42 protein-coding genes, 2 tRNA genes and 1 pseudogene (1 of these 45 running past the window's edge) are annotated in these 57671 nt (G+C 56.2%); 30 read left to right on the top strand and 15 right to left on the bottom strand.

Going from position 1 to position 57671, the window contains the following annotated elements; translation table 11 throughout:
- Positions 1-39 precede the first annotated feature (39 nt).
- The 20 genes from ACE6ED_RS19375 (at position 40) to ACE6ED_RS19470 (ending at position 30581) form a co-directional block, all read left to right on the top strand.
- Positions 40-113: transfer RNA gene (locus tag ACE6ED_RS19375), tRNA-Pro, on the top strand.
- Positions 114-125: 12 nt separating this feature from the next.
- Positions 126-196 (top strand) — tRNA-Gly (locus ACE6ED_RS19380).
- A 276-nt stretch (positions 197-472) separates the two neighbouring features.
- Positions 473-1249, top strand: a complete 777-nt coding sequence (locus tag ACE6ED_RS19385; protein ID WP_410828884.1) for an ABC transporter ATP-binding protein — start codon at positions 473-475, stop codon at positions 1247-1249.
- Between the two features lie 46 nt (positions 1250-1295).
- Positions 1296-2099, top strand: a complete 804-nt coding sequence (locus ACE6ED_RS19390) for an ABC transporter permease (protein WP_410828885.1) — start codon at positions 1296-1298, stop codon at positions 2097-2099.
- 143 nt (positions 2100-2242) lie between these two features.
- Positions 2243-3115, top strand: a complete 873-nt coding sequence (locus tag ACE6ED_RS19395) for an ABC transporter permease (protein WP_410829012.1) — start codon at positions 2243-2245, stop codon at positions 3113-3115.
- A gap of 92 nt (positions 3116-3207) precedes the next feature.
- Complete coding sequence (locus ACE6ED_RS19400) at positions 3208-4812, top strand: FAD-dependent oxidoreductase (RefSeq protein WP_410828887.1); 1605 nt, start codon at positions 3208-3210, stop codon at positions 4810-4812.
- Positions 4809-5141: a 4Fe-4S binding protein gene (locus tag ACE6ED_RS19405; RefSeq protein WP_410828889.1), complete on the top strand. Its 333-nt coding sequence runs from the start codon at positions 4809-4811 to the stop codon at positions 5139-5141. The genes ACE6ED_RS19400 and ACE6ED_RS19405 overlap by 4 nt, the downstream gene beginning before the upstream one ends.
- A gap of 80 nt (positions 5142-5221) precedes the next feature.
- Positions 5222-6298 (top strand): ABC transporter substrate-binding protein, encoded by a 1077-nt coding sequence (locus ACE6ED_RS19410; protein WP_410828890.1) that lies wholly within the window; start codon positions 5222-5224, stop codon positions 6296-6298.
- Between the two features lie 531 nt (positions 6299-6829).
- On the top strand, positions 6830-9871 hold the full coding sequence (locus ACE6ED_RS19415) for an endo-beta-N-acetylglucosaminidase (RefSeq protein ID WP_410828892.1): 3042 nt from the start codon (positions 6830-6832) through the stop codon (positions 9869-9871).
- A 307-nt stretch (positions 9872-10178) separates the two neighbouring features.
- Entirely contained in the window at positions 10179-11993 is a 1815-nt protein-coding gene (locus tag ACE6ED_RS19420) for a sensor histidine kinase (protein WP_410828894.1), read from the top strand.
- 3 nt (positions 11994-11996) lie between these two features.
- Positions 11997-13505: a response regulator gene (locus tag ACE6ED_RS19425; RefSeq protein ID WP_410828895.1), complete on the top strand. Its 1509-nt coding sequence runs from the start codon at positions 11997-11999 to the stop codon at positions 13503-13505.
- Positions 13506-13680: 175 nt separating this feature from the next.
- A complete protein-coding gene (locus ACE6ED_RS19430) occupies positions 13681-15207 on the top strand; it encodes an ABC transporter substrate-binding protein (protein WP_410828897.1) in 1527 nt (508 codons plus the stop codon).
- A 129-nt stretch (positions 15208-15336) separates the two neighbouring features.
- Positions 15337-16263: an ABC transporter permease gene (locus ACE6ED_RS19435; RefSeq protein WP_410828899.1), complete on the top strand. Its 927-nt coding sequence runs from the start codon at positions 15337-15339 to the stop codon at positions 16261-16263.
- Between the two features lie 23 nt (positions 16264-16286).
- Positions 16287-17204, top strand: a complete 918-nt coding sequence (locus ACE6ED_RS19440; protein ID WP_410828900.1) for a carbohydrate ABC transporter permease — start codon at positions 16287-16289, stop codon at positions 17202-17204.
- Between the two features lie 162 nt (positions 17205-17366).
- A complete protein-coding gene (locus ACE6ED_RS19445; protein WP_410828901.1) occupies positions 17367-19661 on the top strand; it encodes a glycoside hydrolase family 3 N-terminal domain-containing protein in 2295 nt (764 codons plus the stop codon).
- Positions 19662-19664: 3 nt separating this feature from the next.
- Complete coding sequence (locus ACE6ED_RS19450) at positions 19665-23177, top strand: alpha-mannosidase (RefSeq protein ID WP_410828903.1); 3513 nt, start codon at positions 19665-19667, stop codon at positions 23175-23177.
- 64 nt (positions 23178-23241) lie between these two features.
- Positions 23242-24561, top strand: coding sequence for a glycoside hydrolase family 125 protein (locus ACE6ED_RS19455; RefSeq protein ID WP_410828904.1), 1320 nt, complete (start codon positions 23242-23244; stop codon positions 24559-24561).
- 61 nt (positions 24562-24622) lie between these two features.
- Entirely contained in the window at positions 24623-25621 is a 999-nt protein-coding gene (locus tag ACE6ED_RS19460; protein WP_410828906.1) for a glycoside hydrolase family 130 protein, read from the top strand.
- A 30-nt stretch (positions 25622-25651) separates the two neighbouring features.
- Positions 25652-28390: an alpha-mannosidase gene (locus tag ACE6ED_RS19465; protein ID WP_410828907.1), complete on the top strand. Its 2739-nt coding sequence runs from the start codon at positions 25652-25654 to the stop codon at positions 28388-28390.
- A 424-nt stretch (positions 28391-28814) separates the two neighbouring features.
- The gene (locus tag ACE6ED_RS19470) at positions 28815-30581 is read left to right on the top strand and encodes a methyl-accepting chemotaxis protein (protein ID WP_410828909.1); all 1767 of its coding nucleotides are present in this window, start codon (positions 28815-28817) and stop codon (positions 30579-30581) included.
- Positions 30582-30720: 139 nt separating this feature from the next.
- Here ACE6ED_RS19470 and ACE6ED_RS19475 read toward each other — a convergent pair whose 3' ends face one another.
- The 4 genes from ACE6ED_RS19475 to katA form a co-directional block, all read right to left on the bottom strand.
- A complete protein-coding gene (locus ACE6ED_RS19475; protein WP_410828911.1) occupies positions 30721-31683 on the bottom strand; it encodes a sigma-70 family RNA polymerase sigma factor in 963 nt (320 codons plus the stop codon).
- 13 nt (positions 31684-31696) lie between these two features.
- Positions 31697-32158 (bottom strand): carboxymuconolactone decarboxylase family protein, encoded by a 462-nt coding sequence (locus ACE6ED_RS19480; protein ID WP_410828912.1) that lies wholly within the window; start codon positions 32156-32158, stop codon positions 31697-31699.
- 200 nt (positions 32159-32358) lie between these two features.
- Positions 32359-33276 (bottom strand): aldo/keto reductase, encoded by a 918-nt coding sequence (locus ACE6ED_RS19485; RefSeq protein WP_410828914.1) that lies wholly within the window; start codon positions 33274-33276, stop codon positions 32359-32361.
- Positions 33277-33579: 303 nt separating this feature from the next.
- On the bottom strand, positions 33580-35034 hold the full coding sequence (gene katA, locus ACE6ED_RS19490; protein WP_410828916.1) for a catalase KatA: 1455 nt from the start codon (positions 35032-35034) through the stop codon (positions 33580-33582).
- Positions 35035-35262: 228 nt separating this feature from the next.
- Here katA and ACE6ED_RS19495 point away from each other — a divergent pair, with 228 nt between their 5' ends.
- Both ACE6ED_RS19495 and ACE6ED_RS19500 read left to right on the top strand, forming a co-directional pair.
- Positions 35263-35580 carry a DUF6442 family protein gene (locus tag ACE6ED_RS19495; protein WP_410828918.1) on the top strand — a complete coding sequence of 106 codons (318 nt, stop codon included), beginning with the start codon at positions 35263-35265 and terminating at the stop codon, positions 35578-35580.
- A 1-nt stretch (position 35581) separates the two neighbouring features.
- Positions 35582-35788, top strand: a complete 207-nt coding sequence (locus ACE6ED_RS19500; protein WP_410828920.1) for a helix-turn-helix transcriptional regulator — start codon at positions 35582-35584, stop codon at positions 35786-35788.
- 166 nt (positions 35789-35954) lie between these two features.
- Here ACE6ED_RS19500 and glgP read toward each other — a convergent pair whose 3' ends face one another.
- Positions 35955-37571 (bottom strand): alpha-glucan family phosphorylase, encoded by a 1617-nt coding sequence (glgP, locus tag ACE6ED_RS19505; protein ID WP_410828921.1) that lies wholly within the window; start codon positions 37569-37571, stop codon positions 35955-35957.
- A gap of 37 nt (positions 37572-37608) precedes the next feature.
- Here glgP and ACE6ED_RS19510 point away from each other — a divergent pair, with 37 nt between their 5' ends.
- Positions 37609-37779 (top strand): hypothetical protein, encoded by a 171-nt coding sequence (locus ACE6ED_RS19510; protein ID WP_410828923.1) that lies wholly within the window; start codon positions 37609-37611, stop codon positions 37777-37779.
- A gap of 485 nt (positions 37780-38264) precedes the next feature.
- Here ACE6ED_RS19510 and ACE6ED_RS19515 read toward each other — a convergent pair whose 3' ends face one another.
- Genes ACE6ED_RS19515 through ACE6ED_RS19525 form a run of 3 tightly spaced genes read right to left on the bottom strand, consistent with a single transcriptional unit; the run spans position 38265 to position 41882 of the window.
- Positions 38265-39038 carry an SDR family NAD(P)-dependent oxidoreductase gene (locus tag ACE6ED_RS19515; RefSeq protein WP_410828924.1) on the bottom strand — a complete coding sequence of 258 codons (774 nt, stop codon included), beginning with the start codon at positions 39036-39038 and terminating at the stop codon, positions 38265-38267.
- Between the two features lie 57 nt (positions 39039-39095).
- Positions 39096-39920 carry an acetoacetate decarboxylase family protein gene (locus tag ACE6ED_RS19520; protein WP_410828926.1) on the bottom strand — a complete coding sequence of 275 codons (825 nt, stop codon included), beginning with the start codon at positions 39918-39920 and terminating at the stop codon, positions 39096-39098.
- A gap of 21 nt (positions 39921-39941) precedes the next feature.
- A complete protein-coding gene (locus ACE6ED_RS19525) occupies positions 39942-41882 on the bottom strand; it encodes an oxidoreductase (protein ID WP_410828927.1) in 1941 nt (646 codons plus the stop codon).
- A gap of 119 nt (positions 41883-42001) precedes the next feature.
- On the opposite strand from ACE6ED_RS19525, the gene ACE6ED_RS19530 reads away from it, so the two are divergent.
- Positions 42002-43285 (top strand): PucR family transcriptional regulator, encoded by a 1284-nt coding sequence (locus ACE6ED_RS19530; protein ID WP_410828929.1) that lies wholly within the window; start codon positions 42002-42004, stop codon positions 43283-43285.
- A gap of 207 nt (positions 43286-43492) precedes the next feature.
- On the opposite strand, the pseudogene ACE6ED_RS19535 reads toward ACE6ED_RS19530, so the two are convergent.
- Positions 43493-43998: pseudogene (locus tag ACE6ED_RS19535) on the bottom strand (threonine synthase); the annotation flags it as partial.
- A 125-nt stretch (positions 43999-44123) separates the two neighbouring features.
- Here ACE6ED_RS19535 and aroD point away from each other — a divergent pair.
- On the top strand, positions 44124-44891 hold the full coding sequence (gene aroD, locus ACE6ED_RS19540; protein ID WP_410828931.1) for a type I 3-dehydroquinate dehydratase: 768 nt from the start codon (positions 44124-44126) through the stop codon (positions 44889-44891).
- A 71-nt stretch (positions 44892-44962) separates the two neighbouring features.
- Here aroD and ACE6ED_RS19545 read toward each other — a convergent pair whose 3' ends face one another.
- Both ACE6ED_RS19545 and ACE6ED_RS19550 read right to left on the bottom strand, forming a co-directional pair.
- Positions 44963-45727: a MerR family transcriptional regulator gene (locus tag ACE6ED_RS19545; protein WP_410828932.1), complete on the bottom strand. Its 765-nt coding sequence runs from the start codon at positions 45725-45727 to the stop codon at positions 44963-44965.
- A gap of 295 nt (positions 45728-46022) precedes the next feature.
- Positions 46023-47021 carry an exonuclease domain-containing protein gene (locus ACE6ED_RS19550; RefSeq protein WP_410828933.1) on the bottom strand — a complete coding sequence of 333 codons (999 nt, stop codon included), beginning with the start codon at positions 47019-47021 and terminating at the stop codon, positions 46023-46025.
- Between the two features lie 443 nt (positions 47022-47464).
- Here ACE6ED_RS19550 and ACE6ED_RS19555 point away from each other — a divergent pair, with 443 nt between their 5' ends.
- The 4 genes from ACE6ED_RS19555 (at position 47465) to ACE6ED_RS19570 (ending at position 51649) form a co-directional block, all read left to right on the top strand.
- Positions 47465-47980 (top strand): CYTH domain-containing protein, encoded by a 516-nt coding sequence (locus tag ACE6ED_RS19555; RefSeq protein ID WP_410828935.1) that lies wholly within the window; start codon positions 47465-47467, stop codon positions 47978-47980.
- 195 nt (positions 47981-48175) lie between these two features.
- Positions 48176-49564 carry a threonine synthase gene (gene thrC / locus ACE6ED_RS19560; protein ID WP_410828936.1) on the top strand — a complete coding sequence of 463 codons (1389 nt, stop codon included), beginning with the start codon at positions 48176-48178 and terminating at the stop codon, positions 49562-49564.
- A gap of 191 nt (positions 49565-49755) precedes the next feature.
- The gene (locus ACE6ED_RS19565) at positions 49756-50742 is read left to right on the top strand and encodes a Gfo/Idh/MocA family protein (protein ID WP_410828937.1); all 987 of its coding nucleotides are present in this window, start codon (positions 49756-49758) and stop codon (positions 50740-50742) included.
- Between the two features lie 31 nt (positions 50743-50773).
- A complete protein-coding gene (locus ACE6ED_RS19570) occupies positions 50774-51649 on the top strand; it encodes a radical SAM/SPASM domain-containing protein (RefSeq protein WP_410828938.1) in 876 nt (291 codons plus the stop codon).
- Between the two features lie 387 nt (positions 51650-52036).
- Here ACE6ED_RS19570 and ACE6ED_RS19575 read toward each other — a convergent pair whose 3' ends face one another.
- Positions 52037-53338: an APC family permease gene (locus ACE6ED_RS19575; RefSeq protein WP_410829014.1), complete on the bottom strand. Its 1302-nt coding sequence runs from the start codon at positions 53336-53338 to the stop codon at positions 52037-52039.
- A 195-nt stretch (positions 53339-53533) separates the two neighbouring features.
- Here ACE6ED_RS19575 and ACE6ED_RS19580 point away from each other — a divergent pair, with 195 nt between their 5' ends.
- Complete coding sequence (locus ACE6ED_RS19580) at positions 53534-55603, top strand: class I SAM-dependent methyltransferase (RefSeq protein WP_410828940.1); 2070 nt, start codon at positions 53534-53536, stop codon at positions 55601-55603.
- Between the two features lie 144 nt (positions 55604-55747).
- On the opposite strand, the gene ACE6ED_RS19585 is transcribed toward ACE6ED_RS19580, so the two are convergent.
- The 3 genes in view from ACE6ED_RS19585 to ACE6ED_RS19595 are tightly spaced (at most 16 nt apart) and all read right to left on the bottom strand, a layout consistent with a single transcriptional unit that may run on beyond the window.
- Positions 55748-56854: a GerAB/ArcD/ProY family transporter gene (locus tag ACE6ED_RS19585; RefSeq protein ID WP_410828941.1), complete on the bottom strand. Its 1107-nt coding sequence runs from the start codon at positions 56852-56854 to the stop codon at positions 55748-55750.
- Between the two features lie 16 nt (positions 56855-56870).
- Positions 56871-57104, bottom strand: a complete 234-nt coding sequence (locus ACE6ED_RS19590) for a hypothetical protein (RefSeq protein WP_410828942.1) — start codon at positions 57102-57104, stop codon at positions 56871-56873.
- A gap of 12 nt (positions 57105-57116) precedes the next feature.
- A protein-coding gene (locus tag ACE6ED_RS19595; RefSeq protein WP_410828944.1) for a Ger(x)C family spore germination protein crosses the window boundary here: on the bottom strand, positions 57117-57671 show its final stretch. Its footprint extends 651 nt past the window's final position; only the last 555 of its 1206 coding nucleotides appear in the window; its start codon lies beyond the right edge, outside the window; it ends in the stop codon at positions 57117-57119.

The raw sequence follows: 57671 nt of genomic DNA on the forward strand, positions 1-57671 counted from the left end.
CCGGGAGTTCGAATCTCTCAGGGCGCGCCATTTTCATAACGGGATGTAGCTCAGCTTGGTAGAGCACCTGGTTTGGGACCAGGGGGTCGCATGTTCAAATCGTGTCATCCCGATTTTCTTTTTACGCGGGTGTAGTTCAATGGTAGAACTCCAGCCTTCCAAGCTGGTAGCGTGGGTTCGATTCCCATCACCCGCTTTCTTAGACTGCAGAGGAATCTGCGGTTTTTTTTGTGTTTTCTTTACGGTTCTTTCTCTTCCTTCGGCGGTTCGTCTATCAACTGGTAAACCTGTTTTTTCGAAAAACCGTTGACAGCCCTGTACGAATAATGGTAATTTTATAAACACAAAATCCAATCAAGTTACTATGAATTAAATCACAAATCCGACTGTACCGACAGAGGTTTTGCGTTGAATCGACGCAATCAACCTCTGTCTTTTTTTTGTATGAAAAAGCAACAAAGGAGGATGGACAATGGGAGATGCGCTGCTGGCCATATCCAATCTGAACAAGGCGTTTACGACTTCAACCGGGCAGGTGCAGGCACTGCAGGAAGTGCAATTGAGTGTAGAAGAAGGGGAGTTCATAACGGTGATCGGGCCCAGCGGATGCGGGAAGTCCACCCTGCTGCGGATTGTGGCCGGACTGGATTCCGGCTACACCGGGACGGTGACGCTTGGAGGCAAAGCGATAGAGGGGCCGGGCATTGATAAGGGTTTTATTTTTCAGGAACACCGGTTGTTTCCGTGGCTGACTGTTGAAAAAAATATCGCCTCCGATCTGTCGCTGAGAAATGCCGACGTCCGGCAGAGAGTGAATGAGCTGATAGCCCTAGTGAAACTGGAGGGCTTTGAACAAGCCTACCCGCGTGAGTTGTCCGGCGGCATGGCTCAGCGGGTGGCGATTGCCCGGGCGTTGCTGCGCAGTCCCAGGATTCTGCTGCTGGATGAACCTTTTGGCGCATTGGATGCATTCACCAGGGCGCATATGCAGTCTGTTTTGCTCGATATCTGGAGCACTAAACGGACAACGATGATTTTCGTAACCCACGATATTGATGAAGCCGTGTTTCTCGGCAACCGGGTAGTCATTTTGGAGCCACGGCCTGGACGAATCCGCAAAATTGTACCGATCGACCTGCCTTATCCGCGTAAGAAAGCGAGCACTTCGTTCCAGGAGCTGCGGCTCCGCGTGCTGAACGAGTTTGAAAAAGTGGAGGAACTGGAGCTGACGGACGGGGCCGGGATTTGACACCGGCACGGAAGACGAAATGAGAACAGGTAAAGGAGGTGTTGCAATGAGTAACCGAACCGCTGCGCTGCGCTCCGTATCCCGTCCTAATAAAACAGCCGCTGCGCTGCTCGGGATGGTCCTTCCGGTCACTCTCCTTGCGGCTTGGCAGACGCTTGGGCACTACGGAGTGATTTCGGAGCTGCTGTTCCCGACACCGTACAGCATTGGAGAGGCGCTGGTGTCGCTGGCGGCATCGGGCGATTTATGGATGCATTTTCGCATAAGCGCGATCCGGACGGGACTTGGCTTTTTGCTGGGAGGCGGGCTGGGTTTGCTGTTAGGACTGCTGGTTGGACTGTTCCGGCGTTCGGAGAAACTGCTGGACCCTTCGCTGCAGATGATCCGGATGGTTCCCAGTCTTGCGGTCGTGCCGCTGTTCATTCTCTGGTTTGGTATCGGCGAAGAGTCCAAGGTGCTGCTGATCGCAAAAAGCGCTTTTTTTCCGGTTTACATCAATACGTTTATGGGGATCCGCGGCGTTGACAACAAGCTGTTTGAGGTATCCCGCGTCCTCGGCTTCAGCCGGGTCAAACAAATTGTAAGACTTGTGCTGCCGGCCGCGCTGCCGAATGTGATGCTGGGTGTGCGCCTGTCGCTGGGCTTGTCCTGGCTCGGACTGGTGGTGGCCGAACTGATCGCCTCATCTTCGGGAATCGGCTACATGATGTCTGACGCACGGCAGTTTGCGGATACACCCGTTGTGTTTGTCGGTATTCTGGTGTTTGCGGCGGCCGGTCTGCTGACGGATTTGGCGGCCCGCTTCATAGAGCGGCGCTTGCTCCGCTGGAAGGATCAGGCGGCAGGATAAGAGAGGAGGTTGCGTGTATGAGTAAAGGCGTTGAAGCTGCTGTGCATCCGGCACAACCCGTTCGCGGCAGCCATCCCCGGCCCGAACCGGCACAGATGACAGTTTCACCTAGCAGTACTTCGACTAGCAGCTCTTCCGCATTTATGATTGGCGGCGGGAAAGGGACCGCTGTAAACTCTCCTGCAGATCTATCCGAACCCCGTAAGGGAGAAACGGCTCCCAAAGCTGCGGGCCGAAGTGCGGAGCGCTTGAGATCTTGGGTGTCCGGCCTGGCGCTAGGCGCGGTGCTGCCGGTCACGGCGCTGGCCGTTTGGCGGATTGCGGGAAGTGCGGAATGGATTTCGCCTGAATTTTTGCCCGCTCCCGCTTCAATTGCCGGCGCCCTGCTGGAACTTACCGTGTCGGGGGAGTTAGCTCATCATCTAGGAATCAGCGTCTGGCGTGCCTTACTGGGGTTCCTGCTTGGGGGAGCCTTCGGCTTGGTGTTTGGAATACTGACCGGCCTGTTCCGGAGCGCGGAGTATTTGCTGGACCCCAGCTTTCAGGTCTTGCGGCTTGTACCGCATCTGGCCATTGCGCCGCTGATTATTCTCTGGTTTGGCTTTGGCGAAACCTCTAAGGTGGCCATTATTTTAAGCGGTGCGTTTTTTCCGCTCTACATCAATACGTTTACCGGGATCCGGGGAGTGGACAACAAGCTGTATGAGGTAAGCAAAGTGCTTGGTTTTAGCCCGATGAAGCGGCTTGTACGGCTGGTACTGCCCGCCGCGCTGCCCAGCATTTTGCTCGGCTTGCGTCTGTCGATGGCGGTAGCGTGGATTGGACTGGTGGTAGCCGAACTGATTGGCTCCCAATCCGGCGTCGGATTTCTTATTAATGAAGCGAAGCAGAATTCGGATACCCGTATCATTTTTGTCGGCATTTTGATCTTTGCGGTTGTCGGCAAGCTGATCGATTCGCTGTTCCGGCTGCTGGAGCGCCGCATGTTGTCCTGGCGGGACAGCTACAGCGGTTAACGTGCATACGGCAGATTATCAGATAACGGTAGATAACAGCGGATAGTAGGGATAACGGATTGGACCCCAAACCTAAAAGGAGGCTGGAAAAAATGGTGGATACGGCAAAACAACCGCTTCATCTGACGGCAGACGTGTTGATACTCGGAGGAGGCCCCGCCGGAACATGGGCTGCCCTCGCGGCGGCGGCCAAAGGAGCACGTGTGGTGCTGGCCGATAAAGGCTACTGCGGATCAAGCGGCGCAACGGCGCCTTCGGGAACGGGAGTCTGGTACGTCCAGCCCGAAGGAAAACTACGGGAGGAAGCTAAGGCGAGCCGCTTCAAAATGGGCGGAGAACTGGCCGAACACCGCTGGATGAACCGGGTGCTGGACCAAACTTACGAGAACATGAACCGCCTTGGCGTCCTCGGTTATCCGTTTCCGGTCGACGAATTTGGCAATCCGCATAAACGGGGGCTCCAGGGACCGGAATATATGCGGCTGATGCGCAAGCTGGTGAAAAAGGCAGGGGTTAAAATACTGGATCACAGCCCCGCGATGGAACTGCTGGCTGACAGCCATGGTGTTGCCGGCGCGGCGGGCGTCCGGGTACAAACCGGCGAGCCGTGGAGCGTCGCCGCAGGGGCGGTGGTCCTTGCTACTGGCGGCTGCGCATTCCTCAGCAAGGCATTGGGCTGCAACGTCCTGACGGGCGACGGCTATCTTTTCGCCGCAGAGGCGGGGGCGGCGCTTTCGGGCATGGAGTTCTCTAATGCGTATGCGATTTGCCCTACTTTTTCATCCGTTACCAAAACAGCTTACTACAGTTACGCCAATTTCTACTATGAGGACGGCACGGTGGTGGAGGGGGCCGGCTCCAAAAAAGGACGTTCGGTCATCGCCCGCAATCTGCAGGCCGGACGGCAGGTCTATGCCCGGCTGGACCAGGCGCCGGAGGATGTGCAACCGCTGCTGCGGACCGCGCAAACGAATTTTTTTCTGCCGTTTGACCGGCTGGGCATCAATCCGTTTAAAGATCTGTTCCCGGTAACGCTGCGGCTGGAAGGCACCGTCCGCGGAACCGGCGGCATCCGGCTTGCCGGCGAAGACTGCCGCACGGATGTGCCCGGCCTGTACGCCGCGGGCGATGCGGCAACACGCGAACTGATCTGCGGCGGCTTCACGGGCGGCGGCAGCCACAATGCGGCCTGGGCGATGTCCTCCGGATCGTTCGCCGGGGAAGGCGCTGCGGACTACGCCCGGTCACTGGGCCCTAACGCCCTGAACCGTGAGCCGGTAGGCTTGTCTTCTTCTCCGCTGTATCATGGCCGCGCTTCAGCGGGTGAGTCAGTTCGGACGGCAGAGTATACCTCTGCGGTGCAAAACGAAGTGAAGCCCTATGACATCAATCTGTTCCGGACGGAGCGGCGGCTGGCCTCATCCTTGGGCTGCTTGAACGGTCTGTGGCGGGAGCAGCGGAACCGGAACCTTCCGATAACGCCCGAGGGAGTCAAAGCGCGCGAAGCCGAAGCGATGACCGCAACCGCCCGCTGGATGTACGCCTCGGCGCTCGAACGGACCGAAACTAGGGGGATGCACAAACGGGAGGATTTTAAGGAAGCCGACGCCGGCCAGCACCACCGCCTGATCGCCAGCGGACTGGATGAAATTACGATCAGCCATGAAGAAGTGGCGAAGGAGGGCATTCTGCTGTGATTGAAGTCGTAAGCGAAACACGGTGCATTCAGTGCGCCCAGTGCATCTCGGTATGCCCTACCAATGTCTTTGACAAGGGAGACAACGGAATCCCGGTCATTGCCCGCCAAAATGACTGCCAAACCTGCTTTATGTGCGAGCTGTACTGCCCGGTTGACGCGCTGTATGTGGCGCCCGAGGCGGAAGGAGCGATGCCGGTGTCCGAGCCGGAGCTGGCGGAGGCGGGACTGCTTGGCGGCTATCGGGAAAAAGTGGGCTGGGGAAAAGGGCGGCGGCCTGTGGCGGCCCATGAATATTTGATTCAATTGTCGCGCCGAGCGGGATTTTAGCGGAGCCGCTGGAAGTTGTAGCGGACACGTTGCCGCTTGCGGGAAACCGCTATGATTTTTTGAAATCAGGGGGACTATACATGCCGAATCAGACTCACAAGAAAAAAGGCAGCAGGTTGCCGAATGCGCTCAAAGTTATCCCGCTGCTTGCAGCGGCCTTGTCGATACTGATGCTCGCTGCCTGCGGATCAAATGGAAACGGGAGTGCCGGACCGGCTGGCGGCGGGGAAAAAGCGGAAGCTGTCAGCGCGGGAAAGGATGGCGGTTCGGGCAGCGGAAGCGTGCCTGCCGTACTCAACTACGGGTACATTGGAACCAACGATTTGAATCTGCCCGGCGGAGCGGAAGGCTGGGGGCTGTACAAGGGCATCATTCAGGAAGAATTAAAAAAACACGGCATCACGGAAATCAAACTGACCGGCTTCCCGAACGGGCCGGACCAGACGGAGTCGCTGATCAGCGGGCGGTTGGATTTTGGCAGCCTTGGCGATACGCCCGCCATCATCGCTTACGCCGGAGGTGCAAAAACACGGCTGATCGCGCAGGGGTCGGTCGGCAATATCGGCTATCTGATCGGCAAAAAGGACGGCCCCAACAGCGTCAAGGAGCTTGAAGGGAAGACGATCGCGACGCAAAAAGGCTCTTTTATGCACCGGTATCTGGTAGGTCTGCTGAAAAAAGAAGGCGTCACCGACTATAAGCTCGTCCACATGCTGATCCCGGACGCTTCGGCTGCGCTGGCGCGCGGCGACATTGACGCTACCACCAACAACGGCGTACAGGCGCTTAAGCAGATTGACGACGGGTATCCGCTGCTGGATGATGCAAGCAAGCATCCCGAGCTGCTTGGCTCCAGTGCAACAGTCGTTTCGGAGGCGTACCTGGAAAAGTACCCTGATTTTCCGAAGGTATGGAATGAAGCCCGCCAAAAAGCGCTGGCCGATCTTAAGCAGCACGAGGACGAATATTACGAGTTCCTGGCTCAAATCAACAAAACAACGCCGGAGCTGGCAAAAAAGGTCAGCCCGATCAGCGACCTGCAGGAGGAGCGGTTTACGGACGAGGGGACGAAACTGCTGGAGGGCACGAAGTCCTTCCTGGTGGAGGAGAAGCTGGCGCGGAAGGATTTTGATATCGCGGATTGGCAGACGGAGTAAATACTCCCGCAAAACTAAACGATTGCTTTCGTAGCAGTTTGGCTGCGAGGTCATAACAGTGGAGACTATAGGCTCATTGGCCATCTATTCCATGTTTTATCCGCAACCGCAGAGGTAATCTGCGGTTTTTTTTGCGTATGCGGTTGCGTCTCTTCTGCAGCGGCTATTATCGGCCCCTTCTGCAGGGGCTATTCCCGGGACCTTTTGCAGCGGCTGGGTCATCATTACCTTCGGCTGGCCCGGCTGCCCATCCGCTCCCTTTTACTGGAATGTTGATGGAAGTATAGGTGACACACACGTGAGAAAGATGAACCGCGCTTCACGATCTCCTTTAATTTGGACAGGGAATATTTAAAATGAACTCTATTTGAAAGTGTTTACATTCTATATGTTTAAAACAGCCTCCCGGGCAGGGAGTTCGCATGCTTGCAAACATTACATAGAAAGGAGCCTCGACTTTAGAACCGAAGACGAAAGGATGACTTACCCGTAAGAACACCAAATCCCATCGAAGCAGCAGGAGGAGGAAGGATGAAAGGTAAAACAGTTCGCAAGCGATTCTCTTCTAAAGTATTGGCCGTCGCGCTTACATCCGTGATGCTCAGCCAGGGGGTTGCCGCTCTCGCGTATGCGGGCGACACGCTCCCGTATAAGGGCGAAAGCGCCAAAGGGCCCAACCAGCCTTATCAGCACGGGTACACAAGCATGGATATTTTGAAATGGACGCCGGAAAGCGACCCGTACGGGGACATGTTGAGATCCAGGGTGCCGCTGCAAAAACGCATCGCTCCTTATGCCGCCACGCAGGCTTCTCCCGAATTAAGTCCGGAAACGCAAATGTTTGCGCTCAGCGGGGACTACGGGAATTCCTTTTTCGACAGCTATTCGTACACCAACGAGTTCAGCCAGTATCTGTTTAATTATTGGCAGTACACCGATTACTATTCGTATTGGCACGGAACGCCGACGGCGGGCACACCCGAGGAACGGTATGATCCCACCGCGGACTGGCGGGAAAAATGGTTTGAGTTCGGCATTCTGAACATTCCAAATCCGGGTTATACCAACGCTGCGCATAAAAACGGGGTGCTGTCGATCGCCTGTATTTTCTTTTCCGACAATGACCGGGGCCCGCAGACGTATACCCAAATGCTTGTACAGGATAAAAACGGCGAGTTTCCGGTAGCGAAAAAGCTGGTGGAAATGGCCCGTTACTACGGCTATGACGGCTACTTCTTTAATCAAGAGGAGGCCTCCAAAGGGGTTGCTCCAGCCGACATTCCACGCTACAAGCAGTTCATGAAATACCTGAGAGACCAGGGATTGTATGTGCAGTGGTACGATTCCACGAACAACCAGACCGGCAAAATCCAGTATCAAAACGAATTTAATGCGGTCAACAGCCCGTTCGTCAAGGACGCCGTTTACGGCCAGGTGTCGGATTCGATGTTCCTGAACTATTGGTGGAACGCCGATAAACTGACGAAGTCGAAAGCGCATGCAGAAAGTCTCGGCCTTGATCCGCTGGAGACGGTATTTGCGGGCGTGGAAGGCGGTAACGGCGATTTTGGGCGCTGGAAGCAAAAATATGACCTGCGGCTAAATCTGGATGCGAATGGACAGCCGATGAACAGCATTGCAACGCTTGGCGCAGATTTTACACATAACGCGCTGGATGAGGAAATCGGCGGAACGGACGAAAACCGCCGGGCTGACGATAAATACCAGTGGATGACCTTTATCCGCGACCGCGCTTGGTGGTCAGGACCCAACCAGGATCCGTCCGAGGCCGAGCGCAACCCGAACGCTCCGCTGTCGGATGTGTATGCCTCCGGCGCCAACTGGGACGGCATCGCCGCCTATATTACCGAGCGGTCCGTCATTAACGGCTCAAATTTCCAGACCAGCTTTAACACGGGGCACGGATTGGAGTATTATGCGGACGGAGCTGTCTCCAATCCGAAGGAATGGTCCAATATTAACATCCAGGACATTCCGGTGACCTGGCAGTGGTGGATTGACGCGGCGGAAGGCGAACAGCTGTCCGTGGACTTCGACTACGGGTCAAAATATGAACAAGGCAGCCGGTTCAGCTACAAGCCGGTAGGCGCGTACGAAGGCGGCAGCTCGCTTGTCGTAAACGGAAAGCTGGCTTCGGAGAACTTCCTCCGACTGTACAAGACGGAGCTGGATGTAAACAAAAACTCCAAGCTGTCCATAACGTACAACAAGCCTTCGGGCAACGACTCGTCTGTGATGAGCGTCGGGCTGATTTTCAAAGACAAGCCGGAAGAAGTGGTGAAGCTGGAGCTGCCGAAGTCGGGCAAGCGCACCAAAGGCTGGGTTGAGGAGAAGCTGAACCTCAAAGGTTATGCCGGACGTACGATCGCGGCGATGGGACTGGTGTTCGACAATCCGAAGAAAAAAGCGATCGAGAACTACCAGATCAACATCGGCCAAATCCAGCTGACGGACGGCAGCGCGGCGAAGCCGCAGGCGCCGGCAGGCCTCAAGATTGAAAAAGCGTTGACGGATACCAATGAGATGACAGTATCCTGGAACATGGAAGATTACAGCAAGGTGAAGCAGTATAACTTGTATGTGAACGGCAGCTATGTCGGCGGTATTTACGACTCCGTGTATTACATCAAGCAGCTGCCCGCCCGTTCCGGCAAGCTGTCCTTGACGGCGGTTGGTCCTGACGGCACCGAAAGCAAACCGGCTGTGATTGATTTTGACCTGAACAAAGGCGTCAGCGGCGTTAAAGTTAACCACACGCCGGACGGCGCAGTGCAGGTCAGCTGGAACAACCCGGCCAAAAAGGCCGGCGCCGCCACCTTGACCCTTGAATCGGAATACAGCGACCGTCCGTTCCGTGCGGTAGTCAAGGCGGAACAAGGCGCAACTTCGGCTGTATTTACCGGCATCCCGACACAGGGCGACCGGTACGCTTTGACCATAGCGCTGGAAGGCGGACAAACGGTCGTTCACCGGGGCAAGCTGCTGGATACGATCGTGGAGCCGTATGCCAAAGAGCTGGTTACCGTAACCGGGGATACCTACACGCTGGCGCTTCCGGCCGCAAAGGATTGGGACCGGCTGTATGTATATGAGAACGGCGAACCGAAGTCCTATGAGGTCACTTACTACAGCAAGGCGGAGAAGACGCTGCCGTATATCCAGCGCGGCCGGGCCAAGCTCAAAGGGCTGACGCTGACGCCTTCGGCGCAGGACAGCACGATCAAGCTGGTGCTCCAGGATTACGCGGGCAACCAGGCGACAACGCTGCTGCGCGGCCAAACGGAGCAGACAGCAGTGGAGATTAAAGGCGGAGACGCTTTGAACACAGGAGCGGAGGCCCAACTTAGCGCCGAAGCTAAAGGCGAAGGAACATTGACTTATACTTGGTACGCCGACTATGGACATGGTTATTTTGGTCCGCTGGGTTCCGGTCAGACACTTCGGGTACCTCATGTTACGGCGGCAATGAACGGCCACAAATATAAGGTGGTTGTGACCGACGAAGCCGGCGGACGTGCGGAGGCGGAGACGACGCTGCGGGTCCAATCGTAGCCGAAACGACCCTGCGGGTCCAATCGTAGGCCGAAACGACGCTGCGGATTCAGCGGTAGGCGGAACGTAACCCGCGGCCCGCAAGAAGGCTGAAGCAGGACGCGTTTCGCCCGCCCGCAAGGGGAATACACCCTAGAATTTACAGACGCAGGACAGCTAATTCAAGCGCCCCGTTCCATCCTTACAGGAGCGGCGGCGCTTTATGTCGCTGTTAGCGGGGTTGGCTGATTTTACTATGCCGGCCCTGCATTATCGACATGATATACTTAATTTCGACAACTCAATTGAAGCCAAGGGAGGGGTGGCGTTGCGCCAAACAGCCCTGTACCGGAAATATTTTAAAAACAATGTCTTTATGCGCTTTATTCTGATCTTTTCGGTTATCTCCATTGCCACGATTATTGCTTTCTCCACTCTGGTGCTGCTGCTGATTTCGCAGTCTTCGGTGCAGCGGCAGATGGACATTCAAAGACGCGTTATGGAAAGCATCAGTCTCTATATTGAAAATAAATATGAATCCGTCCAATCCATTGTCCGGGACATCTACCGGGACGAAGGTTTGGCGGGCAACACTTCCTATCTGCTGGAGAATCCTTATGCCGATTATGTCAAATACAGACTGGACCGGTTTTTTGCGGACAATAAGTCCAGCTCCGATGTGGTGCAGTTCTTCAAAAACAAAGTGGAGGACGATCCCGATATCCGCAGTCTGATCCTATACAGCGCCAATCAGCAGACGCTTTATGCTTACAACAGCGTCAAGCAGTTCGAGATTATTCCGACCAACGCTTCCCGCTCCTATGTGCCGGACACGATGTACCTGGACGAAGACAATTACGTATCCCTTCCGAACATTTGGGTCCGCCAGACAATTGGCCTGGATGAAGCTCCGATGTTCTCCGTCCGCCTGCCGATCAGCAACAAGCTGTATTTGCGCAATATCGGCCAGATGCTGGTTTATTTCGACTCCAACGCTGTTTGGGAAAGCGTCACCAATTATAAAAATGATTTTAAAGGCACGCTGCTTGTGCTGTCTTCCAGCAACGATGTCCTGTTCGATACGTCAGGTAAATGGTACGGGCGCAAATATCCCTACTTTCAGTCGACCAACGCCTCTTTTGAGGAGCGGATAGAGATGGACGGGAATATTTTTACCCGGCTGACCCATGGCCAAGGCGGCTTTACCGTCGTCAGTATGGTTCCGAAGGAAGAACTGGCAGCCTCTTACCGGGGCGCCCGCAACACCATCGCCGTCATCGCCGTGCTCTGCATCCTTGTTGCCGTCCTGCTGCCTTCCTTGTTCATCACCAGCTTCGCCAAACGGACGCATCAGATTATCCGGTTCACCCGCAAGGTCAAAAACGGGGACCTCGGCGCGCGGATCACCGATAGAAAAGAAGATGAGCTGGGGCAAATCGCCAAAAGCTTTAACGATATGCTGGATGAGCTGAACCAGTACATCGACCGCGTCTATAAAGCCGAAATCAAGCAAAAGCACACCGAAATTGCCGCGCTTGAAGCGCGGGTTAATCCGCATTTCCTCTACAACACGCTGGAGGCAATCCGCATGCGGGCGATTTCGCAGGGAGCGGGGGATGTGGGCGAAATGATCTACAGCCTGTCCGTCCTGTTCAAAAGTTATGTGCGGCAGAAGCCGCATTACACGATGAAAGACGAGCTGGAAGCCTGCCGGCTGTACCTTGAATTGTTCCGCATCCGCTACAAAGACAGAATATCGTACGGCATCCAATGCGAACGCGGATTGGAGGAGCGGACCACGCTGAAAATGTCGCTGCAGCCCATTATCGAAAACTACATTTTACACGGAATGCGTACCGACCGCAGCGACAACCGGATCGATATCACAGTGATCGCCGAACAGCGGAACATCAAGGTTACCGTGCGCGATAACGGCCGCGGCATTGAGGCCGAGCGGCTGGAGCTGCTGCGGGCGAATCTGGAGGCCGAAGGCGGATTGTCCGAGTCGTTTGGACTGCGCAGCATTCATGAACGGCTGCGCCTGATGTACGGCAAACCTTATGGGCTTGAAGTGGACAGCAATCCGGGAGAAGGAACGACGGTGACCGTTCTGTTCCCCGATCCCGGGAAAGGGGAGATTTAACGAATGTACAATGTGTTCCTGGTGGATGACGAACCGTTTATCATTGAGGGTTTATACGATATTGTGGCCTGGGACGAGCTGGGCTTCGGCATTGCAGGCCATGCGGAAAACGGCCGGGATGCGCTGGAGAAGCTGAAGACCATTCCGGCGGACCTGCTGATTACCGATATCTCCATGCCGTCGATGAACGGCCTGGAGCTGATCCGGCGGGTCCGGGAGTTCCAGCCGGACCTGAAGGTCATCGTCCTCAGCGGTTACGACGAATTTTCGTATATCAAGGAAGGGCTGAATCTGGGGATTGAAAACTACCTGCTGAAGCCAATCAACCTGGAGGAGTTCCGCCAGACGCTCAAAAACGTAGCCGACAAGCTAAACGCTACGCGGGCCGATGAAGAATGGAGCCGGTACAGCACCGCCGTGCTGAAAAACAACGTGATGCTGCGCTGGGTGCGCAGCCAGATCGGCTGGGAGGAGCTGAAGGAACGGGCGGGACTCTTGGAGCTGGATGTCAACCGTGCCTGCCTGCAGATTGCCTTGATCTCTACCGGCGGGAAACCGGAGGTATGGGAAGACCGGCTGTCCGTCCTGCCGACGGCCAATAATGTCCTGTTCCGGGATGCGGATGATAATCTCGTTGTTGTCCATCTGTTCGATGATCCCGCAGACGGAGCCGCGGGCATGCAGCGTCTGATTGAAACGGTAAAGAGCGGAGACAGTTCCGGCAGACCCCGGATCGCGCTTGGCACCGTCGAGGAAGCGCCGGCTGGCGCGGCGGTGAGCTATGAGCGCGCGAAGCGGGCGCAGGAGTATTTTACGGTGTACCCCGAGCGGACAGTACTCCGGTTCGAGGAGCTGAAGTTCGGGAGCGGCGAGCTGAAGCGTTATCTGCCGGCGGATTGGCGGGAGTATACCCGGTTGGTGATGGCCAAAAATAAGGAGGAGCTGGCGGAAAAAATCGGCGGGCAATTTTCGGGGGAGAACATGGAGGGTCTAACTCCGGAGCTGCTGCGCGAAATTGCATTGGAGTGGACGGTCTATTTCCGTTCCCTCATCAAGGAGATCCGGCCGGGAGGGGAAAACGATTCAGTGACCGAATCCTTTGGTTTTGTTTTGTCGGCGGAATCAGTGCGGGAGCTGGCCGAAGCCGTTTTTTCAGCGGCCGTACGCGCCGTTGATCTGCTGGAACGGGAGGTCAAAAGTCCTGTCGTGCAGCAGGTGCTGAACCATATTCACACCTCCTACAACGAGGATTTGTCGCTCAAGACGCTGGGAGCGGAGTACCATATTCATCCCGTGTACCTGGGACAGCTTTTTCACAAGGAGATCGGCGAATCTTTCACGGAGTACATGAACCGGTACCGGATCGAAAAAGCGAAGGAGCAGCTGCGCTCCACCCATTTGAAGGTCCATGAAATCGCACGAAACGTGGGGTATTGGGAGACGGGGTATTTTTACAAGCAGTTCAAAAAGTATGTGGGCATTTCGCCCACCGAGTTCAAAGGACTTGTCTAGCTCCCATGGGCAGGCAGGTTCTTTCTTTATTTTGTACCTGATTTATTTAGTTTCTCTTCTATTTGAAAATGCTTTCATCCTATACAGTTAAGGTAGTCCTTACGAGACAGATGGCCGAGAAAACCGCGGCGGACCACGGATTCCTGGCCAATCAAAAGGGAGGTTATGAACTCGCATGAGCAAAAAAAGAAAACGCTTTTCTCTGCTTCTGACATCGCTGCTGACCCTATCGCTTGCGCTGAGCGCGTGCGGAGGCGGCGGTAACAACGCCTCGACGAATGGTGCGGCTGGTGGCAACGCCTCGCCCGGAGCCAACGCCGGAACGGAGACCAAATCCGACGAAAAACCGGTAGAACTGATCTGGTACACGATTGGCGCGCCGCAGAAAGACCTCGACAAGGTAGTGGAAGAAGTCAACAAATACACGCTTGAAAAAATCAACGCAACGATCGACATGAAAATGATCGATTTTGGCGACTACACGCAAAAAATGCAGGTCATGGCCGCTTCGGGCGAACCGATGGACATTTTGTTCACCAGCTCCTGGGCTTTCGATTATGTGCAGAACGCGCGTAAAGGCGCCTTCATGGAACTGGACGATCTGCTGGAGAAATACGGCAAAGGCATCAAGGAAACGATCGATCCCGCCTTCCTGGAAGGCTCCAAGGTTGACGGCCACAACTACGCCATTCCAGCCAACAAAGAGCTGCCCGCACAGGAAGTGTTCCGTTTCAACAAGGAACTGCTCGACAAACATAAACTGGACATCAGCACTGTAAAAACGATGGCGGACCTTGAGCCGATGCTGAAAACAATCAAGGAAACCGAGCCGGGCATCACGCCTTACGCCATGGTAAAGGATTTTATGCCGATCATGCCGTTCGACTACATCATCGAAAAAATGCCGATGGCCGTATATCTCGATACCAAAGACTACAAAGTGGTCAACATTCTCGAAACGCCTGAACTGAAAGACGCGCTGAAAACAGTGCGCAAGTTCTACCAGGCCGGCTACCTGTCTCCGGAAGTTGCTACCACAACATCGGTAGACGATCTGTACAAATCCGGCAAATGGTTCACCGACCGCGCGGCTACCCAGCCGATGGCCGATAACCTCTGGTCCGCAAGCTACGGCTATCCGGTTGTATCGACACCTGCCGGTAAACCTTACATCTACAACTGGTCCGTAATGGGCTCCATGCAGGCCATCTCCGCGAACTCCGAATATCCGGAAAAAGCGATGGAATTCCTGAACCTGCTGAACACCGATCCGGTGCTCCGCAACATGATCGACTCGGGGATTGAAGGCGTGCACTACGAAAAAGTTAATGACAACATGATCAAAAACCTGCCGGACGCTAAAAACTACGATATGCCGACCTTCTCGCTCGGCAACATCATGATCACGTACCTGAACGAAGGCGACCCGGAAAACAAATGGGAAGAGTTCAAGAAATTCAACGACGCCGGCGTCAACGCGCCGCTGCTCGGCTTCAACTTCGACACCTCCAAGGTGACTAACGAAATCGCAGCCGTGCAAAACGTCAAAGAAGAGTTCTGGGCATCCCTGATGACCGGTACGGTGGAGCCGGAAGAATATCTGCCAAAAGCCAACGAGAAATTCAAAGCCGCCGGCCTGGACAAAATCATCGCCGAAGCGCAGTCGCAAATCGACGCCTGGAAAGCGGAAAACAACAAGTAACGCCATAGTATCAAGCAGGCAGGCATGAACCAAAAGATCGGGCGGGTGATGAGCCTCATGCCCGATCTTTTTTTAAATGGAGGAAGGTGCGGTTCAAAGACTTCTTCCGGTACAGGAGGGATGATAACCATGGGTATGGTTGGACGTTTTTTCAAGAATTTATCGCGAAACAAAGTGCTGCTGTTTATGGTTTTGCCCGGGGCGTTATGGTTCCTGTTCTTCTCCTATCTTCCAATGGTAGGCACCGTCATTGCGTTTAAGGAATACCGCTTCAGCCGTGACGGGTTCTGGGCAAGCATCGTAAAAAGCGACTGGGTCGGCTGGGACAACTTCAAGTTCCTGTTCAGCACAAACGACGCTTATGTGATAACGCGCAACACACTGCTGTATAACCTGGCTTTTATCGTGATCGGACTGCTCTTATCCGTGCTGCTTGCGGTCATTTTGTCCGAAATTGCCAATAAAAAGCTCGCCAAAGTATACCAGACCGGCATGTTCCTGCCGTATTTTCTGTCCTGGGTCGTTGTCGGCTATTTTGCGTTTGCCTTCCTGAGCTCGGAGCGCGGGCTGCTGAACCAGCTGTTTGGCGTGTCGGTCTCCTGGTACTCCGAGTCAAAATACTGGCCGTTTATTCTGATCTTCGTGTACTTATGGAAAGCGGTTGGCTACAACAGTGTCGTCTATCTTGCGGCGATTATGGGCATCGACAAGTCGCTGTATGAAGCGGCGATGATCGACGGGGCCAGCAAATTCCAGCAGATCCGCAACATTACGATTCCGCTGCTGACGCCGATTATCACGATTATGACGCTGCTTGCAATCGGCAAGATTTTTTACGCGGACTTTGGACTGTTCTATCAGGTGCCGCGGGATTCGGGTACGCTGTACGGCGTCACAAACGTTATCGACACCTACGTATACCGCGGATTGAAAACAACCGGGGAAATCGGCATGAGCACCGCGGCCGGCCTGTACCAGTCGGTGGTCGGATTCATTTTGGTGATTACCTCGAACTATGTTGTGCGCAAATTCGACAAGGATAGCGCCCTGTTCTAAACACACGGAAAGGAGTGAATCACATGTCTGCCAAAACCATCAAAACACGCGATTTTCACCAGCTGTCGCGGGTGTGGAACATTCTCTTCAATCTGGTCGCGGGACTGTTCGCCCTGCTGTGCGTGTTCCCGTTCCTGTTCGTCGTAATCCTGTCCTTTACGGATGAAAATGCGCTGGCAAGAGACGGCTACCGGCTGATTCCGGCCGAATGGAGCCTGGAGGCGTACCGCTACGTGTTCCAATCCGGCGATACGCTGCTGCGTTCGTACGGTGTTACCATTTTTGTAACCATTGTGGGCACGATTGTCAGCCTGCTGTTTATCGCGCTTTACGCTTACGCGATTTCGCGGAAAAGCTTTCAGTACCGTAATTTCTTTGCGTTTTTCGCTTTCTTCACCATGCTGTTTAACGGCGGTCTCGTCCCGACTTACATTATTGTGACACAGCTGCTTGGACTGAAGGATTCCATCTGGGCGCTCATTCTGCCGCTCGCCGTAAATGCCTTCTACATTATGATTTTGCGTACGTTCTACAGCACAAGTGTGCCTGACGCCATCATCGAATCCGGTAAAATCGACGGGGCGGGCGAATTCCGCATTTTCCTGACGCTGGTGCTGCCGCTGTCGCTGCCGGGTCTCGCCACCATTGCCTTGTTCAGCACCTTGGGCTACTGGAACGACTGGTTTAACGCCCTGCTCTACATTGACAATCCGAATCTTGTCCCGCTGCAGTCCATGCTGATGCGGATCGAAACAAGCATGCAGTTTATTTTGCAGAACTCGCAAAACAGCTCGCTCAGCCTTGAGGCGCTGCGCTCCATGCCGCAGGATACGTCCCGGATGGCGATGGTCGTGCTGGCGACCGGACCGATTATTTTTGCTTATCCGTTTTTCCAGCGTTACTTCATTCAAGGTCTGACGGTTGGCGCGGTTAAGGAATAAGTTTTGAGATGAGAGAAGCAGGTTTGGCGATAAAGGTAACTCCGTTGGTTACAAGCAGGCCATTCATAAAGAAAGAACCTCCCGCTATAGACTGAAATTATTGAATGACAGGAAAGAGGAGATGTCGCGGAGGCAATTGTACAGGAAAGCGAGTGGAGAACGATGATCTACAAAGACCGTACGAAGCCTATAGAAGAGCGGACGGAGCATCTGCTTGGGCTGATGACGCTGGAAGAAAAGGCCGGCCAGCTGATCCAGCCGTTCGGCTGGCAGACCTATGAATATAAAGACGGACAGCTGACGTTGACCGAATCGTTTAAGCGCATGATCCGCGAAGGCGGCGTCGGCTCACTGTACGGCACGCTTCGGGCCGATCCCTGGACCGGCGTCACGCTGGAGACCGGACTCAGCCCCCGCGAAGGGGCCGAGGCGGTGAACGCGATCCAGCGCTACGCAATGGAGCACTCCCGGCTCGGCATTCCGGTGCTGATCGGGGAGGAATGCTCGCACGGGCATATGGCGATTGGCGCGACGGTGTTCCCGGTGCCGCTGTCGCTCGGCAGCACCTGGAACATCGACCTGTACCGCGAGATGTGCCGGGCGGTTGCGCTGGAGACGCGCAGCCAGGGCGGCGCGGTCACGTATTCGCCCGTACTGGACGTCGTGCGTGATCCCCGGTGGGGACGCACCGAGGAGTGCTTCGGCGAAGACCCGTATCTGATCGGGGAATTCGCCGTCGCTTCGGTGGAGGGCCTGCAGGGCGACGGACTGGACCGGGAGACGAGCGTTGGGGCGACGCTGAAGCATTTTGTCGCTTACGGAAGCTCCGAAGGCGGCCGCAACGCCGGTCCTGTTCACATGGGACGCAGAGAGCTGATGGAGGTCGACCTGTACCCGTTCCGCAAAGCGGTGGAAGCCGGGGCAGCGTCGGTCATGCCGGCTTACAACGAAATCGACGGCGTTCCCTGCACGACGAACACGGAGCTCTTGCAGCGCGTGCTGCGCGAGGAGTGGGGATTTGACGGCATGGTAATCACCGACTGCGGCGCAATCGACATGCTGGCGTCCGGGCATGACACCGCCAAAGACGGAGAGGAAGCGGCGGTGCAGGCAATCTCCGCCGGTGTGGACATGGAGATGTCCGGCGAAATGTTCGGGAAGCATCTGGTGAATGCGGTCCGGTCCGGCCGGTTGGACGAAGCGGTGCTGGACACGGCCGTGCGCCGGGTGCTGACGCTGAAATTCCGGCTTGGCCTGTTCGAACGGCCGCTGGCCGACCCGGACCGGGCCGAAGCGGTCATCGGCAGCGAAGCGCACAAGGACCTTGCGCGCCGGATTGCGGCGGAAGGCATCGTGCTGCTGAAGAACGGCGGCGTGCTGCCGCTTTGCGCCGGCTCCGGCACCCTGGCGGTGATCGGGCCAAATGCTGACGCCGGCTACAACCAGCTCGGCGACTACACGTCTCCGCAGCCGCGCGCCAAGGTGGCGACGGTGCTGGACGGCGTCCGGGCCCGGTTCGCGGATGAGCCGGAGCGTGTGCTGTACGCGCCGGGCTGCCGGGTGAAGGACGATTCGCGCGAAGGCTTTGCTTACGCGCTGGAGACCGCCGCCCGGGCCGACACGGTCATTATGGTGCTCGGCGGCTCAAGCGCACGCGACTTCGGCGAAGGCAGCATTGACCTCAAGACGGGCGCGTCGAAGGTAACGGGCAACCACCTGAGCGATATGGACTGCGGCGAAGGCATCGACCGGCTGTCGCTGCGGCTGTCGGGCGTGCAGCTTGAGCTGCTGCAGGAAATCCGCAAGCTCGGCAAGCCGGTGGTTGTCGTCTACATCAACGGCCGGCCGATTGCCGAACCTTGGATCGACGACAATGCCGACGCTCTGCTTGAAGCGTGGTATCCCGGACAGGAAGGCGGGCACGCGATCGCTGATATTTTGTTCGGCGATGTGAACCCGTCCGGCCGGCTTACGGTATCGGTGCCGAAGGATGCGGGACAGCTGCCTGTGCATTATCTTGGCAAGCGTTCGCGCGGCAAACGTTATTTGGAAGCCGACTCGCAGCCGCAGTATCCGTTTGGATTCGGCTTGAGTTATACGACATACGATTATTCCAATCTGAAGGTGGAGCCCGCCGCCATAAGTGCAAACGGCACGGCCACGGTGACCGTGGATGTCCGCAATACCGGCAGGGCTGCCGGGGCTGAGGTTGTGCAGCTGTACGTGTCGGATGTTGTGAGCCGGGCAACCCGGCCGGCTAAGGAACTGAAGGGCTTCCGCAAAATATTCCTGCAGCCGGGAGAAAGCCGGACCGTCACCTTTACGGTGGGCGCCGAGGAACTGCAATATATTGGTCCCGATTATACGCCTGTTGTTGAACCGGGCGTCTTCCGGATCGGAGTGGGACGGCATGTGAACGATACGCTGGAGACGGAACTTACCGTCCGGGAGGAGTAGAGCATGGAACGGATCAGACGGTTTATCCGCGAGCTGTCCGAGCGGCAGTGGCTGGAAGCACGGGACATTACAGCATGGAGCGTGCATACGTCAGAGTATATCAAGCAAGGCGAATACGGCGAGGCCGCCGCGTTCAGCGGCAGCGAATCCTTTGACCTGTTCCCGAGTGTGCAGGGAACGACGTATTTTTTCCGCGCCGCGGCGGAGCTGCCGGAGGAATGGCCCGAAGACGATATCGGCCTTGTGTTTGAATCCGGCGGAGAAGGGCTGCTGCGGGTGAACGGGGAGTCCCGGCAGGGGCTGGACCGCAACCACACGTTTGCGGTCCTGGATCCGCGGACGATGGGCCGGCGGCCGGAGCTGGAGATCGAGCTGTACGACCCGATCCCCGAGCCGGTCGACCCGCTGAACCAGCAGGCGGTCATACAGCCGCCGGTGCGGCGGATTATCAGCCGGCTCGTCCGGGTGAACCGGCCCGTGCGCTCCCTCATGTACACGGCCGTTATCATCCGTGACTCGGCGGTGCTGCTGCCGGAGACGGATTTCCGCCGGACGCGCCTGATTGGGGCGCTGCATGAGGCGATGGACGCGTTTGTCCGCCTAAGCCCCGGGGGGACCGAACGGGGAGAGGCTATCGCGGATATCGAAACCCGCCTGCGGGAGCGGACCCGTGAAATCGGCGGCAACGCCGAAGGCCTGATTCACATGGTCGGCCAGTCGCATATCGACATTGCCTGGTTGTGGCCGGCACGCGAGACGGTGCGCAAAACAAGCCGCACGTTCTCGACGGTTAACGCTCTAATGGACGAGTATCCCGAATACCGGTACGCGCAGAGCCAGCCGCTGCTGTTCGAATATTTGAAGACCAACGATCCCGTGCTGTACGAGAAGGTGAAGGCGCGGATCCGGGAAGGACGCTGGGAGCTGGTCGGCGGCATGTGGATCGAGCCGGATCTCAACCTGCCAAGCGGCGAATCGCTGATGCGGCAGATGCTGTACGGACAGCGGTTTTATGAGGAGGAGTTTGGCCTTCGTTCGGATATCGAGTGGCTGCCGGATACGTTCGGCTACAGCGCGTCGCTGCCGCAGATTTTGAAGCACGGCGGCATCCGTTACTTTATGACAACCAAACTCGGCTGGAATGATACAAATGTGTTCCCTTACGATCTGTTCCATTGGGTCGGCATTGACGGCACGCCGATGCTGTCGTATCTCAATCACGGCGTCAATGAAAATACGCTGCCGAAGGATGTGCATGATCACTGGCAGTCGTTCCGCGAAAAAGAGCGGCATGCCGAGCAGATGCTGCTGTACGGACACGGTGACGGAGGCGGCGGCGTCACCCGGGAGATGCTGGAGTACATCGACCGGGCGGACCTGATGGTCGGCCAGCCGGTTTCGCAGTACAGCACGGCGCGGGCGTTTTTTGACCGGATTGAGGAGGCGCAGCCAAAGCTGCCGCAGTGGCAGGGGGACCTGTACCTGGAGCTGCACCGCGGCACGTACACGACGCATGCCCGGAACAAGCGGCATAACCGGAAAGCCGAGATTTTGTACCGGGAAGCCGAGGTGTGGCTGACGCTGGCCGTCGCGGGCAATCTGCTTCCGGAGACGGCGGCGTCCGAGGTGAAACGGGAGATTCATGACGGCTGGAAGCTGATTCTGCTGAACCAGTTCCACGACATCATCCCCGGTTCGGCGATTACGGAAGCGTATGAGACGTCGGAAAAAGAGTACAGCGAGGTATTCCGGCTTGGTTCGTCCGCCCTTGGGGCCGGACTCCAGGCGCTGGCGGCTTCCATTGATACGGCCGGCGAAGGCACGCCTTACGTGGTGTTCAACAGCCTGGGCTGGCGCCGGGACGCCGTTGTCGAGCTGCCTCAGACTGATGGAGCAGCCGCGTCCATATATGACGCGGACGGGGCGCTGCTGGACAGCGAGCCCGTTCCGGGCGAAGCCGGAGCCATGAAGCTGCGTGTACGCGTGCCGGATGTCGCCGCGTTTGGCTACAAGACGGTGTGGGTGCGCAAAGAAACCGCTGCAACTGGCGGGCCAAGTTTGGAGCATGCGGCCCGGCAACTGGCGCTTGGCGGGGTAGAGGAGAAAGGCACGGGTGCGCAGTCGCTGCCTGCCGAGGTTGGCCTGGAGCCATCCGGTGCACAAGCGGCATCCTTTGCGGCAGGGAGCGATCTGGGCGACAGCTGGGAGACACCGTATTACAAGCTGCGGTTTAATGACCGCGGCGAAATCGTCAGCCTGTTCGACAAGGCGGCGGGCCGGGAGATTGTGAAGTCCGGTGAGCGGGCAAACCGGTTTCATTTTTTCCATGACCGGCCGACGCTGTGGGATGCCTGGGACATCGACAGCCGTTATGAGGAACAGCCTGCCGGGGAAGCCGAGCTGCTGGAGAAAAAGCTGGCCGGATCGGGTCCGGTGGCGGATACGCTGTTGTTCCGCTGGAAGCTTGGAGATTCGGAAATCCGTCAGGAGCTGGTGCTGTACCGCCGCGACCGGCGGATCGACTTCCGCACGCAGGTATCCTGGAATGAAGCAAACAAGCTGCTGAAGGTCGGATTTCCGATTGATGTGGTCACGAGCAAGGCGACTTATGAAATCCCGTTTGGCGCGCTGGAGCGGGTAACCCACCGCAATACGAGCTGGGAGCAGGCGCAATACGAGGTATGCGGCCACCGGTTCGCGGATGTTTCCGAATACGGATACGGTGTCAGCCTGCTGAACGACTGCAAATACGGATACGACACCCAAGGCAGTACAATCCGGTTGTCGCTGCTGCGTGCGCCAAAGTGGCCCGACGTGACGGCGGACCTTGGCGAGCATGAGTTCACCTACTCGCTGTATCCGCACGAAGGCGACTGGCGTGCGGCCCACACGCTGCGCAAGGCGGCGGAGTTGAATCACGAGCCGGCGGTATGGCCGGTAGTAGGGCCTGCTGACGGCGGTCCGGTAGTAGGGCCGGCTGATGGCGACCCGACAGTAGAACCGGCTGATGGCTATCCTGCGCGAGATGCCGGGGACGGTACAGGAAAGGTATCGGCTGGCGGTTCGCAGGCTGCTAATGCGAAAGCGCAGGTCCTTGGGACAGGAACGCAGGCTGCCAATGCTGCACCGCAGGCCCAAGGAAATGGGACGCAGTCTCCCGGAACCGGTTCGCAGGCCCTTGATGCGAGTGCACAGGCTGCCGGAGCCGGAAACGCAGCCGGTTCAGCACTGCCTGTCCGTCGTCCTGCCGACGACACGCTCCTGCCGTTCGAAGGCGCGCATGTGGTGCTGGATACCGTCAAGCCCGCCGAAGACGGCGAAGGCATTGTACTGCGGCTTTATGAATCGTCCGGCGGACGGGAGACGATCCGGCTGAACTGGCCGCAAGCGGATGCCGGAGCTTGGGTATCCAACGCACTGGAGGAGACGCTGGAGCCCATCGCCCGGGATGAGCAAGGGGGCTGGAGTCTGACGTTTGCTCCGTTCGAAATCAAGACGATCCGCATCCGTTCCTAGTCCTGACGAGGAACGGTTCAACCTTTATAAACCTTATATCGTTACCGCAAAGGAGTGTCCCGACTTGGAACAATTCAGACTACCCAAAATCAGCATGCCGGCGCTTGAGCTGCCGGCATCCATCCAGCAGGTGCTTGCCGAAGCCGACGAACGGCTCGCCGGCCGGCCAAAGCTGCGCCAGCTGTTCCGCAACTGTTTCCCGAACACGCTGGAGACAACAACCAAGCTGCTGGACGACGGCACCACCTTCGTGATTACCGGCGACATTCCCGCCTGCTGGCTGCGGGATTCGGTGGAGCAGGTGATCCACTACGTGCCGTTTGCCGCGGAGGACCCGGAGCTGCAGCGCATCATCGGCGGCCTGATCAAGCGGCATACGCAGTATGTGCTGATCGACCCGTACGCCAACGCTTTTAACGAAAGCGCGAACGACTGGCACTGGAGCACGGGGGATCAAACCGACATGTCCCCATGGGTATGGGAGCGCAAGTTCGAAATCGACTCGCTGTGCTTTGTTGTCCGGCTTGCTTACACCTACTGGAAGGAGACGGGATTAACCGACTTTTTCACGGCCGATTTCAAACGCGCGCTGCGCGTCATTTACGACCTGTTCCGCACGGAGCAGCATCATGCTGAGCGGTCGCCGTACCGTTTTGAACGCCGCAACGGCATTATGGAGGATACGCTGCAAAACGGCGGGCTGGGTATGCCGGTCAATTACACGGGCATGATCTGGTCGGGTTTCCGTTCCAGCGACGACGCTTGCGATTTCCATTACAACATCCCGGGCAATATGTTTGCGGTGGTCGCCCTGCGCCAGATGCAGGAGTTCGCCGAATGGGTGTACCGCGACCTCGAATTCCTGGCGGAGCTGAAACAGCTGGAGCTGGAAGTTGATCACGGCATCAAGCTGTACGGCATTTACCGGCATCCCGAATTCGGGCCGATTTATGCGTACGAAACCGACGGGTACGGCAACTACTGCCTGATGGACGACGCCGGTACGCCGGGTCTCATGTCCATCCCTTACCTTGGCTATACCGGAGCGGACGATCCCATTTACCGCAACACGCGGCGTTTTGCGCTGAGCAAGGAGAACCCGTTTTACTTCGAGGGAAAAGCGGCCCGCGGCATCGGCAGCCCGCACACGCCTCCAGGCTATATCTGGCATATGGCGCTGTCCATGCAAGGACTGACGGCAGCGACCAAGGAAGAGAAGCTGGAAATGATCTCCCTGCTCGAAGCAACCGACGCCGACACCGGCTATATGCATGAAGGCTTTATGGCGGATGACCCGAACGTGTTTACGCGAAAATGGTTTGCCTGGTCAAACAGCCTGTTCTCCCAATTGGTGTACCGGGCGATGAAAGAGGAGCTGCTGTAAGCGGCGTGCAAACCCAGATATTTTTAACCATCCAACTTATCAGCGAAAAGGAGACCTGATCATGACGAAAATTATTGGCGAGTCCCTGAAAAATATACCGTGGCAGGAAAAACCGCAAGGCCTGAACGCGCCGGTGTGGCGCTATTCCCAGAACCCGATTATCGAGCGCCATGCGATTCCAAGCTCCAACAGCGTGTTTAACTCCGCGGTCGTGCCGTTTGGGGACGGGTATGCCGGCGTGTTCCGCTGCGATTCCAAGTCCGTGAGCATGGATATTTTTGCCGGATTTAGCGACGACGGCATCAACTGGAACATCAATCACGATCCGATCCAGTTCGAAGGCGATGAGGAAGTAACCAAGCGGGAATACCGCTACGATCCGCGTGTCTGCAAAATCGATGACCGCTACTACATCACCTGGTGCAACGGCTACCACGGCCCGACGATCGGGATTGCGTACACCACCGATTTCAAAACGTTCCACCAGTTGGAGAACGCCTTCCTGCCTTATAACCGCAACGGGGTCCTGTTCCCGCGCAAAATCGGGGAGCGTTACGCGATGCTCAGCCGTCCGAGCGATACGGGGCATACACCGTTTGGGGATATTTTTTACAGCGAAAGTCCTGATCTGACGTTCTGGGGCAAACACCGCTATGTGATGGGAACGGTTAACGGCGACGCATCTGCCTGGCAGTCCAAAAAAATCGGGCCGGGACCGGTGCCGATCGAGACCGACAAGGGATGGCTGCTGATTTACCATGGCGTAATCAACACCTGCAACGGATTTGTGTACCGGATGGGCGTTGCCCTGCTGGACCGGGATCAGCCGTGGAAAGTGAAAGCCCGGTCGCGTTATTACATTCTTGGACCGGAGACGCTGTATGAGTGCGTGGGCGACGTTCCAAACGTGACTTTTCCGTGCGCCGCGCTGACGGACGCCGATACCGGCCGGATCGCAATTTACTACGGCTGTGCGGATACCGTGACGGGCCTCGCCTTCACGACGGCCGACGAACTGCTGGAGTATATGGAGAAATACCCGCTGGAAGCGGAAGCTTAATATTTTTCCAAAGAAAGCGGGGAATCGCATATGACGGACAAAAAAAGAACAGCCCATATCATCTCCCACACCCACTGGGACCGGGAATGGTATCTGCCGTACGAAAAACATCACATCCGGCTAGTGCAGTTGGTGGACGATCTGCTGGATAAGCTGGATCAAGGGCCGGAATTCAGCAGTTTTTTCTTCGACGGACAGACGATAATCATTGAAGATTACCTGCAGGTGCGCCCGGAGAACAGGGAACGTCTGGAGCGCCATATCCGCAGCGGCCGGATTTTTATCGGACCTTGGTACATCCTTCAGGATGCGTTCCTGACAAGCTCGGAAGCCAATGTGCGCAATATGCAGATCGGCCATAAGGACTCGGCCGTGTACGGGCAGCCGTCCAAAATCGGTTATTTCCCCGACACCTTTGGCCTGACCGGCCAAATTCCGCAGCTGATGCGGCAGTCTGGCATTACCAACGCCTTTTTTGGACGGGGCGTGAAGCCAACCGGGTTTAACAATACGGTCTCCGATGACGGGTACGAATCCTCTTATTCGGAGCTGGTTTGGGAAGGGCCGGACGGCTCGAAGGTGCTTGGCATTTTGTTCGCCAACTGGTACTCCAACGGCAACGAGGTGCCGGCAGGGGAAGCGGAGGCCCGCGTTTTTTGGGATCGCAAGCTGGCGGACGCGGAAAAATTCGCCGCAACAAATCAGCTGCTGTTCATGAACGGCTGCGACCACCAGCCGCTTCAGCTTGACCTGCCGGAGGCGATCCGGACAGCGGAGAAGCTGTATCCGGATACGGAATTCAAGCACTCCAATTTTGCGGACTACGTGACTGCGGTGGAGCGCGCCATTGAAGGCCGCGAGCTGTCTTCGGTCAAAGGCGAGCTGCGCAGTCAGCGCACGGACGGCTGGGGAACGCTGGTCAACACCGCTTCGGCGCGCGTCTATCTGAAGCAGATGAATCAGCGGGGACAGGCCATGCTGGAAAAAGTAGCCGAACCCCTGGCCGCGCTCGCGTCCCTGCATGGCGGCAAATATCCGCATCACCTCTTCACCTATGCGTGGAAGACGCTGATGCAAAATCATCCGCACGACAGCATCTGCGGCTGCAGCGTGGACGAAGTGCACCGGGAGATGGTGACCCGGTTTGAAAAAAGCAGACACGTGGCCGAAGGCATCGTGGAGGAAAGCCTGCGCACGCTGGCGGGAGCGGCTGATACGTCGGCGTTTGCCGCGTATGGCGAAGAAGCGCTGCCGCTTATCGTCGCCAACACAAGCGGCTGGAGCCGCAGCGGCACGGTAACCGTCGAGCTGGACGCCTCCCGCCTGTATCTGCGCGAAGGGTACACGCTGGAAGAGACGGCCCGCCGGATGAAGGCGTTCGACTTGTCCGGCCGCGTGCTGGTCGACGAACAAGGGGAGCCGGTCGCCTGCACAGCGGAAGACCTCGGTTTGTCCTTCGGCTATGACCTGCCAAACGACCGGTTCCGCCAGCCGTTTATGTGCCGCCGCGTACGGCTCACCTTCCAGGCAGCGGATATTCCGGCGCTTGGCTTGCGGACCTACGCTTGGGTGAAAAGCGCACGGCAAACCCCTGAGCAGCCGTCCCTGCTCAGCGGAGCGCGCGTGCTGGAGAACGGTATTTTGCGCGCCGAGATCGCGGACGACGGGTCGTTCACTCTGACCCACAAAGCCAGCGGCCGCATATACACCGATCTCGGTGTATATGAAAATACGGGCGACATCGGCAACGAATACATGTACCGCCAGCCGGAGGGCGAAACAGCCCTGACGACGAAGGGGCTCACTGCAAGTATTCATGTGCTGGAAGATGCGCCTTACCGCGCGGCTGTGGAAATCGTGCATGAATGGGAGATTCCGGCTTCGGCGGATGAATGGCTTGAGGAAGAGCAGCGCGCGCTGGTGTATTATCCGGAGCGGAAAGCCCAGCGCTCTGCCGAAACAGCCAAGCTGACGCTGCGCACCGTCCTTTCGCTGGAGCGGGACGGCGAGGGGCTGCGGATTCAATCTTTTATAACCAATACGGCCAAAGATCACCGGTTGCGGATGCTGTTCCCGACGGACTTGGATACCGCGTTCCATGCGGCGGATTCAATGTTCGAGATTGCCAAGCGGCCAAATGAGCCTGCGCCGGAATGGGCCAATCCAAGCAATACACAGCATCAGCAGGCGTTCGTAACCGTGAGCGAAGCAGAAGCGGCCGGTCTGACGGTGGCTAACCTGGGGCTCAATGAATACGAGGTTATGCGGGATGGCCGCAATACGATTGCGGTTACGCTGCTGCGCTGTGTCGGCGAGCTGGGCGATTGGGGCTGGTTTCCGACGCCGGAAGCACAGTGTCCCGGCGAGCACACCGCTGAAATGCTGCTGATTCCGCATCAGGGCCAACCGGAGCAGTCGGGCGCTTACGCCGCGGCTTACCAGTTCCAGATTCCTTGGACGGCCGTCCAGGCCGAACTGCAGGAAGGCACGCTGCCCGCTTCTTACGCGCCTATCCGGTGGGCAGGCGGCAACCTTGCTTTTTCATCGCTGAAACGGAGCGAAGCCAGCGGGGACCTGATGCTGCGCTGGTACAATATGACGGGTTCGGCGTCTGCGCTGCGGCTGGAGACCGGGCTGCCGGTCAGCGGTGTCTACAAATCCGACATTCTGGAGTCTGCCGGCCAGGCACTTGCAGCGGATGGAGAGGCGGCAGCATCGCTGCCGGTTGGAGGCTGTGAAATTGTGACGGTTGGCCTGAAGCTGGGATAGGTACTGGGAGAGGACACAGGAGGGAGATAGATAAAACCGGGACGGCGCGTAAACGGGTCTTTTGACGAACCGTTCCACGCTGTTTTCTTCCCTGAAGGCACCTGGATATTTTGAAATAGTACGACTTTATAACAAGGGTTGTTCCTCGCCATGTTTATGGCTGGAGCGGCCCTTGTTTTGTTATATACAGGAGCGAGGGAATAAGGAACAGGAGATATGGATTAGGGAGCAGCAGGGAGAAGGGAGTAGGAGGGATAAAGGTAAAATTGTACAAATTATCGATAAGTTTTGTAAAACATAAACATAGAAAATTAAATTTTATATATTTATTTTTTAAAACTCGTAATTTGTCGATTCAAGCCGGTGGAAAACGGATATATAGGAATAAAGGCACAGATAACATCCTACGAAGGGGCTAGATGGAATGAAAATAGGACACAAAATTACATTGAGTTTTGCCGCGGTTCTGATCATCACGTTGATGGTGGGATTGATCGGAGGGTATGAGTTAAACGTGGTAAACGCTGCTTATCAGGAGATGCTGCGGGACAGAGTAACCAAAATCGTACAGACGCAGGAGCTGAAAAACGACGCGTCTGAGCAGAGCAAGGACGCGCGGGGATATTTGCTGACCGGCGATCCGGAGCATCTTGAACGGTACCGGACGGGACGCGACCGGTTTGCGGAGACGCTGGCAACGTTCCGCGCCAGCCTGAAAAGCAATACGGCCCGTGAGTTGGCCGATCTGCTGGGACAGCAGGAGAAGGAATATGCGGCGGTTATAGCGGAGTTAAGTACATATAAGGAAAACGGGGACAATGCCCGGATGATTCAAGGGATCGAGGAAAAATGCGTACCTTTGTCCCGGGCGATGACAGAGACAGCGGACCGGTTAACCGAATACCAGCGGCAGCAGCTTGACGCTTCCCAAGCGGAGACGGCAGCAAAGATTGGAGACATCCGGATGATTCTCGCCGGGGCGGTAGGCTTGGCTCTTGTGCTGGTGGCGCTTCTTGCCTACCTGCTGACCCGTATGATTGCCCGTCCCGTCCGCCGGGTTGCGGCAGCCGCCGGGCAGATCGCCGCCGGCGACTTGACCGGTGCGGATGTGGACGTCCGGCAGCGTGACGAACTGGGAGAAATGGCGTCCGCATTTAATAAGATGAAGCACAACTTAAGGTCGCTTTTGCTCGCGATCCGGGAGAACGCGGATCATGTCGCTGCCGCTGCCGGAGAGCTGGCCGTAGGCGCCGGCCAAGCCGCTGAAGGCTCAACGGATATCGCTGCGGCTGTACAGGAGATTAGCACATCCTCCGTCAACCAGACGGAACGCCTTGACGAGAACCGCCAGGCGCTGCAGGAGAGCGCAGCGGGCCTAAGCCGGATTGCCGAAGCGGCGGCATGGACCGCGGATGCCTCGGCATCGGCGAAGAAACGGGCGGACGACGGCAAACGGCTTCTGGCCGAAAGTACGGGACAAATGCATCAGGTGGAGGAGCGCATCCGTGAATCGTCCGGCATTATTTTTGAGCTGGGCGAGCAGTCGGAGACGATTCAAAAAATCGCGGAGTATATCCGGGAAATTGCGCGTCAGACAAACCTGCTTGCTTTGAATGCGGCCATAGAGGCTGCAAGGGCGGGCGGGCATGGTGCCGGATTTGCCGTAGTGGCCGGCGAAGTCAAAAAGCTGTCGGAGGAGACAGAGCAGGCATCGGGCCAAATCTCCGCTTTTGCGGGGCGGATCATTGCAAACATGGAAGCGGCGGTGGCCTCGATGAAGACGGGAACGGACGAGGTCCAGTCGGGTATGGAGAAACTCGCCCGGACCGAAGATGCGTTTGATGGAGTGCTTGACTCTACCCGGGCATTGGCGGAGCAGGCGCAGGAGGTATCGGCGGCAACGGAGGAACTGTCCGCTATTGCTGAACAGCTGCTGCGCTCGGAGACCCAGCTGGTGACCCTGTCGGGGACAATCTCCGGACAGTCCCAAAATGCCGCAGCCGTTACGGAGGAGCAGCTGGCCGTTATGGAGGAAATGACCGCGTCGGCCGAGATGCTCAGCCGCATGTCAGATGAGCTGAAGCAGAGAGTAGGCGGGTTCCAGACTGGAAAAGACGAGGAGGCCGCTCCCTTAGCTCCGGTGTCCGGCGGCGAGATGTCCGCTCCGGTGCTGTTGGATAAGGCTTCGTAATGACAGAGCTCCTGCCCCGACCCACAAACCGATAAACCCTAAACAGATAAACCGACAAACAGATAGACCGACAAACCGATAAACCGACAAACAGTAGACCGACAACCGATAAACCGCCAAAAGATAAACCGGACGATCCTTACGGACTGTCCGGTTTATCGGTTTGTGCAGCTTGAAGCGTGCGGAGTTTATCGGGGTTCACGACCAGATAAAAGGAGCGGAGGCGCTCCTCATCCTGCGGTATTTCGAGGCAGAGCGCTGCATGGATGATGCCGTCCTCACCGGCAAAAACCACCTGCGCTTCGCCGTTTAATACGGCAATTTGCGGGCGGAGGCCGCGAAGCTTGGTGAGCACCCGGCGCGAAGTCAGCAGCGCAAGCACGCCTTTACGTCCATGCATCGGCCTGAGCACGGAATGCACCTGGCCGCCGCCATCGGCGGTAAACACCGGTTCGTCGGCCAGCAGCTCCAGCATGGCGTCCACATCATGAGCAAAAAACGCCGCAATAAACCGGTCCAGCAGCCTGCGCCGGGAGGCTGACAGCTGGACGGCGGGCATAGTCTCCATGCCCGACGGAAGACTGCGGCGGGCCCGGCTGAAAAGCTGCCGGCAGTTGCTTTCGGATTTGTCTACGATTTCGGCAATTTCCGCATATTCGTATTCAAATACCTCGCGCAGCAGCCAAACTGCCCGCTCCGCCGGCTTCAGCCGCTCAAGCATAACCAGACAGGCGTAGGACAGTTCTTCGCCTAGCTCCAGGCGCTCCCCGGGCGATCCATCCGTTCCGGCCGCTTCGTTCAACGGCTCAGGCAGCCACTCTCCCGTGTAGACTTCCCGCTGCTTACGGGCGGAGGAGAGGAGATTCAGGCAGCGGTTGACCGCCATTTTGGCCAAATAGGCTTTAGGATTGGCGACCTGTTCGAGCGGTCTGCGGCGAAGCTCCAAAAAGCAGTCCTGCACCGCATCCTCCGCCTCCGCAGCCGTACCGAGCATCCGGTAGCAAACCGCAAAAACATAGCGGCGGTACTCCAGATACCACGTCTCCCACAGGCCCGGGGCCGTACTGTCACCAGCCGGCTGCCGTTGTCTCATCTCCTCCATCCTCTACTCCTCCTTAATGGGCTGCAGTACGGTCAAAACAGCCTGGATACATGCCTGTTGCAATTGCAAGCCGGTTCCAGGAACCAATCGTATTCACGGCCATAATCAGATCAACATATTCTTCTTCGCTAAAAAACTCTCTTACCCGGCTGTACAGCTCATCCGGAATCCCGCCGTCGCTAATCCGCGCCGCCGCTTCGGCGAACTCCAGCATAACGCGCTCCCGTTCACTGAAGCAGGGGGCTTCGCGCCACACTGGCAGCAGCAAAATGTGAGCCGAATAATCGCCCAGTTTCATCAGGTCCTTTGCGTGCATATCCAGGCAAAACGCGCAGCCATTAATCTGGGATACCCGGATCTTCAGCAGCTCATAAAGTACTTTGTCCGCGAACCGGCGGGATACCGCCTGCTCCATCGCCATCATCGTATCATACGCCGTCCGGTTAACCGCCTGGTGGTTCATTCTAAGTTTCATCTTAATCCCTCCCTGTTATTGTACATACAGAAGACAAGGAAGCGGACCGTTCTGTGACAATTTCTCCAAAAAAATAAAACCCCGCTCTTGCGGGGGATAAAACGCCTGCGGGCAGTTAGCCTGCTGCGTTCAATCTTACGCCAAGAGCGGGGCTTCTGTATACTGTGCCGTTTTGCTGTCCGGCCGCCGAACTTCAAGCCTTAAGGCAGCACGTTCCCCGCGGCGCGGTAAATGGCGTACCATTCTTCGCGGGTCAACGTAATCTCGGCGGCACGGCAGCAGTCTTTCAGCCGCTCAAGGTTCATGGTTCCGATCACCGGCTGCATCTTCGCCGGATGGCGGAGGAGCCAGGCGATTGCGATGGCGGTGGCGCTGACGCTGTATTTTTCAGCCAGCTTATCGATTTCCTGGTTCAATTCCGGGAACTTATCGCTGCCGAGGAATACGCCTTCAAAAAAGCCGTATTGGAACGGAGACCAAGGCTGGATCGTGATGTCATGGAGCCTGCAGTAATCCAGCACGCTGCCGTCGCGGTCAACGGCCGCTTCATTTTCCATGTTCACGTTGATTCCGTTCGAAATCATGGTAGCGTTTGTGATGCTGAGCTGAAGCTGGTTGGCGACCAGCGGCTGTTTGACTGTTTTGGCCAGCAGCTCGATCTGCATCGGCTTTTGGTTGGACACGCCAAAATGGCGCACTTTGCCCGAGCTTTCCAGGCGGTCGAACGCTTCCGCGACTTCCTCCGGTTCCACCAGCGCGTCCGGACGGTGCAGCAGCAGCACGTCAAGATAATCGGTCTTCAGCCGTGACAAAATGCTGTCAACGGAGGAGAGGATATGCTCTTTTGAAAAATCGAACATGCCCTGCCGGATTCCGCATTTGGACTGGAGAATGAGCTGTTCGCGCACGCTGGCATTCATTCCGACCGCTTCTGCAAAAATCTCTTCGCAATCCCCTCCGCCGTATATGTCGGCATGGTCAAAGAAATTGGCGCCCTGCTCCAGCGCGGACCGTACGAAACGTTCCGCCTCCGGCTTGTCCAGCGAATTGATGCGCATGCATCCCACCGCCACTACGGGCACATCAAGGTTGCTGCTTCCCAGCTTGATCGTTCTCATTTTTGATTGGCCTCCTCTTGTATGCATCTTGTTTGATTGTGACACAAGCAGGCAAGCGTTATCAAGAGCCTAGAAACACCGCTGGCGGTTCATTGGATAACATGCATCGGGTAACTGGTTCTGAAGAAGAGGTTGACGCCAAGAGGCAACAAAAATTCTGCTTAAATTAGAACAGCCGCTTCCTGTGGGGGACAGGAAGCGGCTGTTTGCTATGTCAAAGTCCCCGAAGAGACTGAGTCAGCTATAGGCGCTGTAAAAGGGACAAGGGGTGGACTTGATTAAAATCCCGGACAAGCCGTCGGTTTATTCTTCTGTAGGCGCCGGCAGTCCAAGCCCTTCCGCCACGCGGCGGCCGTATTCCGGATCAGCTTTAAAGAAATGGCCGATCTGGCGCAGCTTGATATCGTCCCGTTCGACCGGACGCATTGCGCCGACAATGTTGCGTACAAGCCGGCTGCGTTCTTCTTCGCTAAGCAGACGGTACAAATCGCCGGCCTGCGTGTAGTGGTCGTTGTGATCGTAGGCGACGCTGTCCGCCTGGCCGGTCACCTCAAACGGAGCCGTACGGTGAGCGGGGGATTCCTGCGGTCCGCCAAAGCTGTTCGGCTCGTAGTAGACGGAGCCGCCGCCGTTGCCGTCGTGGCGCATCTGGCCGTCGCGCTGATAGTTGTGCACTTCCGCCTTCGGCCGGTTGATCGGCAGGCTGTTATGGTTGGCGCCAACCCGATAGCGGTGAGCGTCGGAGTAGGCGAAGAGGCGGCCCTGCAGCATTTTGTCCGGCGACGCTTCAATGCCAGGAACGAACGAGCCCGGCGAGAACGTGGCCTGCTCCACCTCGGCAAAGTAATTTTCCGGATTGCGGTCGAGCACCATGCGGCCCACTTCGATCAGCGGGTAATCTTTTTGCGACCATACCTTGGTTACATCAAATGGATCAAAACGGTACGTATTCGCGTCTTCCAGCGGCATGATCTGCACGTACAGCTTCCAGGACGGGAAGTCGCCGGAGGCAATCGCGTTGAACAAATCCTCGGTATGGTAGTCGGGGTTCTCCCCGGCAATTTTGGCCGCGAGGTCCACATCCAGGTTCCGGACGCCTTGTTCGGTTTTAAAATGGTATTTCACCCAGACGGCCTGCCCCTCCGCATTTACCCACTTGAAGGTGTGGCTGCCGAAGCCGTGCATATGGCGCAGCGTCGCCGGAATCCCCCGGTCGGACATCAAAATCGTTACCTGATGCAGCGACTCGGGAGATAGCGACCAGAAATCCCAGACCGCGTTCGGGTTTTTCAGATGGGTCTGCGGATGGCGTTTTTGCGTATGAATGAAATCAGGAAATTTGATGGCATCCCGGATAAAAAAGACGGGGGTGTTGTTGCCGACCAGATCGTAGTTGCCTTCATTTGTATAAAATTTCACCGCAAAACCGCGGGGATCGCGGACGGTATCGGCCGAGCCGAGTTCTCCGGCAACCGTCGAGAAGCGGATGAACATCGGGGTGCGCTTGCCGGCTTCCGAGAACAGATCCGCCTTGGTGTAGGCGCTCATTCCATTGGTTACTTCAAAATAACCGTGCGCCCCTGCACCTTTCGCATGCACAACACGTTCCGGCACCCGCTCCCGGTTAAAGTGGGCCAGCTTCTCAAGCAGATGGACATCCTGAATCAATGTAGGACCGCGGGAGCCCGCGGTCATCGAATGCTGGTTGTCGCCGACCGGCGCTCCCCAGCTGGTAGTTAAATGGTTGTTGTGGCTCATAATTTACTGTCACCCCGTTAAATTGATTTTAGATTAAGTATAAGTATCATAGTAAATAAATATGTAGAAATCAATACTTTTTTATAATTATTATAAACTACAAATTTTGGTGTTGAAATTTTGCATAGAAAACTTGGCGAAAAGTGATGACAAGAAAACTTTGCATAGTTATAATGATGATAACAAGTTTTCTTGTCATCATCCGTGAAACAGAGAGGAGATCTTTGTATGAATAAGGATGAAGTATTGAAAAAAAGCAGGGAAGAAAAAAGAGATGAGGGAAAAGAATTTGCCTTAAGCAAAGGAAGAAAAAGTGGAGTCATTGGCATGGCAGGGGTATTTCTACTATTGGCGCTTTTTAATCTGTACAATGATTTACAAGAAACAAACTTTGCATTAATAGCCCTGTTTTTTGGCTACCTTGGGTGCGAAGGTCTTGGACTATACAAGGTTACCCTTAAAAAGATAGATTTATTGAAATTCATTTTCGGAAGCATTATAGGCCTTTCCTTTGTAATTCTTTATATTTTCGGAGTGAAGAATTAGCATGAGTGAACAGCTGATTTTAAAAAATAATCTGCGGGAAGCGCGTGCGGAGCTTAAACTGTCGCAGGCACAATTGGCTGAGATGGTCGGGGTATCGAGAAATACTATAAGTTCCATAGAGACGGGGCAGTTCAATCCTACCGCGAAATTGGCATTGATCTTATGCATTGCACTAGATAAGAAATTCGAAGAATTGTTTTATTTTTAAGTGTTAATAAAAAATCCCAATCTGATGGTTCGAGAAAAGTCGCACGTCTTAAAACCCTCGCTCGCTTCGCGGGCGAGGGTTTTAAGTTGCGTAAAAATCGGATCAAGTTATAAAGATCTGGACAGAATTTTGGTTCCCGTGTGACCCCGGGTGTATAAGCAGATATTTACTCTTTCATGTACATCTTGTTATAGTATTCCTCCAGCATCCGGCGGGTGGCGAAGGCTTCGCGGGTAGTCTGGATGCTTCGCTTCATCATCCGCACCCACTGCTCGCGGTCGTCGTAGTAAACTGGAAGGACGCGGTTCAGCAGCGTATCGAATAAGGCGTCGCTGTCATGCTTGTCGAGCACTTCAAAGTCGGTCGTTTCGAACCCATCTCCGATCTGCCAGCCGTTTTCGCCGTCGATGCAGGCTTCCGGCCACCAGCCGTCAAGGATGGAGCAGTTCAGCACGCCGTTCATTGCGGCTTTCATTCCCGAGGTGCCGCTCGCCTCCAGCGGACGGCGCGGATTGTTGAGCCAAACGTCGGAGCCGCGGGTCAGCATGGCGCCAATGGTCATATCGTAATTCTCCAGGAAGACAACGCTGTTCGGGTATTTGCGCATCATCGCCACCAGATTGCTGACAATCCGTTTGCCGGTATCGTCGAGCGGATGGGCTTTGCCGGAGAAGACGATCTGGATTTTGCCGCTTTGCAGGTAGGGCTCTATCACTTCCGGCTGGGAGAAGATCAGATCGCTGCGCTTATACGGAGCCGCCCGGCGGGAAAAGCCGATCAGCAGGTGATCCGGATTCAACTGCGTGCCGGAGCGCTGCTCGATAAAGTCGATCAGCTCGCCCTTGATTTCGGTATGGGTCCCCCAGAGATCGCCGTCCGCCTCATACGCCCGGGTGATCCGTTCGTCGACCCAGGTTGGCGTGTGGATCGCATTGGTGATGGCGATAATGGGCGACCGACCGGCAACTTCTTTCCACATTTTATTTGCCGTAACCGCATGCAGCTCGGCAACGCCGTTTGAGATCCGGGATAACCGGAGCCCGGCGACTGTCATGTTAAACGGCTCGCCGCCGATGCGCTCCATCTGGCTGCGGGTCAGCCCGTTAAAAGCGCCCATATACTCCAGCCGATCCAGCGGATGAGTTTCGTTGCCCTCTTTGATCGGCGTATGGGTGGTGAACACCACTTCCTGGCGCGTCGCTTTCCAGGCTTCTTCGAAGGTGCTGCCGCCGCTCATTTTTTCGCGGATCAGTTCGATTGCGGCCAAAGCCGCATGGCCCTCATTAAAGTGATATACGTCGATCGGGATGCCCAGTGCGCGCATAGCTTTGACGCCGCCGATGCCAAGAACAATTTCCTGCGCAATCCGCTCCTCGCCAAACCAGCCGTACAGCTGCCCCGTAATCCAAGTGTCGCCGTTCTCGGGGATGTCCGTGTCGAGCAAATACAGCGGATTGTTGCCGAACCGGTCGGTCTTCCACACTTTACAGACGACATCGGTTTTGCGAATCTTCACGGTGACTTTAACGCCTGTATCCTCCAAAAAATCATACTCGTAATTATGATAGGAATCATAAGGCTTGCCGTCCGGGCCGATTTGCTGGTCCGTATAGCCCTGCTTCCATTTTAAACCAATGGGGACGATTGGCGCGCCAATGTCCTTGGCTCCCTTGATGTAGTCGCCTGCTAGAATGCCGAGCCCTCCAGCGTACATTTTGAAATCGGAATGCAGTCCGTACTCCATGCTGAAATAAGCGACGGTTGGCTTTTTCTTCTCACTCACTTGATCAAACCTCCTGATCCGTATTGGTAAGGCGGAAATGATGCTTCGTGTGCGGATTCATGCTGCAGGGACGCCGGGTTGCAGGCTGCCGCTAAGCGGTTCGGATGAGCAGGAAGCAAGCAGCAGGCAGCAGAAGACAGCGGAAGACAGCAGCAAGCAGCCAGGGCCGGATGCACCGGATAGTGCCATCTGTCTGGTAGATAGATAATCAAGCGCTTTTGCTGTTTGTGCAATCGTTTGCTCAAACGGCTGTCGGACATCCCTCTGTAAGCGATTTCGGGTCTATCATAGCATATCCTGATATTGGTTGTATAGCCGGTTTCTGGCGCCGGTGCAGGTCCGGGTAAAAGTGGGGCTATCCCAAACATGCATTTCTTGCTGTACAACCCCGGCCTGCGCTGAATGGGCGAGCGGCCGTTCAGCGGTTGCAGAGCGGGGCTTCTCAGCACGGGATCCACTGAGCCTTAATAGAATAAGAGGGCGTAGCACTAGTAGGATAGGAGGGCTGAAGCCTGGTTGGATGAGATTCGCCGCTTGCGGAAAGCGGATGGGATATGCCGCTGAGCTTATTAAACACTCAACAGGGTAGTCATGTGCTTTTCAGGGGTAATTTCCGACAAATTCCGATAGGTTCGGCAAGTGAAAAAAAGCACCTGCATAAATGCAGGCGCTTTTCCTCACAACATTCCCGGATTATATAATTGTCCAGCCTCCGTCAACAAATAATGTTTGCCCCGTAGTATAGCTGCAGGCATCCGAAGCAAAATACAACACAGCACCATTCAGCTCACCGGGATTGCCGGGACGGCCCATCGGGCATACGGCGTTGTACATTTTCAATGCCTGCTCCGAAAAAAGCGTATGCTCCGTCATTTCGCTCTTGAACAGGCTGGGTCCGATCGCATTGACCGTAATTCCGTGTTTCGCATAGGTTGCTGCCACCCCGCGGGTCAGGTGAATCACTCCGCCCTTGGCTGCATTATAAGAATGTGTCGGAATGGACGCCGAAGCGGTCAGCCCCAGCATGGAGGCGGTATTAACAATCCGGCCGTATTTCCGTTCCTTCATATGGCGGATTACATGTTTGGACATCAGGAATACACCCTTCAGATCGGTATCAAGCACCCGGTCCCAGGCTTCCTCCTCCAGCGCCTCAATCGGCACGGAATCGACTACGCCGGCATTGTTCAGCAGGATGTCGATTTTGCCGAACTCCGCGATTACTTTTTGAATCGCAGCAATAATTTGGACTTCTTTCGTTACGTCGCATTCAATGGGGATAATCCGGCGTTCCGGATATTGCGCCGTAATCTTCTCAGCCACCGCTGTCAACTTGTCATATCTTCGGGCCATTATGGCTACATCCGCCCCTTGCTCCGCAAGCATTTCCGCAAACTCCACACCGATCCCGCTGGATGCACCCGCCACAATCGCTGTTTTACCCGTTAAGTCAAAAAGATTGTTCATCACAAACCCTCCTGAATTCGTTTGGTAATCCGGTTCTGCTAATGCCGTGTTCCCGGCTTATAAGGACGATGGAGTATATTCCGGCTGCAGCTTGTTCTCCCACCAGTCCCAGCGGAGATAACAATAGGGCAGGAACTCCATCGGATGGAGCTGCTCCAGCACTTTTCCTTTTTCCAGCACATTTGTGCTGACGGTATAGACTGCTCCCAGCATGTTCACGACTTCAAGCTCACTCCATGGATCATGCGGAGACTCACGGAAGGTAATCGAAGCCTCGGCAGCCTTATACACCTTGACATCACTGGCCAGCCGCTGGGTCACCAGCGCAGGCATGAGATCAAATCCGCTTCCGTCAACCGCATTGGCATACTTGATGTTGTATAAAGGAATGTCCTTGCCGTAATATTGCTCCAGAATCCCTCCAGCCTCGCCGTCATTGAAGCGGTCCTCCATAACGGCTTTTACGCTGAAAAAGTCAATGCCATGCCGGCTGATCCCCCCTTCGAAGGTGTGTTCCGAACGGTTCAGGCTGATCTCGGCCATCTTTTTGGGCAGTCCGCAGACTTCGCGGCCCATTGCCATACCGATATCGCTCGTTATCGGCATGGACAGACAGTAGTTGCCCAACTGTCCGTTGTAATCGGCGAGTACGAACAATCCGGCTTCACGGTAAGGCGGGCAGAAGTTCGTTGCCGGATAGTCAGCCACAAACGCATTGACGAGCGGACGGCTGGCAGGCTTCAGCGGCTTCGGCAGCAGGCGTCCGATAATCTCCGGGTTCGTCTCCCAATACACCGTAAGCATCTCTGCATCATAGAACGTGGTCGGTCTGCCTCCGTACTTCTTGATATCTTCGAAACTTTTCACAAAACTTCCCATCATTGATCCTCCTTGAATTTAGTATCAATTGAGAACAAAAGCTGTCTCGAAGCCGGACTGAATCGCCTGCCCGATTCTGCCGGGCTTGCCGGCATCACCGATCACCTTCACCTTTGGAAGGGCCAGCCTGAGCTTTTCCGTGAATGAACGCTCAGGTGCAACTCCAATGGACAGAACTACGGCATCTGCTTCCTTCACAGAGGTTTCACCCGTGGCACTGTTCTCCAGCACAATGGCTCCGTCCTGCACTTCCACCAGCTTCGTGGAAGCCAGCAGTTCTACCCCGCTCTTTTTCAGCCGGGTAACAATGTCGATCAGGTTCGGAAGATACGCATCCGGGCCAACCCGGGGCTGCATTTCCACAACTGTAACCTGATTCCCGTGCGCGGCAAGATATTCCGCCGTCTCAAGGCCTGTCATGCCGGAGCCGATGACTACCGCCCGCTTGTTCTTGATTACAGCTGCACCGCTTAACACGTCGACAACCGTACAGACCGCCGCCTTCTCCACTCCCGGAATGGGGGGCACAATCGGCCGTGCCCCGGCAGCGACAAATACCGCATACGGCTGGAGCGATTTCAGCTGCTCCAGTGTAGGTTCCGCCGAGAGCCGGACATCCACATTCAGCTGCTCCAGCTGATGCCGCATATTGGCGATGAACCAGTTCAGCTTCTCTTTGAGCGGCGGGCGGCTTCCCAGGTCCACGCTGCCTCCCAGCACATCCCGTGCCTCAAACAGCACCGGCTTGAACTCCCGCAGCGCCAGAATCCGTGCAGCCTCCATGCCTGCCGGACCGCCGCCGATCACGGCTACCACCCTGCCGCCGCCATCTCGTGGCGGCTCGGCGAATTCGAGCTCCCGCCCGGCACGCGCATTGACGGCGCACTTGATGACCTTGCACTCCATCACTTCCTGGATACAATACAGGCAGGAGATGCAGGTTCTGATCTCGGCTTCACGGCCTTCTGCCGCCTTATTCCCCCACTCCGGATCAGCCAGCTGGGCTCTTCCGAGGGCCACGAAATCCGTATTTCCCTCCTGAAGCAGACTCTCGGCAAACTCAGGTTGGCGGATTACATCACAAGCAATTACCGGAATCTGAACGGCCTGCTTCATGGCTGCGGCAAGATGTTTTTTCCACCCTTGCGGGTAGGAGATCGGCTCAATGATCGTATTGGAAGATTCATAGGTGCCAGCACTTACATTGATGCAGTCCACACCGATCTGTTCCAGATGTTCCGCTGTGAGCAGCGCTTCTTCCAGCGTAATGCCTCCAGGCACAAATTCATCCCCGTCGATTCGCACGGATACGGGAAATCCGCTCCCGCAGGCCTGCTTGATGCCTTGAACAATCTCACTGAGGAAGCGCATTCTGCCTTCCAGTGAACCGCCGTATTTGTCAGTCCGCAGATTGGTCAGCGGACTTAGAAACTGCCCGATCAGATATCCGTGGGCACCATGGATTTCCACGCCGTCGATCCCTGCCGCCATGGCGATAACCGCGCCGAAGACGAATTTGCGGACCAGCCCTTCAACCTCTTCCATAGACAGCTCCCGGGGCATTTCCCCGATCGCCGAGGACATGACCGCGCTTGGCGCCACAATCTGCCTGCCGCCAATTATCCTCCCGTGATTCTGCCGTCCGGGATGCTGCAGTTGGAGGAAAATTTTGCTGTCATGGCGGTGAACAGCCCTCGCCAGTTTCTCCAGCCGCGGAACGAACAGCAGATCGCTTGCATTCAGCTGATTGGGGGTTCCCACACCCGTTTCGTTATCCACCCGGGTAATCTCTGTAATAATCAGGCCGCAGCCTCCGGCGGCACGTTCTTCATAGAAAGCAATCATTTCATCCGAGGCTTCACCGCTGGCCGCTGCCAGTGACGTGCCCATTGCCGGCATGACAATCCGGTTCTTCAGGGTGAGACCTCCTATTTGTCCTGCTGCAAACAGTTTCTCATATTTCATCTGCTCAGCACCTCCACCTATAGTGTAAGGCTCCGGATATATTGTGAATATATTTACAAGCACCAAAAATCACTTCTTTATAGTGCAGATTGCACTATGATCATTAGGGGGCGATACCAATGGATGTTACCTTAAATGAGCTGCAGCTTGAACGAATCGAAGTGGAGCACTATACCGCATCTTTGTTCACAGCATACATTTCTGGTGCAGGCTTGCCGGCCATTGTGAACACAGCCGCAGGGCTGCTGGGAAATCCCGTGATTGTGTTTGACGCAAGCTTCAAGATTGTGGCCCACTCCGGCGAGGAAGATATCGACGATTATCTGTGGAAAGAGAATATCCGCAAGGGTTACTGCTCATATGACTTTATTGCGGCTGTGAACCGGATGGAAAGTGTAAGGCGGGGAAAACAGACGGATGCTGCGTATGAAGTTACCTGCGAAGAGACGGCAAATACCAAGCTGATCGCCAAAATAAAAGTAGGCGGTAAGCAAGTCGGCAACGTGCTGCTGCTCGGCTGCAGGGCCCCTTTCCGGCCCAGGGATCCCGAGCTGCTGGCGGTTGCGGCCACCATCCTGGCGGAAGAGATGGGCAAGAGCAGTTATTACCGCAACGCCAAGAATATAAAAGTGGAGGATTTCATCTGCGGGCTGCTGGATCAACAGCTTCAGGAGTCCGGCATGATCCGGGACCGGATGTTATCGGCAGGTCTAAAGTTCGGCCCACAACTGGCTGTACTGCTATTTGATCTAACCCGCTATGAGGGAACAGGCCGTTATGATGACTATTTAAGAGAACGTTTACAACAGCTGTTTCCCGGCAGTCCCTGCAGCTATTACGAAGGCCGGATCGTGATGATCCATGACGGAATGTTCTCCAAAGAGCTTGCCCGCAGCAGTCAGCTCCAGCAGTTTCTGGACCAGACCGGCATCACCATAGGTCTCAGCAGCATGTTCTCCAGCCTGACCCGGTGCAGAATGCACTACCTGCAAGCCTTAAGCGCAATCCGCATCGGCCGGATTCTCTGCCCTAGGCAGCAGCTGACCTGGTATGCCGATGTCCAGCTCTATGAGCTGCTTTCTGCCGAGGCGGTAGCCGGCGGGGAGCAGGTATACCGTCATCCGGAGCTGCTGAGGCTGCAGGAATACGACGCTGCCCATCAGTCCGCCCTGTACCAGACCTTTTTTGTTTATCTTAAAAATAACCGGAACATGCAGCTCGCTTCCGACGAGCTCTATATTCACCGGAATACCCTCCGGTATAAATTGGATCATATCGCCAGACTGCTGGAGACCGATTTCTCCGATTCAGAAAAAATGCTGTCCTTTTACATCTCCTATAAAGTCGCCGATTTCTGCGAAAAGGCCAGGGAACAGCAGCAGGCAGCAGTGCGGGGCATTTAAATGATAAATCAGCATGAGCAGATCGCGGCCTTTTGCGCAGCCTTATGTGCATAGCCTTATATGCACAGCTTTATGTGTGCAGGCTTATATTCGCAGCCTTAGTGCGCAGCTTCAAAAACGCCAAGAGCCCCCTTCTTCAGACGAAGAACGGGGCTCTTGGCGTTTATAATCACCGTTGCTGGTTAGTTAAGCCGCCAGCAGTCTGGTTTATCTGTAAAAAGCCAGCAGCTCACGCACAATCTGCGCTTTGTCATGCTCTACGACGGTCTGATGCTGCGGCATGGAGAACAGCGCGGAAATCTGCGCCGGGAACTCCTGCTTGATGCCGGTCAATGCAATCGCCTCGTCGAATTTGGCTGGATGGGCGGTAGCGAAGCTGATTGCTACTTCATCCGGACCGCTGAACGCTTCGTAAGCCGCTACTCTGCAGGCCGTATGCGGATCGAGGAGATATCCGTATTCTTTGTCGTATTTGCTGATGGTGTCAAGACACTGCTGGTTTTTGACACCCAGCGCTGCAAAGTCAGCCTGCACCCGGGCAAACAGCTCCCCGTCAATCCGGATTGAACCTTCGGATTGCAGTCCTGCCATATATTCCGAGAGCTTCACGGCATCCTCACCGAGCAGGTAGTACAAGTAACGCTCAAATTGCTCGCCACCTGAATATCCATGGACGGGCTGTAAGTACCGGTAAAGCTTCCAGGTTTGTATTCTTAGGTGTCTGGTTTGATTTGATAGGCAAATGGCTGGCTTTCCGGGCAAAAATGGGATACTTTATAATCAGTACAACATTCCTTTAAAGTAGGAGAGGGATGAAGAGAGGGAGACGTGGCTGCAGGTGAAAAAGTTAAAAATCAGGCAGGTGGCGATCGGCGAAGGCAGGCCGAAAGTGTGCGTGCCGCTCATGGGATCGTCGCTTGAAGCGGTGACAGCGGAGGCCGCGGCTGCGGCTTCGCTTGGGGCCGATCTCGTGGAATGGCGGGTTGACGCCTTCGAGCATGCGGACAATACGGAGCTTGCGATGGAGGCGCTTGGCCGCATCCGGACGGCGGCTGGCGACCTTCCGCTGATCTTCACCTTTCGTACGGCCCGGGAAGGCGGGCTCCGGGATATCGCTCCCGAAACTTATGCGGCGCTTAACCGTGCGGCCGCGGCATCGGGACATGCCGACTTGATTGATGTCGAGCTTTTTAGCGGGGAAGACATCGTGCGGGATTTGATTCATACGGCGCATGCTGCTGGAGTACATACCATCGTTTCCAGCCACGATTTTGACCAGACGCCGCCGCTGGAGGAGTTGATCTCCCGGCTGCGCCGCGCACAGGAGCTGGGCGGCGATCTGCCCAAGCTTGCGGTGATGCCGCAGAGCGCAGGCGATGTGCTGACACTGCTCGAGGCGACCCGGGTGATGACCGAGCGGTACGCGGACCGGCCCATCATTACAATGTCGATGGCCGGGCTTGGACTGGTCAGCCGGCTGGCCGGCGAAGTGTTTGGGTCCGCCGTGACGTTTGGATCGGCGGGCCGCGCTTCAGCGCCGGGGCAGATTCCGGCGGCGGAGCTGCGGGCCCTGCTGGAGCGGCAGCACAGCGGGCTGCAAGGCTAATACAAGTACACAGGCCCGGCAAGGGAGAACCTTGCCGGGCCTGTGCTTTTACCGCTATTCAAAACAATGTTCTATGCCTTCATTCCCGTATAGATGTGAACGGCATCCCTCAAAAATGCGGCCATACCGGGCTGATGTTTGTCATAGTACGCAGTGAAACGTTCGTCGTTCACGTACATTTGGGCCACGCCGGCGTGCGCTTCTTTGGTGTAGGTTTCCCAAAAAAACGTAAGCCACCGGCGGTGCAAATCGGCTGCCTGCTGTGCATGTTCGCCTGCAGGATCGCCGTCTTCCATGCCGAGCCGGAGCTGCTCGAACATCTCCGCCTCCAGACGCTGGATTTCCGCATGATCCGCTTCGGTCATATTTTTAAACTTGGCATTCGATTTCTCCACCTGTTCGTTTCCGTATTTCTCCCGGATTTCCTTACCGTATTTCCGCTCGTTTTCGTCTATTAACTCCTGTTTCAAGCCTTCGAATTTTTCTTGATCACTCATTGGTATTCCCCTTTCCGCTGCCTGAATCGTCCGGTCGACGTTTGCAATCAGCCGATCCAGCTGTTTTCGTCTGTCGAGAAGCTTGGCCCGGTGTTCCCGCAGCGCAGCGCTTCGCTCGAAGCCGGGATCGTTCAGAATGTCCCGGATCGTCTCCAGCGGGAAACCGAGTTCACGGTAAAACAAGATCTGCTGCAGCTTGTCGACCTCGGTCCCCCCGTAAATCCGGTAACCCGAAGAATTGATCCGGGCCGGTTTCAGCAGCCCCAGCTCATCATAATAACGGAGCGTCCGGGTGCTGATTCCGGCGAGCTGTCCCAGCTTCTGTACGGTGTATTCCATGGCTGTCACCTCCTGACTTCTTCACTGTACACCTTTACGTTGCGTTAAGGTCAACAGGTGTTTTTAACATAAGGGCGGGTGAATTTTAAAAAAACACTACGGCGCGCGAGAGGGCTTGGGCGGCGTGAAGGGGATGGACACGAAGTGAGGGTGAGAGTGGCTTTGGCTGTAGGCGACAGCGGACGGCAGGGTGTGGCAGGGTGAAGACGAAACGCCTGACGGCATGGAGGCAAAATGGCGGCAGCCAAAAAGGCTACCGAGATCTACTCGATAGCCTGGCTGCTTTCCGGGATTATTAATGCGCAGCATCCGGCTGCCCAGGTTCCTGCCCGGCTGCTTCTCCGGGAACGGCCGCTGCACGGGACTCCTCGCTTCCTGGCTGCGACGGATCAGCTGTCCCGGTGCCTTCGCTCCCGGCCTGTCCAGCCCCGGCTGCCCGGGCTGCCTCGCCCCCGGCCTGCGCGGAACCACCCGCCCGGTCTTCTTCGCCCCCTGTCTCAGCCGGGCTAGCCGGCGGCCGCTTCGGCGGAACCGGGCGGTGTTTCGCCAGCTCCCACTGCGCGTCAAAATATTCGCGCAGCTCGTTTTCCTTCCGGGGGTCGTCCAGCGGAATTTTGCCGGCAAAATAATGTTCGGCAATCATCGGCCAGGTCGGCACCAGCTTTTGCGATTGAATCGCTTTGATCGCGGTCTTCACCAGCTTTCGTTCCCGCGCGTTGGAGTAGGTATCCTTGTATTTCTGGATGCGGGTGAAATCGAGCCGGTCAAACACTGCCTTAAAAATCTCGCCCGTCATCACGGCATCATCCAGCGCCCGGTGGGCCGAACCCTCCGCCGGGATATCCAGCTGCTGCAGCGCCGCTTCCACGCTGACGTCGTTCGAGAGCTGCTGCACACGCAAATATCCTTTCAGCAGATCGAAGGTATCCACCGCCAGCCAATAGCTGTCGTCCAACTTATGCATACGCGTATCCTGCACGATCCGCTTCAGGTCTTCGCCGCCCCAGGTGATCAGCAGCACACCGTCTTCGCTGCGGTCCAGCCAGCGGCGGAACTCGCCGATGACTTTGGGGAATCTGGGCGCCGCATCGATATCGGGCTGCGGGATGCCCGTTTTTTTCTTGATAAACGAGTTAAGCTTGGAAAAATAAACGGGCCGGATCAGTGAAGTGAACGTATCTTTCATCTGCAGCGAGGCGTCCAGCCGGACCGCCCCGATTTCAATCACTTCCATCGGGAGCTCGCTGGCGAATTTGCGCCCGTTAAATTCAATGTCGAGTATAATGTAATCCATGTTGCCTGCCTCCGTTCGATGGCCTGTACCGCGTGTGTGGCGGGCGGCATCCGGGTTTCCTCGGCGGGAAGCCCGGCAAGCTCTATTTTAACAAATTGGCGCACGTAAAGGAAAAAAAAAGAAAGCAAACCTGCCTGGCCGCCTGGATGCAAAAACGCGAGTTTCAGGCAAACGCCAAAAAATATTCCCCAAAATCGGCATGCTGCAGCCTCGGGAAGGGCGGAGAGTCCGCGGAGCGGCAGGGAAAATGCGCGGCGGCGCACAGCGGGAAATTGACTTCCCTACCGGGTAACCCTACAATTAGATTCACCATAAAAGGCAAACCCATGCAAAACCTGCATTTTTTCCGTGTGCATCTGTGTGAGCGGCTGTCCCTTTTTTACAAGACGGATCTGAGACAAAATGAGGCGCGAAGCCGCGCCGACAAAGCGGAGGAACCCATCATGGCTATGGAAATCGAACGCAAATTTCTGCTGCCGGAATACCCCGGACAGTTATTCCAAGCAGGCGAATTAAAAATTCTGAGCGAACAGATGATTGACCAGACCTATCTGGCGATTGACGGAGGCGAGGAGCTGCGGGTGCGCAAGCTGCGCGATCTGCAGACGGGAGAGGTGACTTACACCCATACCTACAAAAACGGCAAAGGCATCAGCCGCGAAGAAATCGAATACGGGATCTCCGAAGGGCTGTATGTGCAGCTGACCGAAGCGCTCCGCCTGATCCCCCTGATCAAAAAACGCATTACCGCCGACTGGAACGGCGTCACGGTGGAGATTGATGTTTACACCCAGCTTGAACTCTCTGTGCTGGAGGTCGAATTCGACTCGCTTGCGGAAGCGGAGGCCTTTGTTCCGCCGGACTGGTTCGGACGGGATGTAAGCGAAGAACGCCAGTACAGCAACAAAGTTGTCTGGAAAGCCCTGCAGGAGCAGCCTTCGGAGCAGCTGCCGCAATAACGGGCAGACAGCTGGGCACTGGTGAGCGGGAAAGGGTGAGAAAGAAGCCCTCTTTTTGCAAAAGATACGGACTTTAACGCTTAAACGTGGTACTATAGAGGATAATATTAACGTGACGTGGCGCGTGAGAAGGCCGGCGGCCGCTCCGGCAGGCCCGGACAAACCGCTTATGCGCGTGTTTTCAGGAGGATGGATATGAAGTATATAAGCACAAGGGGTCAAGTGGAAGCAAAAGGCTTTATCGATACGTTTCTGATGGGACTCGCCGATGACGGCGGACTGATGGTGCCCGAGCAGATTCCAACCGTCACACCGGACGTGCTGGACCGCTGGAGATCGCTTGAATATAAAGAGCTGTTCCTTGAGATCTTCTCTTTGTACACAAACGGAGAGATCCCAGCCGACGATTTGCACAATTTGGTGGACAAGAGCTACGCGGCCTTCCGCAGTCCGGAAGTGGCTCCCGTCAAGCAGCTGAGCGAATCGCTGTACGTGTTGGAGCTGTTCCACGGACCCACTTTTGCATTCAAGGACGTCGCGCTTCAGTTCATGGGCGAGCTCTACTCCTATGTATCCCGCAAACGGGGCAGCACGATCCATATCCTCGGCGCTACCTCCGGCGACACGGGCGCTGCAGCTATCCAGGGAGTACGCGGCAAGGAAGGCATCAAGATCTGTATTTTGCACCCGCACCAGAAAGTCAGCAAGGTTCAAGAGCTGCAGATGACCACGGTCGACGACGCCAACGTGCTTAATTTGTCGGTGAAAGGCAATTTTGACGACTGCCAGCGCATTATTAAAGAGCTGTTCGCTGACCTGGACTTCAAAAGCAAATATCATTTGCGGGCGATCAACTCCATTAATTTTGTGCGGATTTTGGCGCAGGCTGTGTATTATTTCTACGCCTACCTGCAAATTCCGGCGGGAACGGCGAAGGTCAACGTCAGCGTTCCTTCCGGCAATTTTGGCAATATTTTTTCGGGATATCTGGCGAAGCGGATGGGCCTCCCGCTGAACAAGCTGATTATCGCGACCAATGAAAACAATATTTTGGAGCGTTTTGTCCGTACCGGCGAATACCGGCCGGGTGAATTCCGCAGCACCCACAGCCCGTCGATGGACATTCAGGTGGCGAGCAACTTCGAGCGTTACCTGTATTACCTGACCGGAGAGGATGCCGGCAAAGTATCGGATTACATGGCGAAGCTGCAGGCGGAAGGCGAAATCCGCATCTCCGGCGGGCTGCTGGAGCAGGTGCAGTCGGATTTTTCCGCGCTGGGTGTCTCGAACGAACAATGTTTGGAGACGATCGGCAAATACCGGGCGGAGCATGAATATCTGCTTGATCCGCATACAGCATGCGGAGTAGCGGCTTATGAAGCGTTCAACGAGCCGGGCGAAACCGGGATTTCGTTTGCGACGGCCCATCCGGCAAAGTTCAATGAAGCAATTTCGCTGCTGCCCATTGAACAGGCCTTCCCGGCGGAGATCGAAGCGCTGTTTGCGATGCCGCAGCACCAGACGGTGATCGAACACAGCAAGGCGGAGGTCGTCCGGGAGCTTCAGGCGTTTTTTGGCCAATAAAACGGTAATTACCCGGTCCGGCAGGACTCGGCGGCTCCGGAAGGGGACGCGGAGTCCTGTTGTTTTTTGTCGGCGGGCGTCGGATGCGGACGGATTTTACCGGGAAAATACGGCAGAATTGTGGACAAGGGTAGGAGAGAGTGAGACAATAACAGCTATGGGCATATCACAGCAAAGGACGGTGTCGACCTATGACGGTACGTTTTGGCGTCATTGGAACCAACTGGATTACCGACCGCTTTATTCAGGCGGGGATGGAGCATGATCATTTTCTGTTAACTGCGGTATACTCCCGGTCGGAGGAGAAGGGCCGGGCGTTTGCGGCTAAATATGCGGAGCCGGCGGTGTACACTGATCTGGAGTCCATGCTGGCTTCGGATCAGGTGGACGCCGTCTATATCGCCAGCCCGAACGTACTGCATGCCGAGCAGGCAATTGCCTGCATGAACCGCGGGAAGCATGTGCTGTGCGAGAAACCGATGGCGGCGAACAGCCGGGAAATCCGGGCGATGATCGCAGCGGCCGAACGGAACGGCGTGGTGCTGATGGAGGCGCTGAAATCCACCTTGATGCCGAACTTCGGCGTCATTAAAGACAATTTGTACAAGCTGGGACAAATCCGCCGTTATTTTGCGGCTTATTGTCAATATTCCTCGCGGTACGATGCTTTTCTCCAGGGAAATGTGCTGAATGCGTTCAGACCCGAATTCGCTAACGGCGGACTGATGGATCTGGGCATTTACTGTTTGTATCCGATGATGGCGCTGTTCGGCAAGCCGGACAGCCTGAAGGCCCAGGCGGTTATGCTGTCTTCCGGCGTGGACGGACAGGGAAGTCTGGTGATGCGGTATGAGGAGGGGATGGAAGCTAACGTCCTGTACTCCAAAATTTCCGATTCCAGTCTTCCCTGCGAAATTCAAGGCGAAATCGGCACGATGGTTATCGACCGGATCAACCAGCCTTATGAGGTAAAAATCCGGTACCGCGACGGAAGCATAGAGGAATTGACGCTGCCGCAGGTATTCGAGTCCATGTATTATGAGACGGCCGAATTCATTTCTCTTATTGAGTCCGGCGCAAAAGAGAGTACGGTGAATTCCCATGCCGTATCGCTCGCCGTGGCAGAAGTGATGGAAGAGGCCCGCCGGCAGATCGGTCTGGTGTATCCGACGGACTAAGTTAAAAAAAAGAACGGGTGGAGAGCGGAGCTTGAAGACATTTAAAAAGGTATACATCGAGGTAACCAGCGTCTGCAATTTAGCGTGCAGCTTTTGCCCGCAGACGGAGCGCAAGGCAAGCTTTATGAAGCCGGAGGCGTTCAGCGGCATTCTGGACCAGCTCCAGCCGCACACCCACCACATTTATCTGCACGTTAAAGGAGAGCCGTTGCTGCACCCGAAAATCGGCGAGCTGCTGGACATCAGCCACGCCAAGGGTTTTAAGGTCAACATTACGACCAACGGGACGCTGATCCGCAAGGCCGGACCCAAGATCCTTGGCAAGCCTGCGCTGCGGCAGATGAATTTCTCCCTGCACAGCTTCGACGGCCATGAAGGCTCCGAAGACCGTGAAGGCTACCTGCGGGAGATATTGGCGTTTGTGCGTGCGCCGGAGTCGCAGAAGGTGATTTTTTCGTTCCGTTTGTGGAACCTGACCCCGGACAATGCAACCAACGCCCAGCGGCAGCGGAACCGCGAAACACTGGCTGTGCTGGAGGAAGCGTTTGACCTGGATTTCCGGATTGAGGAAAAGGTTACGCCGGGCAGCGGTGTGCGCATCGCCAGCAATGTGTATTTGAACCAGGATTACGAATTCCGCTGGCCGAGCTTGTCCGCCCCGGCGGACGACGGCAAAGGTTTTTGCCATGGGCTGCGGACGCAGGCCGGCGTTCTGGTGGATGGAACGGTGGTGCCATGTTGTCTCGACGGCGAAGGCGTTATCAATCTCGGGAATGTGCATGAGACGCCGTTTTCAGACATCGTGGAGGGCGAGCGGGCGAACCGGCTGTTTGACGGCTTCTCCCGGCGCGAGGCCGTCGAGGAGCTATGCCGGCGCTGCGGGTACCGTCAGCGGTTTGGCACCTGACGGCATGGCGGACTGCCGCCTGCGGCCTCAGCACCTGATGGCAGGGCGGACTGCCGCCTGCGCCACGAGCACCTGACAGCATGGCGGACTGCCGCCTGCGGGCCTCAGCACCTGACAGCAGGGCGGGTTACCGCCCGCGCCACGGGCACCTGACGATAGGGCGGATTCCCGCCTGCGCCGGGCACCACGCGGCAGGTCAGGCCACTGCCTGCACCTTTCTTGGGTTTCTGCACGTTTGGTGTTTAATCTCACCCAAAAAATCCGCCGGGCGGTCCTGTTTGAGGACGCCGGCGGATTTTTTGGCGTGGTGAGACGCGTGGGCGTAGAGAGGCGCAAATGTAAAGTTTTGGGCCTGACAGAGCACCTCCAGCGCAGCGCGCGACAATTCTAAGCGGCGCGGTTACCGTCAGCCCGTGTACCCGGCTCTGGCTCCGGGTGACGGCGGCTGATATAAAGGTAAATCGGCAGGCCGACCAGCGTAATCCCGATGGCGACCATCGAGTCGGTGAACGAATGAATCAGCGTGCTGCCGACAACAAACGCCGAGCCAAGAATGGCCGCGACCGGAACATACGGATACAGCGGCACGCGGTACGAGCCGCCGCCCGGATCCCGGCGGCGCAGCAGGAAGACGGCTGCAAAAGACAGAATGTAGAACATGTAAATGGCGAACACGGCCATGTCCGACAAGTAGTCCGGGTTGCTCAACACCATTACCGTGACGGCCAGGGTAATTTCTACCGCCAGTGCCGCTACCGGGACGCCGGACCTGGACCAGATTTTGGACAGGAACCGCGAGAACGGCAGCTGACGGCGTTCGGCCATTGCCAGCATGATTCGAGGGAAGGCCAGGATTTTGCCGTTCAGACAGCCGAAGATGGAGATCAGGATGCCGATGCTGACAATTTTTCCGCCAAGTCCTCCCAGCAGGGTGGTTGCGGCCGTACCTGCGGCGGATGTCCCCAGACGGACAATTTCGTCCGCAGGCAGGACATGGAGCATCGCCACGTTAATAATGACATAGGCCGCTGTTACGATGGACAGTCCGCCAACGATGGCGATCGGCAGATGCTTGGCCGGGTTTTTCATTTCACCCGCTACAAAGCCAACCAGCATCCAGCCGTCGTAGGCGAACAGCGTCGCCAGCATGGCCGAACCCATTCCGGTATGCAGCATGGAACCGCTGCTGGCGCCAAACACCTGCTCATTGCCTTTCCACAAGCCAAGGACGATAATGAGCAGGATCGGCATGAATTTGGCTACGGTGGTCATCACCTGAATGGAGCCGCCGTATTTGGTGCCGAAGCTGTTCAAGACAGCGAGAAATACGACCGTCCCGATCCCGAGCGGAACGGACCAGCCGCCAGGGAGGGAAAACAAATCCGACAGCAGGGTCCCGAAGTACAGGCCAAGCGCGCCGATGATAGCCGGTCCGTAAATGATCGTCTGCATCCAGCCGCACAAAAAGCCCCAGACCTTGCCGTACACTTCTTCCAGGTATACATATAAACCGCCGGTTTTCGGAATGCGGACGCTGACCTCCGCAATGGTCAGACCGCCCGCGATGCTGAGCACGCCGCCCAGCACCCAGGCAACCAGGGCAAGCGTTGAGCCGCCAACCGCTTCAATGACTCTGCCCGGCTTCATGAAGATTCCTGAACCGATGACCGTGCCCATTACGAGGGACATGGCGACGGCGAGACCGATTTCTTTTTTTAATTGACCGCTTTGTTCCAAGAAGTACCGCTCCTTTAATAAGGTTAAATATAGGGTCAAAAATTCGTACGGCTCATTATAGCATTCCTTATGCTTCTTTAATGCGGGAGACCGTGTCAAATTCTAAAACACAACCAGGAAAATTGAGGATAATGAGGAGGAAAAACGATGCTGAAATCGCTTGAGCTGATCGCTGCCTGCCGCGCCGGCGCCGCCGAAGGGGACGCGGCTCCCTGGCTGCGGATTTTGACATCCGCAGAAGAAAAAGTGGTCAATCTGGAACGGGTTCAGTCTCTCCGGGAATTACAGGAGGCTAACCCGGTGCTGGACTATGTGGGGCGGAGCCTGCAGCTGCTGGAGGAGGCGGATGAGTCCTACTGGCTGAAGGAGCTGGTTGAAGAAGTGCTGGTCTGGTCCGAGACGGCAAAAGGCGGAAGCCTGCGCGAAAGAGCGGCATGGCAGGCCGAAGGCGTAAACTTGTCCGTCCATAACCTCGGATCGGCGGAGCTGTACCGCAGACAGGCCGGGCCGGATACCGCCGGCCGGAGTATTGTGCGCCTGCTGATCGAGACGCACGGCCTGATCGGCCAGCAAATCCGCGGCGAGGTGCCGGCTGCGGTCAACCGGCCGCTGCACCGGCTGGTGCGCGAAGGGCATCTGCAGGCCGGCGAGCTGGAACGCGTGCTGCTGCTGCTGAACCGGTGCGTCATCGGGGCCGTTTCACCCGGACTGTGGGACGAGGTGCGGGAGGAAGCGGCCGGACTGATCCGGTCCATCGCCTACAGCGGCGGGCCGGAGGAAGTGGTGATGGAGCAGCGGCTGCGGCGGCTGCGCGCGGGTTCGATTGCTCACGGCGAAGATTTTTCCGGCGAGTGGGCAGGTTTAGCAGAGCGGGAGGCGATTTTGCGGCATCTGGCACCGCTGGAGCAGGCGGTATTCTGGTATGTGGAATCCGCGCTCCAGAGCTTTTCGCTGGAGCCGTTTTTGAAGGTAATGGCGCTGACGGCACAGAGTGCCGCGGAAGCGCAGGTATCGCATGTAAGCTTCGAAGAAGTAATGAAGGCGATCTATTACGATTACAAAGGCGTCAAGCGCATCAATGTCTACAAACAGCGCATCATCGAAAAATACTTGGCGGAGCTGAGCTGGGAGCAGATTTTGTCCGGGAAGCCGCTGGAAGGCGCAAGTCCGCATCTGACGCATGCCGTCTTCCGGAAGCCGGGACTGCCGGACACCGCGTTTTTTGACTTCCGCTTCTCGCCGGCGGCGGATAAGCTGATTGAATTTTGTATGGAGGCGGAAAAATCGGCGCTCTACGAGCGGGCCGTCCTGATGCTGTTTGATCTGTTTGGACTCCGGCGGGACGCCTTCGACCGGTTTCACAATGAAGAAACCTATTTGGATCAAATGAACGGAACGGCGGATTACAAAGCCATCATTCTGGAGTACGTAACCGGGCGGAAGGTGCTGGACATCGGACCGGGCGGCGGCGTCCTGCTCGATTTGATCGAAGAACGGATGCCGGGAACGGTTCCGGTGGGCATCGACATCTCCAGCAACGTGGTTGAAGCGCTCCGGCAGCGGAAGCGGCGGGAGGGCAGACGCTGGGAAGTGATTCAGGGCGATGCGCTGGATCTGAAATCTTTTGTGGAAGCCGGAACGGTTGATACGGTGATCTTCTCTTCGATTCTGCACGAGCTGTATTCCTATGTGCCGACTGGCGGGCACAAGTTTAACCGGGAGACGGTGGCGGCTGCGCTGCGCAGCGCTTTTGACGTGCTGGCGCCGGGCGGGGCGATTATTATCCGGGACGGCATTATGACCGAACCGGCGGAGTTGAAACGGCGAATCAAGTTTCTGGAACCGGAGGGGATGGCCTGGCTGGAGCGGTATGCTGCGGATTTTGCCGGGCGGACGATCCGGTATACCCGGCTTTCGGACCGGGAGGCGGAGCTCCCCGTCAACGATGCCATGGAATTTCTGTATACCTACACCTGGGGAGAAGAAGCGTATGTGCACGAAGTGCAGGAGCAGTTCGGCTATTTCACTCCGCCAGAGTACCGCCGTCTGATCGGCGAATGGCTGGGCGGCAGCGCGGATATTGAGGTGTTCCGGCATTACCTGCAGGCGGGGTACACGGAAGCGCTTGGCGGACGGATCGAATTCACGGATGAGCAGGGGAACCCTGTGCCGCTGCCTGACAGCACTTGTTTTATTGTGATCCGGAAGCGGGTTTGATAAGCCGGGTGAGGGGATGTTCCCGAGACGGAAGGCCCGTCTTGAAGGGAGACAGGGTTCATGACCGTTCCGGTGTTTCCTGCGCAGATGACTGAGATGGTACTGGAAGATAGGGGCAATGGTGGTCTGGCTATGCCGGTCTGATTATTCCGATCTCCTTGACATCAGTTTTCGGACTCCATACAGCCCCAGCAGAACTAGAGGGAAGAGGAAACCTGCGGCAAGCGAAAAAGGGATCCACACCTGGGCGTCCCACTGCTGTCTGTAAGTTACATTGGGGTAAATGAACATTGCCAGGGCCACCATAATCCATCCGGCAGGCAGCATGAGGACCCGTTGGTTGCTGATCCGAAAGATCTGCGAAAGGCCGGTGACGATGGCGTAAAGATAGACGGAAAGCCGGAAAAACAAAGAGATGAACCACATAATTGCCATAACGGCTTCGATGCGCTGCAGGAAGTTGCCGAGGCTGATTTTTTGGGCAAGCATATAGCTGGGGTACATGCTTTGGGCCGTAATGTTGGGGCCAAGCACCAGGATGGTCAGCGCGATGATTATGAACAGGACGATACTGCCCAGCATACTCCCGATATATACGGCTTTATGCGCATGCTCCGGATGGTGTAGGCTTGCGGGATAGATCATCAGCAGAATAAAATGCGGAAAATATACAATACTGGCGAAGGAGAGGGCAGCCGGAAACAGCGGGCCCACCCCAAATTCCAATACGGGAAGTGCCTTCTCCCACTTGATCTCGTGCAGCAGCAGCAGCGTCATGGCGGTAAACAAAAACAGAACCCAAGGGAACATCAGCTCGATGGAACGGGCCAAAACTTCAAGGCCCAGCCGCGCGCCCACGGCGATAATCACGCCAAACAAAATGATGATGGATTCAATGGGAGTCTCCGGCATCATTTGGATGGTTACAAAGCTGCCGATTTCCTGCAGCACCGTCGTGGGGCCGCTTAAGAACAGGGTGATCAGGAACAGGACACCCACCGCTTTTCCGATCCACTTGCCCAGCAGGGCTTCAAAAATCTGAATCAGATTTTTGCCCGGGTGCATCCGCGCCAGCAGCAGGTGGACCGTGACCGCGATGAATCCGAGGAGCACGCCCAGCAATGCTGCGATCCAGGCATCCTGCTTGGCTGTGGCGGCCATCCCGGCCGGGGCCATCAATATGGCGCTGCCGATGGTGAACATGGCGGTTAAAAGGGTGAGCTGGCGCAGAGATAATTTATACTCCGGCATGGGTAGGCTCCTTTCATTAGAGCAGACCGAGAGCGGTTAAAGCTTGGCTGAACGGTCTAAGTATGAAGGTGATCAAGGTCAAAGGAGTCGGGAGATCGGTAACCAAGGTGTGGGCTATGGAAATACCTGCGGCAGTGAGCATAAGAGCGGCAAAACCCCATACGGAGCTGCGTTTTTTTTCCCGGATAAGCCCGGGGAGCTCCGCCCAGCAAATCAAAGCGGTGCTGGTGATGATCAGGAATATCTCCATGTCCCTAACCCCTCATTCCTCCATGTTGTTTATAAAAGAATTGTTGGTTGTTCCCGTTCGGCGGATATGGTAATCGACCTTGACCCGGACGGGCAAGCGGGGGAAATACTGCTCGTCCCAATCCTGCTTGATCTGCTTCCAATAACCAGGGTCTGCCCGTCGGATGGCTTCGCCAAATCCGAAGATATCCACCTTATACTGTTTCTGCACCTTTGTAACGACGGATGTCATCATCTGCTCTGCCCTTTTTTCCATCTTGGTTTCCAGCTCATTAATGGACTTCGTCCGCGTCAAATCCAGTCCCTTACACTCCACATCTCCCACATTTCCTTCAACGTACACCTTAATCTCAATCTCCGGGCGGGAGCCGGCTACCTTTCCTTTGACTTTCGTATCGGTCCGGATGGTTTCCAGTGCCACTTTACCTTGGCCGTCGCAGGAGACAGAACCGACGGAGCTTTGAACGCCGCCTCTAATGTAATGATATCCCCGGCTCTCCAACTCATTCAGCCAGCCGATCAGCTTGTCGGATTTAAAAATGCCCAGCCCGTGAAACTTAAGATTGGT

The sequence above is a fragment of the Paenibacillus nanchangensis genome (assembly GCF_046543445.1).
In the GTDB taxonomy this organism is placed as follows: Bacteria; Bacillota; Bacilli; order Paenibacillales; family Paenibacillaceae; genus Paenibacillus_AQ; species Paenibacillus_AQ nanchangensis.

Excerpts from the sequence above, each read along its gene's own strand:
- ACE6ED_RS19385 (WP_410828884.1), top strand. The coding sequence starts at position 473 with ATGGGAGATGCGCTGCTGGCCATATCCAATCTGAACAAGGCGTTTACG.
- ACE6ED_RS19390 (WP_410828885.1), top strand. The coding sequence starts at position 1,296 with ATGAGTAACCGAACCGCTGCGCTGCGCTCCGTATCCCGTCCTAATAAA.
- ACE6ED_RS19395 (WP_410829012.1), top strand. The coding sequence starts at position 2,243 with ATGATTGGCGGCGGGAAAGGGACCGCTGTAAACTCTCCTGCAGATCTA.
- ACE6ED_RS19400 (WP_410828887.1), top strand. The coding sequence starts at position 3,208 with ATGGTGGATACGGCAAAACAACCGCTTCATCTGACGGCAGACGTGTTG.
- ACE6ED_RS19410 (WP_410828890.1), top strand. The coding sequence starts at position 5,222 with ATGCCGAATCAGACTCACAAGAAAAAAGGCAGCAGGTTGCCGAATGCG.
- ACE6ED_RS19415 (WP_410828892.1), top strand. The coding sequence starts at position 6,830 with ATGAAAGGTAAAACAGTTCGCAAGCGATTCTCTTCTAAAGTATTGGCC.
- ACE6ED_RS19425 (WP_410828895.1), top strand. The coding sequence starts at position 11,997 with ATGTACAATGTGTTCCTGGTGGATGACGAACCGTTTATCATTGAGGGT.
- ACE6ED_RS19430 (WP_410828897.1), top strand. The coding sequence starts at position 13,681 with ATGAGCAAAAAAAGAAAACGCTTTTCTCTGCTTCTGACATCGCTGCTG.
- ACE6ED_RS19435 (WP_410828899.1), top strand. The coding sequence starts at position 15,337 with ATGGGTATGGTTGGACGTTTTTTCAAGAATTTATCGCGAAACAAAGTG.
- ACE6ED_RS19440 (WP_410828900.1), top strand. The coding sequence starts at position 16,287 with ATGTCTGCCAAAACCATCAAAACACGCGATTTTCACCAGCTGTCGCGG.
- ACE6ED_RS19445 (WP_410828901.1), top strand. The coding sequence starts at position 17,367 with ATGATCTACAAAGACCGTACGAAGCCTATAGAAGAGCGGACGGAGCAT.
- ACE6ED_RS19450 (WP_410828903.1), top strand. The coding sequence starts at position 19,665 with ATGGAACGGATCAGACGGTTTATCCGCGAGCTGTCCGAGCGGCAGTGG.
- ACE6ED_RS19460 (WP_410828906.1), top strand. The coding sequence starts at position 24,623 with ATGACGAAAATTATTGGCGAGTCCCTGAAAAATATACCGTGGCAGGAA.
- ACE6ED_RS19465 (WP_410828907.1), top strand. The coding sequence starts at position 25,652 with ATGACGGACAAAAAAAGAACAGCCCATATCATCTCCCACACCCACTGG.
- ACE6ED_RS19470 (WP_410828909.1), top strand. The coding sequence starts at position 28,815 with ATGAAAATAGGACACAAAATTACATTGAGTTTTGCCGCGGTTCTGATC.
- ACE6ED_RS19475 (WP_410828911.1), bottom strand. The coding sequence starts at position 31,683 with ATGGAGGAGATGAGACAACGGCAGCCGGCTGGTGACAGTACGGCCCCG.
- ACE6ED_RS19480 (WP_410828912.1), bottom strand. The coding sequence starts at position 32,158 with ATGAAACTTAGAATGAACCACCAGGCGGTTAACCGGACGGCGTATGAT.
- ACE6ED_RS19485 (WP_410828914.1), bottom strand. The coding sequence starts at position 33,276 with ATGAGAACGATCAAGCTGGGAAGCAGCAACCTTGATGTGCCCGTAGTG.
- katA (WP_410828916.1), bottom strand. The coding sequence starts at position 35,034 with ATGAGCCACAACAACCATTTAACTACCAGCTGGGGAGCGCCGGTCGGC.
- ACE6ED_RS19495 (WP_410828918.1), top strand. The coding sequence starts at position 35,263 with ATGAATAAGGATGAAGTATTGAAAAAAAGCAGGGAAGAAAAAAGAGAT.
- ACE6ED_RS19500 (WP_410828920.1), top strand. The coding sequence starts at position 35,582 with ATGAGTGAACAGCTGATTTTAAAAAATAATCTGCGGGAAGCGCGTGCG.
- ACE6ED_RS19510 (WP_410828923.1), top strand. The coding sequence starts at position 37,609 with ATGATGCTTCGTGTGCGGATTCATGCTGCAGGGACGCCGGGTTGCAGG.
- ACE6ED_RS19515 (WP_410828924.1), bottom strand. The coding sequence starts at position 39,038 with ATGAACAATCTTTTTGACTTAACGGGTAAAACAGCGATTGTGGCGGGT.
- ACE6ED_RS19520 (WP_410828926.1), bottom strand. The coding sequence starts at position 39,920 with ATGATGGGAAGTTTTGTGAAAAGTTTCGAAGATATCAAGAAGTACGGA.
- ACE6ED_RS19525 (WP_410828927.1), bottom strand. The coding sequence starts at position 41,882 with ATGAAATATGAGAAACTGTTTGCAGCAGGACAAATAGGAGGTCTCACC.
- ACE6ED_RS19530 (WP_410828929.1), top strand. The coding sequence starts at position 42,002 with ATGGATGTTACCTTAAATGAGCTGCAGCTTGAACGAATCGAAGTGGAG.
- ACE6ED_RS19545 (WP_410828932.1), bottom strand. The coding sequence starts at position 45,727 with ATGGAATACACCGTACAGAAGCTGGGACAGCTCGCCGGAATCAGCACC.
- ACE6ED_RS19550 (WP_410828933.1), bottom strand. The coding sequence starts at position 47,021 with ATGGATTACATTATACTCGACATTGAATTTAACGGGCGCAAATTCGCC.
- ACE6ED_RS19555 (WP_410828935.1), top strand. The coding sequence starts at position 47,465 with ATGGCTATGGAAATCGAACGCAAATTTCTGCTGCCGGAATACCCCGGA.
- thrC (WP_410828936.1), top strand. The coding sequence starts at position 48,176 with ATGAAGTATATAAGCACAAGGGGTCAAGTGGAAGCAAAAGGCTTTATC.
- ACE6ED_RS19565 (WP_410828937.1), top strand. The coding sequence starts at position 49,756 with ATGACGGTACGTTTTGGCGTCATTGGAACCAACTGGATTACCGACCGC.
- ACE6ED_RS19575 (WP_410829014.1), bottom strand. The coding sequence starts at position 53,338 with ATGTCCCTCGTAATGGGCACGGTCATCGGTTCAGGAATCTTCATGAAG.
- ACE6ED_RS19580 (WP_410828940.1), top strand. The coding sequence starts at position 53,534 with ATGCTGAAATCGCTTGAGCTGATCGCTGCCTGCCGCGCCGGCGCCGCC.
- ACE6ED_RS19585 (WP_410828941.1), bottom strand. The coding sequence starts at position 56,854 with ATGCCGGAGTATAAATTATCTCTGCGCCAGCTCACCCTTTTAACCGCC.
- ACE6ED_RS19590 (WP_410828942.1), bottom strand. The coding sequence starts at position 57,104 with ATGGAGATATTCCTGATCATCACCAGCACCGCTTTGATTTGCTGGGCG.